This is a genomic window from Mycobacterium sp. (assembly GCF_004298145.1).
Classification (GTDB): Bacteria; Actinomycetota; Actinomycetes; order Mycobacteriales; family Mycobacteriaceae; genus Mycobacterium.
Map to the genome: position 1 here is coordinate 57,672 of NZ_SCRH01000033.1, position 56,467 is coordinate 114,138.

The following is a 56,467-nucleotide window of genomic DNA, read 5'->3' on the forward strand; positions in this document are numbered from 1 at the left end:
CTTTGTAGCGCGGGTGAGACTGCGCCCATGGTCTCGCTACTCACTCACGCGGTGCTCGGACTGGCGGTCATCACCTGGATCGTCAGGTCGAACTCGAAGGTCTTCGCCCGGCCGGCCAACGGCCCACTGTTTTCGCCGATGGAAATCGTGTACTACGTCGTCGGCATCGTCTCCGTCGCGCTCGGCTGGTACTTCAACATCACCTTTGTGCAGGAGTACTCGCACGGATCCACCAATCCGCTCTGGGGCGAACACGGAAGCTGGGCCGAGTACATCAAGCTGATGTTCACCAACCCGGCCGCCAGCTCGGCCAGCCAGGACTACACGATCGCGAATGTGATTCTGCTGCCGATCTTTACGATCGTGGACGGCTACCGGCGCGGGCTGCGCCACCCCTGGCTGTATTTTGTGTCCAGCCTGTTCACCAGCTTCGCGTTCGCGTTCGCGTTCTATTTCGCGACGATGGAACGCCAGCGCCGGCACGAGCAGGACCGCGCGACGATAAACGCTTAGGGCTCAAGCACTTCGGCACCGACGAACGGCACCAGCGCCTCGGGAATCCGCACACTGCCGTCGGGCCGCTGGTGGTTCTCCAGGATCGCCACGAGCCAGCGGGTGGTGCCCAGCGTGCCGTTGAGCGTGGCCGCGGTCTGCGGCTTGCCGTTCTCGTCGCGGTAGCGGGTGGTGAGCCGGCGCGCCTGGAACGTGGTGCAGTTCGACGTCGACGTCAGCTCGCGGTAGGCCTGTTGCGTCGGAACCCACGCCTCGCAGTCGAACTTGCGGGCGGCCGAGGAGCCGAGATCGCCTGCGGCCACGTCGATTACCCGATACGGCACCTCGATGCGAGCCAGCATCTCGCGCTGCCAGCCCAGCAGCCGCTCGTGTTCGGCCTCGGCGTCGGCGGGCGTGCAGTAGACGAAGCCTTCGACCTTGTCGAACTGATGTACCCGGATGATGCCGCGGGTGTCCTTGCCGTAGCTGCCGGCCTCGCGGCGAAAACACGACGACCAGCCCGCGTACCGCAGCGGGCCACCGGACAGGTCCAGGATCTCGTTCCAGTGGTAGCCGGCCAGCGGCACCTCCGAGGTGCCCACCAGGTAGAGGTCGTCGGCCTCGACCCGGTAGATCTCGTCGGCGTGCGCGCCCAGGAACCCGGTGCCGGCCATCACCTCCGGGCGCACCAGCACCGGCGGGATCATCGGGATGAATCCGTTCTCGACGGCCAGCCGCAGTGCCAGCTGCAGCAGGCCGAGCTGGAGCAGCGCGCCCTGACCGGTCAGGAAGTAGAACCGCGACCCGGACACCTTGGCGCCGCGCTGCATGTCGATCAGACCCAGCGACTCACCCAGTTCCAGGTGATCCTTGGGGTTTTCGATCGCCGGGGGCTCACCGACGATGTCGAGCACCGCGAAGTGGTCCTCACCGCCGGCCGGAACCCCCTCGATGACGACGTTCGAGATCGCCATGTGCGCCGCGGTGAACGCCGCCTCCGCGCCGGTCTGGGCGGTTTCGGCGGCCTTCACCTGCTCGGCCAGTTCCTTCGCGCGCGCCAGCAACGCCGGGCGCTCGTCGGGTGATGCGGCACCCACGCTCTTGCTGGCGGACTTCTGTTCGGCCCGCAGCGCGTCGGCGGACGAGATGGCGGCCCGGCGCGCGGCGTCGGCCGACAGCAGGGCGTCCACCAGCGTCGGGTCTTCACCGCGGCTCAGTTGGGAGCGGCGCACGGCGTCAGGGTCTTCCCGGAGCAGCTTCAGGTCGATCACGGCCCTGAGACTACTTTCACCGGCTCCGGCCAGCGGGCGGAGTGTCCGCGCTTGGCCGGCTCAGGACTCACATCCGTAACTTTTGTCACCCGCCTCAGGTGGTCCTGTCAGAATGGAGCCGATGTCGCACGCGCCCGAGAAGGAACTTTCGGAAGCCCCCGGAGTCGAGACGCCCGCCGCCTCGGCCGATGGGGCGTCGGCACAGCAGCCATCCGCCTTCTTGTGGCCGCGCAGCCTGCAGGCCCGGGCGACCAGGCGAGCGCTGCTGCTGACCGCGCTCGGCGGCCTGTTGATCGCCGGGCTGATCACCGCCATCCCGGTCGGCACCGGATCGGGACGGCTCCTCGACAGCAGCCCCGTGCGCAGCACCGGGGCCAAGAGCGACGCCGCCTTCAACCGCGCCTCCCGCGGGGAATGCCTGATGTGGCCCGACACCACCCCGGAGTCGGCGAAAATCGTCAACTGTGGCGATGACCACAAGTTTGAAGTCGCCGAATCCATCGATATGCGGACGTTCCCGGGCGCCGAGTACGGGCCCAACGCCGCGCCCCCGACACCCGCCCGCATCCAGCAGATCACCCAGGAACAGTGCGAGGCCACCGTCCGTAATTACCTTGGACTCAAGTTCGATCCGAACAGCAGATTCACGGTCAGCCTGCTGTGGCCCGGCGACCGGGCCTGGCGCCAGTCCGGCGACCGCCGCATGCTGTGCGGCCTGCAACTGCCCGGCATGAACAACCAGCAGCAGCCGTTCAAGGGCAAGGTCGCCGACATCGACCAGTCCAAGATCTGGCCGGCCCGCACCTGCCTGGGGATCGATCCGGCGACCAATCAGCCGACCGATGTGCCGGTCGACTGTGCGGCCCCGCACGCGATGGAGGTCACCGGCACAGTCAACCTGGCCGAGAAGTTCCCCGACGCCCTGCCCGCCGAGCCGGACCAGGACAGCTTCATCAAGGATTCGTGCACCAAGATGACGGACGCGTACCTGGCGCCGGTCAAGCTGCGCACCACGACCCTGACGCTGATCTACCCCACGGTGCCGCTGTCCAGCTGGACGGCCGGCAGCCGCGAGGTGGCCTGCAGCATCGGCGCAACGCTGGGCAACGGAGGCTGGGCCACCCTGCTGAACAGCGCCAAGGGCCAGCTGCTGATCAACGGCCAGCCCCCGGTACCGCCCCCCGACATTCCCGAAGAGCGGCTCACGATACCGCCGGTTCCGCTCCAGGTCCCGGGGCAGACACCGTCCGACCAGTCCGGCACCCCGCCGGAGATCCCGCCGAACAATCAGCACCTCCCCGGGCAGCAACCGGTGGTGACGCAACCCCAGCAACCGCAGCAAGCCCCCGAACAGCAGGCTCCCGCCCAGCAAGCGCCGCAGCCGCCGGCGGCGGATAACGGCGCGCCGCCCGCCAACCCGGCACCCGAGGCGCCCCCGCCGCCGCCACCGCCCGCCCCGCCGGCCCCGCCGGCCGAACCCCCACCGGGGGGCTAGCCGGGTGTCCGTGCGGATGGATCCGCAGCGGTTCGACGAACTGGTCTCCGACGCCCTCGACCTGATACCGCCCAAGCTGGCCGCGGCGATGGACAACGTCGTCGTCCTGGTCGAAGACCGCCATCCCGAGGAAGCCGACCTGCTCGGACTGTACGAGGGGGTGGCGCTGACCGAACGCGACTCCGACTACTCCGGTGCGCTGCCGGACGCCATCACCATCTACCGCGAGGCGCTGCTGGACGCGTGCGAATCCGAGGCGGAGGTCGTCGAGGAGGTGGCGATCACGGTGATCCACGAAATCGCCCACCACTTCGGCATCGACGACGACCGGCTGCACGAACTGGGCTGGGCCTGACTGGGCGCGGCGTCCCGGATCTTTCCGCGGCGGGTGCTATGAACTCACGTATGAGCACTGACTGCCGCGACTGCCGGGCAGGCTTGGATCACTGTCACGGCACCATCATTCGCCACGCACTGCACCGGTCGGAGTGCACCGAGCCGGACTGCTTCAGCCCCGAGTTGTTGCCGCACGCCTTCGTCGTCGATTGCGACGCCGTCGGCTGTGCCTGCACCGAAGTGGTCGCGCTGGCCGTCTGATCGGGGTGTCAGCCCATCGGGTCGGTGCTTGACCGCACCGCGTCCGCGACCGGGGTCGCCTCGGCCTCCGGATAAAAGGGCGGCGTCAACGTTCCCCAGCGCACGCAACTCCACCGCCCGTCGGTGATCGGGGTCAAGGCCACCGATTCGGTGTTGTCGAGATGATTGTCCAGCGCGAAGTCGGCCTCCACGCCGGCCAGCACCGCCGCGGCCAACCGGATCGCCGCGCCATGGCTGACGACCACGATGTCACCGTGGAAGCCGTGGTCGTCAAGGTAGCGCAGGCGGAGGTCGGTGAGCACCGGCACGTAGCGGTCCAACACGTCGCTGCCGGTTTCGCCACCGGGTAGCGGCACATCGAGCTCGCCGCGATGCCAACGGTCGTAGATGGCATTGAACTCCGCGACCGCGTCGTCGTCGTTGCGGTCTTCCAGCCGGCCGACCTGCACCTCATGGATGCCGGGTACCTCGATGGCGGACATTGCGAGCTGGCCCGCGATCACCGCCGCGGTCTGCGAGGCCCGGGTGGCCACGGAGTGCGCGAGCATCGCCGGGCGGCCCGACCCGCGGGCGAACGCCCGGGCCTGGTCGCGGCCCAACGGTGTCAGCTCCGCGCCGGGCGGGCGCGTGTCGAGCCGGCGCTCGACGTTTCCGTAAGACTGGCCGTGACGCACCAGGATCAAGCGACCGCTCACCGCTGCGACCCCCCGGCGGGCTGTTCGGGCTTTCCGTGACGCACCCGCGCCAGCCAGCGCAACGCCTCGTCGGCGGGCGGCGGCAACGCTCCGGCGGGCGAGCCGGTGGGCCAAGATCCCAGGTATCTCACATCTGCACAACGACGATGCAGCGCCTTGAGTGCCTCGGCGACGGCGTCGTCGTCGATGTGCCCCACGCAATCGGCGAAAAACCGGTAGATGCCGAGTCCGGTTCTGGTCGGCCGGGATTCGATTCGGGTCAGGTCGATGCCACGGACGGCGAACTCGGCGAGCGCGGCCAGCAACGCGCCCGGCGCGTTGTCGATGCGCAGCACCACCGACGTCCGGTCGGCTCCGGTGCGGGCCGGCGGGGGCCCCGGCAGCCCGACCAGAACGAAGCGGGTGCGGGCGTTGGGTTCGTCGACAACACCGTCGGCCAGGGTGTCCAGCCCCCAGTGGGTGGCGGCCAGCGGCGAGGTCACGGCGGCGTCGACCCGGCCCTCGGCCACCTGCTGAGCGGCGTCGGCATTGGAGTACGCCGGCCGCAGTTCGGCATCGGCCAGGTTGGCGGCCACCCACTGCCGCACCTGCGCCACCGCGACTCCGAAGGCCGCCAACGTATGCACGTCGGCGGCCCGGCGTCCCGGTTTGACGACGATGCTGAACGCGACATCGAGCGTCGTCTCGGCGAAGACCTGCAGCGGCGAACCCATGGCCAGGCTGTCCAGGGTCGGCGTCACCGAACCGTCGATCGAGTTCTCGATCGGGACGCATGCGTAGTCGGCGGCGCCGTCGCGCACCGCGTCCAACGCCGCGGAGGTGCTTTCGACCGGCAACGGCCGCACTCGGTCGGGCCGCTGTGCGGGAACCAAACCGGCGGCGGTGATCTGTCGCAACGCCGCCTCGGTGAAGGTCCCCTCCGGACCGAGGTAAGCGATGCGGGCCACGTCCCAACCCTAGCGGCGCGCAGGACAGAAACCCCTTGCGACGCCAACCCGTGTAAGTTAACTTAGGCTTACCTAATCTAAAGGATGAGAATGTTGTTACCGCTGAGCTGCCACGCCCCGACCACCGCCGAGCGGATTCGCAGCGCGTGTGTGCGCGCCGGCGGCGCACTCCTGGCGATCGAGCATGACGATCCGGTCCCCACGCCCGTACATCACCTGATGGACAACGGCTGCTTCGCGCTGGCGCTCCCCGTGCAGCGGGAACACGAGCGACCCGTCGCGGGATCCCAGGCGCTGCTGGAGCTGACCGATTACGCGCCGCTCCCGCTGCGCGAACCGGTCCGCTCGCTGGTGTGGGTGCGTGGGCGCCTACAGGAGGTGCCCGCGGCGGAGATCCTCACCACGCTCGACGCGATCGCCACCGAATGCCCGAATCCGGCCCTGCTGGGAGTCGACACCCCGAGGTGTGCGCCCTCCGGTGGGGAAGATCAGCGGTACACGCTGCTGCGGCTCGAGATCGCGTCGGTCGTGGTCACCGATGCGACCGGCGCGGAACCGGTCACCGTGGACGATCTTCTTGCGGCCCGGCCCGACCCGTTCTGCGAGTTCGAGTCGAGCCTGCTGTGGCACCTGGACACCGCCCACAGTGACGTTGTGGCACGACTGGTGTCCCGGCTGCCCGCGCCGCTGCGGCGCGGGCAGGTGCGGCCGTTGGGCCTCGACCGCTACGGCGTGCGGTTCCGCGTCGAGGGCAACGACCGAGACCACGACGTCCGGCTGCCGTTCCACAAACCGGTGGACGACATGACCGGACTGAGGCAGGCCATCCGGGTGCTGATGGGGTGCCCATTCATCAACGGGTTGCGGGCGCGCGGCTAGCCGGGATCGCGACGAACCGGCGCGGCGGCCGCCGGCCACGTACGTTAACCAGGTGAACGGCGACCGCTCACCGCAGCGTCGGCGGCCCGCACGGCGAGGCCCGCCGGTCCAACCGCGCCCCGAGCCGCCCCAGGTCATTCGCCGCGCGAGTGCCCCGCCGCCATCACCGACCGCGGAGACCCAGCCGCTGAACCGGCCGATGCCGCCGGTCCCCGCGGCCGTCCCCCCAGCACCGCGACAACCCCCGCCACGACCACACGCGCCGAAGGCATCCCGGAGTCGGCGCCGGTGGGTCCGAACGGTGTTCTCGGCCCTGCTGGTGGGCGCGCTGCTGGTCGGTGCGGGCGTCGTCGCCGGGGCCGTCTGGTTCGACACCAAACTGCACCGCCAGCAGGTGCTCGCCGACTATCCCGAACGCCCCGGGCCCGGCCGCGGCACCAACTGGCTGATCGTCGGCTCGGACAGCCGTCAGGATCTGAGCGCCGAGCGGCAACAGGAGTTGGCCACGGGCGGCGACGTCGGCGATGGTCGTACCGACACGATCCTGCTGGTTCACGTGCCGGGCGTCGGATCCGGCGTTCCGACGACGATGGTGTCGATACCGCGCGACTCCTATGTGCCGATCCCGGACCACGGCAAGGACAAGATCAACGCCGCGTTCGCGATGGGCGGCGCACAATTACTGGTCCGCACGGTGGAACAGGCGACCGGCTTGCGCATCGATCACTACGCCGAGATCGGGTTCGGCGGGTTCGCCGCCGTGGTGGATGCGCTCGGCGGGGTGACGGTGTGCCCGAAGACACCGGTCAGCGACCCGTTAGCGGGCATCGACCTGCCGGCCGGCTGCCAGACTCTCGACGGCCGCCACGCCCTCGGATACGTCAGGACGCGTGCCACCCCGCGGGCAGACCTGGACCGGATGGTCAATGAACGCCAGTTCGTGGCGGAGCTGCTGCATCGTGCCGGCAGTCCGGTGGTGTGGCTCAATCCGTGGCGCTGGTATTCGGTGCCGCGCGCCGCCGCTGACGCCCTGACCGTCGACCAGGGTGACCACGCGTGGGATCTGGCCCGGCTCGGCTGGGCGCTGCACGGATCCACCACCAGCATGACCGTCCCGATCGGAGAGTTCACCAGCGGTGACGTCGGCGCGGTGGTGGTGTGGAATCACGACGAGGCCGGTCGGTTGTTCCAGGCGTTGGCCACCGACGCACAAATACCTCCCGCCACGCAGGATGGCCGGCAGTAGCGGTCGAACTAGATGCTGACCTGGCCCGCGGAGTCGCCCCGCAGCCAGGCCTTGGTGCGGCCCGGGTGGTGAGTGGCCAGCCAGGCCACGCCGACGTCGCGGCAGAAATCGATGTCGTCGTAGTCGTCGACGTTCCAGCAGTAGACCGCCCTGCCCTGGGCGATGGCGCGGTCGGCCAGTTGGGGATATTCCTTCAACGTCAGCAGCGAAGGCCCGACGGCGGTGGCGCCGACGGCGGTGGGCGCACCACTGGTCAGGTAGCGAGCGGTCTTGCCCAGCAGCACCGTGGGCAGTAGCGGCGCGGCCCGCCGGATCCGCCAAATCGCGGACGCCGAGAACGACATCACCACCGCGCGGGAACGGTCGGCGGAGGCGGGTGCGGCGATGCCGAAACGGTGCAGCAGCGCCAGAAGTTTGGTCTCCACCAGTGAGCCGTACCGGACGGGGTGCTTGGTTTCGATGAAAAGCTTCACCGGCCGATGCCAGTCCAGCACCAGCGAAACCAGCGCATCCAGGGTCAGCAAACTGGTATCGCCGTGGGCGCCGTCCTCGCGCCAGCTGTCGTGCCACTCCCCGTACTCCAGCTCGCGCAGCTGAGCGAGGGTCATCGTGCTGACCAGGCCGGCTCCGGTCGAGGTCCGGTCCAGCCGGCGATCGTGCACGCACACGAGATGGCCGTCGCGGGTCAACCGCACATCGCATTCCACGCCGTCGGCGCCCTCTTTGAGGGCAAGGTCGTAGGCGGCCAGCGTGTGTTCGGGGCGCGCCGCCGAAGCGCCGCGGTGGGCGACGACATAAGGGTGCCCGGCGAGCACCTCGTCGGCCCACGTCATATCCCTATGCTGCCGGTTCCTGCCGACCTAACTCAACTGGGCCGGCCGAAGCCGGCGCCGCGGCCCCGTCGTCGGGAACCATGACCCAGCGGTGCGCGGGCCGCGCGACGGGTTTGCGCTGGAATCCCTCGAAAATGCGCGTGGCGGCGGCCAAGGCGGCGGCCGCGAACAGGTAGGCGACGACCATCAGGACGGTGTTGTTGGCGATGCCCTGGGCGTCGGTGACGAAGCTGGTCGCGATCGCGGACACGGATACGGCGTAACTGCAGACCCACGCGATCCGCCACTGAAGGATGGGCCTGCGCAGCCGGGCAAAGTGGTCTTCGAGCAGCGCCAGCTCGATCACGTACACCGGGGCCCACAGCAGATTGGCCAGCGGCGCGATGCAGCCGGCCCACAGCGCCCGCGCGGAGCGCGGCTCGGGCAGGCCGTGATGGGCGAACACGGCGGCGCGCCGCGCGATCATCCACCGGATCAGCACCACGCCGGAGGCGATCACCGCCGCGGCCGCGCCCACGCTGGCGAGCACGCCGAGCCAGTCGGCGCCGATGGCCACCCACGAGTTCAGCAACGTGTTCCGGTTGATCACCAGGAGCACATAGCGGACGACGTAGACGAGGGCGGCAATGCTGAGGACCAGCACGCTCACGAATGACGTGGTGCGGATGAGCTGGGCCGAGGGCCCCGGTGGCGCGGGCGCTTCGGCAACTGCGGGCGCGTGCTCGACGCGGTCCGCCAAACCCCAGCGCGGCATCACCGGGTAGCGCGGTGTGGGTCCGAGGGGGCGCCGGCCGTGTCTGGCCGGCGGCGCGGCGCCGGGACGCACCGCGACCCAGCGATAGCCGGGCGGCAGCCGGGGTGGCGTGCGCTGCCACCCCGGACTCCGTTGCGGTCCGGCCGGGAGCGCGGTGCCCCATCGCGGGTCGGCGGGTGGCGACTCCGATAGGGGCGCCATGAGGGCGCCGCGGCAGCGGGGACACCACTCGCGTTGCCGGTCGCGCACGTTCCAGCGGGTGCCGCACTGGGAGCACACCTGGATCACCGGACCAGACTAGCGCCGCGCGGGGGCGGTGCGATCCAGCCCCGCCGCCGCGACGACGCGGGCCGCGCAGCGCCAGGTATCGACCACCGCTCCAGGGGTTGGGCAACGTATTCGGCGCTTGCAGGCTATCCACAGTTTCCACAGGTTTATCCACAGGTGCCCGGGAGGGATGGAAATCCATCGCTACAGCCTCTGGCGCCAAACGGTGGTCTAACTGTGGATAACATCCCGGTGTTTTACGCATGTCATAGACAGCCCAACCCGGGTAGTTGAGCGAAATGCATTGCCTTGCTAAGCACCGGCGCCGCAGCACCCCGCCCGCCCAGTCCCGCTCCTGTCGCCGTGAGCCCCCGTACCCAGCCGGTTCTCAATAAACCGCAGCTCAGCGCGCTATTTCTCAACCCCGTCACAAAGCGCTATGATCGCGTTCGCGAAAAGTGTTTGTGACTCACCTCACTAACGCGAGGTGAACCGGGGGTGGAAGGCGATTGATGACCACGCATTCGTTCGGTTCGGGTTCACCGGCCCCATCGAAGTCGTATTGCGGCTCGCCCGCGTGGAATCACAGCTACAGCATCGCGGCGCTGCGCGCCGGATTGATCGCACTGGTCTTGCTGGCGGTGCTCGCGGTCATCGTCTTGTTCTGAATTGACCCCGAGCGGGTATCCGCCTAGCGGCCTCAACGGGGGGTCGTTCTTGCGGTGCGCGCGGTCATAGAGCAGGGTTGATAGCGGTCGGCCGCCGTGAGGCGCCCCGCACGACTGAGCGTCAAGACGATAATCGAAGAAAGGAACGCCGTGGCTGAATACACCCTGCCCGACTTGGACTGGGACTACGCAGCGTTGGAACCGCACATCTCAGGTCAGATCAACGAGATCCACCACAGTAAGCACCACGCCGCATACGTCAAAGGCGTGAACGACGCTCTGTCCAAGCTCGAAGAGGCCCGTGCCAACGAGGATCACGCCGCGATCTTCCTGAACGAAAAGAACCTGGCATTCCACCTGGGCGGCCACGTCAACCACTCGATCTGGTGGAAGAACCTGTCGCCGGACGGCGGCGACAAGCCGACCGGCGAATTGGCCGCCGCAATCGACGACGCATTCGGATCCTTCGACCGGTTCCGCGCGCAGTTCAGCGCGGCCGCCAACGGCCTGCAGGGGTCGGGCTGGGCTGTGCTGGGCTATGAGACCCTCGGCGGCAGGCTGCTGACCTTCCAGCTCTACGACCAGCAGGCCAACGTTCCGCTCGGCATCATTCCGCTGCTGCAGGTGGACATGTGGGAGCACGCTTTCTACCTGCAGTACAAGAACGTCAAGGCGGACTACGTCAAGGCGTTCTGGAACGTCGTCAACTGGGCAGACGTGCAGAAGCGGTACGCGGCTGCGACCTCGAAAACCCAGGGCCTGATTTTCGGCTGACTTTCATTTCGGTCGGCTGGGGCGTCGCGCGGATTGCGCGGCGCCCCAGTCGTTTGTCTGGCCCCGAATCGGCTATGTGTGAAGATCCGCGACGCTCACCGTGTCGTGTTGCACGGGGCCTAATCCGCAGGCATTCTTAATTATTCGGGCTACCAGTGTGGTTATTCCAAGCGGAGGCGTCGCGCGGAGGTCGAGATGGAAACTGGGTCGGATCGACCTATCGGGGTTTCCCCGTTCCATTCTCGTGGCGCCCTGAAGGGGTTCGTGATCTCCGGGCGTTGGCCCGATTCGACGAAAGAGTGGGCCCAGCTACTGATGGTCGCGGTAAGGATCGCGTCTTTGCCCGGATTACTCTCCACCACAACGGTGTTCGGCGCCCGCGAGGAATTGCCCGACGAACCCGAGCCGGGCATGGTTGGCCTGGTGCTGGCCGAGGGCACGGTTTTCGGTGAATCGGCAATCCAGCCAGGATATTTCGCAGACCATCAGCCCCCGGCACTGCTCATGCTGCATCCGCCGTCGGAAACCACGCCGTCGCTGCCCGAGTGCACGGGCGCGGCATCGGGATGCGTATTGCTACCCGGACTGCCCTATCTCGGGCTGGAACACCGCGCGGCTTGGGTGGAAGCAGAGGCCGACGGCACCATCACCTCGATGGTGAGCCGGGTGGGCGTCGACCCGATCAGCCATCCCGACACGGCAATTCTGGCGATGCTTCTCGCCGCATGACGAAACCCGGAAACGAGTTCCGCACTCGAATCCGAGGTGTCAGGGTGCGCGAACGGTGATTCGCGGTCCCGACGGTGGCGTCGTCCCTCGCGCTCGCGGAGACGAGCGACAAGTCCGCCCCCCGCGCCGGCTAAGTTAACGACCCCTCGACCATCGGTGTCCGCCAGGCGGCCGCGGGGTTTCGTCGCGCCCTCCCCGGTCTTGTTTCGCGCACGGCAGCAAATGGTGTGCGAGATCGGGCCGGCTTACCGGCCCGTTGCGGTGCAATCACCCTGCACCGCCCGGGTGCTCACCGCGTCCCCCACGAGGACGCCCGCCCGCCACTTCGGGACGGGTGTCCAATTCTGCGGGTAGCCTGTGAGTTCCATGGATTTGGTGGACACTCCAGCGAATCAGTTAGACGCTCGTCAAGTGGGGAGATGGTGAGGGTCAGCTATGCGGGCCGGGAATCTTTTGGGGTTTGCACCTGGTTACCCTTACCAAGCGTCGCTACCATGATCAGCAAATACACTTAGGTAATAGTTCACTTCTACAGCCCCGTGGAGGTCATATCAATGAGCACGACGTTCGCTGCTCGCCTGAACCGCCTGTTCGACACGGTGTATCCGCCCGGACGCGGGCCGCACACATCCGCGGAAGTGATCGGGGCGCTCAAGGCGGAGGGCGTAACGATGTCGGCTCCCTACCTGTCCCAGCTGCGTTCCGGCAACCGCACCAACCCGTCCTCGGCGACCATGGCCGCGTTGGCCAACTTCTTCCGCATCAAGCCGGCCTACTTCACCGACGACGAGTACTACGAGAAGCTCGACAAGGAATTGTCGTGGCTGGCCACGACGCGCGACGACAGTGTGCGCCGCATCGCGGTGCGCACGGCGGAGCTGTCTCCCGAGGCCCAGCGCGAGGTCATGGCGCGGGTCAACGAGCTGCGCCGCGTGGAGCACCTGGACGCCTAGCGGCCGCCCAAGCCTGACAGCAGCCTTCCGGCGCCGTCTGGCCAGCCCTGGGGGGCTGCCGCCCGCCTATTCCGATTAGGGTTGGCTCACGGATCGCGAACCGCGCGAACGTGAGACAACGATTGCCAGCGAGATACCGGGAGGCGGCCGGGAATGGGCCTGTTCGGCAAGCGAAAGAGCCGTGCGACGCGTCGCGCTGAAGCCCGCGCGATGAAGGCCCGCGCGAAGCTCGAGGCCAAGCTGGCCGCGAAAAACGAGGTTCGCCGCGCCAAATCCGCGCAACGGGCGGAGAACAAGGCGCTCAAGGCTCAGATCAAGGCGCAGCGCGACAGTGACCGCACTGCGTTGAAAGTCGCTGAGGTCCAACTCAAGGCGGCACGGGAGGGCAAGATCTTTTCGCCGACACGGATCCGTCGCGTGCTCACGGTGTCGCGGCTGCTCGCGCCCATCCTCACGCCGGTGATCTACCGCTTAGCCGTCTCGGCGCGCGCGCTGATCGATCAGCGCCGCGCGGATCAGCTCGGGATTCCGCCGGCTCAGATCGGCCAGTTCTCCGGACAGGGTGCCCAGCTGTCGGCCCGAATCGCCGGGGCGGAAAAGTCGTTGCGGATGGTGCAGGACAAGAAGCCCAAGGACGCCGAGACAAAGCAGTTCGTGGGCGCCATCGCCGAACGGCTCACCGATCTGTCGGCGGCGGTGACCGCCGCGGAGAATCTGCCCGCCGCGCGACGCCGGGCGGCGCACGCCGCGATCTCGTCGCAGCTCGAAGGGATCGAGGCGGACCTGATGGCCCGCCTCGGGTTGAGCTGACCGCCCGCACGAAAGGCAACCCCCCGCAATGTCAGTCCACAGCAGGTGGATCTCGCGCATCCTCGTCACGGTTGGCGCGGTCGTCGTCCTCACTCTCGGATCGGCGGTACAGACCCCCGCCGCCCGGGCACACGTCCACGCCGGCGCCGACAATGCGGTGCGCGGCGCCATGGCCCTCGTCACCTTCCAGGTGCCCAACGAATCGAACACCGGGGCCGCCACCACCGCGCTGACCGTCACCCTTCCCAACGTCGCATCGGCCCGCACCGAAAGCATGCCGGGCTGGGCGGCCAGCCTCGACCGCGACGCGGCGTCCGGTGCGGTCCGCTCGGTGACATGGACGGCCGCCCCCACCGGGGGGATCGCCGCGGACCAATTCGCGCTGTTCCGGTTGTCCGTCAAGTTGCCCGACGCCGACACCGTCAGCTTCCCGGCCACGCAGACCTACGCCGACGGAACGGTCGTGAAATGGGATCAGCCGCCGCTGCCCGACGGCGGCGAGCCGGAACACCCGGCGCCCATGCTCACCCTTGTCGGCGGACCGGCGGCGCCCCACCTGCACCATGCGACGCCCGGCCAGGCCGACAGCACCGCTCGACTGTTGGGTGGCGCCGCTCTGGTGATCGCCGCGCTGGGTATCGCGATCGTCTTGATCCGCCGACGGCCATGAAACGGTTGGCGGTGGGCGCGTGCGTCAGCGCCATGGTCGTCATTGCCACGCTCACCGCGCCGGTCGCGTCAGCGCACGCCACGCGGGTTGCCACCGACCCCGCGGTCAATGCGGTCCTGACGACCGGCCCGCAACGGGTCAGCGCAACCTTCAACGAGCGGTTGGAGACCACCTTCGCCGCGATGACGGTGGTCGGGCCGGACGGCAACGTGTGGTCCACGGGCGAGCCCACCGTGCAAGGCGCGGTGGTCAGCATCGCCCTAGGTCCACTGGGGCCGGCCGGCACGTACACGGTGAACTACCGGGTGACCTCCGCGGACGGCCACGCGGTGTCCGGCTCCTGGTCGTTTCAGCTCACGGTGCCCGGCGCCGGTACACCCGGGCCGGCCGCCGCCGGCGGTGACGGCGGCGATGTCCCCGTCTGGCCGTTCGTTGCGGTCGCGGTGGCGCTCGTCGCCGGCGGTGCCTGGTGGGCGGTGCGGCGCAGGCGGTGATCGGTGCGGCGACCGGTGATCGAGGTGCCGTGACACGTCCTGGCATGATGGGGCGAGATCCCGGTGAGCTAGGGAAACGACGACAGAGGAAGCTCAAGGAGCGGCCGCATGGCAGACCCGCAGGACCCAACCAACAGCGCGCCCGACGGTGCCGGCAATCCGCCGGAAAAGAAACCCCCCGCCAAGGCGGCGAAAAAGACCGCGAAAGCGCCCGCCAAAAAGGCGCCTGCTAAAAAGGCTCCCGCGAAAAAGGCGCCCGCCAAAAAGGCTCCCGCGAAAAAGGCGCCGGCCAAGAACGCCGAACCCGCGCCCACCGTGCAACAGCGGGTCGAAACCAATGGTGACCTCACTGCTGCCGCCAAAGATGCCGCCGCACAAGCGAAGTCCACCGTGGACGCCGCCAACAACCCGGTCTCTCCCGCTGTTGCGGGCCCCGCAGTGGGTCAATCCCCGGTGCCGCTGATCGTTGCCCTGGCCGTCAGCCTGCTGGCCGTCCTGCTCATCCGCCAGCTGCGCCGCCGCTGAGCGCGTAGGCGGCTACCGTGTCAGAAGTGACGGTGTCATTCCGGCCGACCGCCGACATCGTCGACAGCATCGGTCCCGACGTGCGCAGCTGCGACGTGCAATTCCGCCAGCTCGGCGGTCGGGCCGAATTCGCCGGGCCGATCAGCACCGTGCGCTGCTTTCAGGACAACGCGCTGCTGAAGTCGGTGCTCTCGGAGCCGGGTGACGGTGGGGTGTTGGTGGTCGACGGTGCCGGCTCGCTGCATGCAGCGCTGGTCGGCGACGTCATCGCCGAGCTCGCGCGCTCCAACGGCTGGGCCGGGCTCATCATCAACGGTGCGGTGCGTGACTGCGCCGCACTGCGGGGCATGGACATCGGCATCAAGGCGCTGGGCACCAATCCTCGCAAGAGCACCAAGACCGGTGCCGGCGACCGCGACGTCGAGGTCACCCTGGGCGGTGTGACGTTCGTGCCGGGCGAAATCGCCTACAGCGACGACGACGGGATCGTCGTCGTCGCCGAGGACCGCTAAACCGCTACCGGCGCGGGCTTTTTCGCGAACTTCAGGCCCTCGTCGTCGACCTTGCCGCGCCGGATGGTGCGCATGTCGACGACGTAGTTCTGCTTGAGCCGCCACGGCGCCCGCGACCCCGACTTGGGCAGCAAGTGCATCGAACGCCGGAAGTATCCGGGAGTGAAGTCCATGAACGGCAGCTCGTCGACGTCGTCGCCCGGGTGCTGCGGCTCCACAAAGTCAAAACCCTTGGCGTCCATGTGATTCAGCAACCGGCACACGAATTCGGAGACCAGGTCGGCCTTCAGCGTCCAGGACGCGTTCGTGTATCCGAAGGTGATGGCGAAGTTCGGCACACCCGAGAACATCAGGCCCTTGTAGGTCATCAACGAGGTCAGGTCGATGTCCTCACCGTTGCGGGTCGGCTTCACCCCACCCAGCAACTGCATGTTCAACCCCGTTGCGGTGACGATGATGTCGGCCGGCAACTCCTCGCCCGAGGTGAGCTTGATGCCGGTCTTGGTGAACCGGTCGATGGTGTCGGTGACGACGTCGGCCTTGCCGTGCCGAATGGTCCGGAAGAAGTCGCCGTCGGGCGCCAGGCACAACCGCTCGTCCCAGACGTTGTAGCGCGGGCCGAAGTGCTTTTCGACGTCGTAGCCCTGCGGCAGGCGCCGCTGCGCCATCGTCATCAACGTCTTGCGCATGTAGGCGGGGGCCTTGCGGGACAGCTGGTACTGGAAAGTGCTGAACGCGATGGCCTTCCAGCGGTTGGCCATGTGCGCGAGGCGCCCCGGTAGCAGCCGGTTGGCCTTCTCGGCGAAGGGGTCGACCCCGGGCAGCGAGCCGATGTAGGTCGGCGAGCGCTGCAGCATCGTCACGTGACCCGCGCCGGAGTTCACCAGGGCGGGAATCAGGGTGATCGCGGTGGCGCCGGATCCGATGACGACGATTCGCTTGCCCGCGTAGTCGAGGTCCTCCGGCCAGTGCTGCGGATGGACGATGGTGCCGCCGAAGTCGTCCGAGCCCGGGAAGGTGGGCGAGAACCCCTCGTCGTAGTTGTAGTAGCCGGTGCAGGCGAACAGGAACGAGCACGTCATCTCGCTCTGGCGGCCTTCGTTTTCGACGGTCAGCGTCCAGCGGTTGTCCGCGTCGGACCAGTCGGCGGCCACCACCCGGTGGTTGTAGCGGATGCGCGGCTCGATCCGGTTCTCGACCGCGGCCTCCTTGATGTAGGCCTTGATCGACGCGCCGTCGGCGATCGACTTCGCCGAACGCCAGGGCTTGAACCGGAAGCCGAGGGTGAACATGTCCGAGTCGGATCGGATACCCGGGTATTTGAAGAGGTCCCAGGTGCCGCCGAGGTCGGCGCGGCGTTCGAGGATGGCGTAGCTCTTTGTCGGGCAGCGTTCCTGCAGGTGCCAGGCCGCGCTCACGCCGGAGATGCCGGCGCCCACGATGAGGACGTCAAGGTGCTCAGTCATGCCACCACGTTATCAACGCGGTGTCGAGTGGGTCAACAGGGTGTTGATAATCTCGACAGGGTGTAAAGTCGCGACCGTGACTTCCGTCGGCCAGACTCGCGCCCTGCGGGGCCGTCGCGCCATCCGCCCCTCGGGCGACGAGCGTGAGCATGCCATCCTCGCCACCGCCGAGCGGCTGCTCGAGACGCGACCGTTCGCCGGCATCTCGGTCGACGACCTGGCCAAGGGTGCCGGCCTGTCCCGGCCCACGTTCTACTTCTATTTCAAGTCCAAAGAGGCGGTGGTGCTGTCGCTGCTCGAGCCGGTCATCGCGCGCGCCGACGCCGAGTTCGACGGCGCTGTGCAGCGGCTGCCGGCCGACCCGCGACGGGTGTGGCGCAACGGGATCAAGGCGTTCTTCACCGCCTTCAGCTCGCACCGCCCGCTGGCTCGCGCTGCGACCGAGGCGCTGGCCACCAGCGCGGAGTTGCGGTCGGTGTGGTCGGGGTTCATGCAGAAGTGGATCGACCAGACGGCGGCCATGATCACGGCGGAACGCGAGCGCGGCGCCGCACCCGACACCATTCCCGCCGCCGACCTCGCCACCTCGCTGAACCAGATGAACGAGCGCAGCATGATGGCCGCGCTCTCCGCCGAGACACCCGCGGTCGACGAGGACCACGTCGTCGACACCCTCACCCACATCTGGGTCAGCAGTATCTACGGCGAATCCCGCTAGCTGTCAGAGCCGTATGCGAACATATGTTCGTGCGGAGTGACGCTTCCATCCTGCACGCAGACCTCGATTCCTTCTACGCGTCCGTCGAGCAGCGCGACGACCCGACACTGCGCGGCCGCCCGGTGATCGTCGGCGGCGGGGTGGTCCTGGCCGCGAGTTACGAAGCCAAGGCCTACGGCGTTCGCACGGCGATGGGCGGGGCGCAGGCACGGCGGCTGTGCCCGGCCGCGGTGGTGGTGCCGCCGCGGATGAGCGCCTACAGCCGCGCCAGTGACGCCGTCTTCGAGGTGTTCCGTGATTGCACCCCGATCGTGGAGGCGCTGTCGGTGGACGAGGCCTTCCTCGACGTCGGCGGGCTGCGCCGGGTCAGCGGCACGCCGGCGGCGATCGCCGAGCGGTTGCGCGCCGACGTGCGCGACCGGGTCGGGCTGCCGATCACCGTCGGGATCGCCCGGACGAAGTTTCTCGCCAAGGTCGCCAGCCAGGAGGCCAAGCCCGACGGGCTGCTGCTGGTGCCGCCCGATCGGGAGTTGACGTTTTTGCGACCACTGCCGGTGCGCCGGCTGTGGGGTGTGGGCGCGGTGACGGCCGAGAAGCTGCACGCACACGGCATCGTGACCGTTGCCGATGTCGCCGAGCTCAGTGAGTCGGCGCTGGGCTTGATGGTGGGCGGCGCGATGGGCCGCCAGCTGTATGCGCTGTCCCGCAATATCGACCGCCGCCGGGTCACCACCGACGTTCGTCGCCGCTCCGTCGGCGCCCAGCGGGCGCTGGGCAGATCCGGTAACACCATGTCGCCCAACGAGATTGACACCGTGGTGGTCAACCTGATCGACCGCATCACGGGTCGCATGCGCGCCGCCGGCCGCACCGGCCGCACCGTGGTGCTGCGGCTGCGCTTCGACGATTTCACCCGGGCAACCCGGTCGCACACCATGCCGCGGGCCACGTCGTCCACGGCGTCCATTCTGGCCGCCGCGCGGCAGCTGGTCGCCGGTGCCGCGCCGATGCTCGCGCAGCGCGGTTTGACGCTGGTCGGCTTCGCCGTGGCGGGCATCGACCGCAGTGGCGCCCAGCAGCTGATGCTGCCGTTCGGCGCGGACGCCGGCCGGCTCGCCGTCGACGAGGCGATCGACCGGGTTCGAAGTCGCTATGGCAAATCCGCGCTCACGCCCGCGGTGCTGGTCGGCCGCAATCCGGGCTTCGAAATGCCGCATTTGCCCGACTGAGGTCGTCCACTACCCCCGGCACGCGAGCAGGCGATAGTGCGAGCTGCACCGGCCGCGCGAGCGGGCGACACGGCCGCAACTTCCCTGCATTCGGCCATGGGCCTCTTCAGAGTCTTCTTCCGTGGCCTTGCCGCGACTAGTATTTGGGTGAAGCGAGCCGGAAGGTGGTGGCGACCATGGGAACCGAAACACACACTCAGCACCCTGGCCATGATCACGCCCACGGGGAAGGCTGCGGGCATGTCGCGGTCCCGCACGGCGATCACGTCGACTATGTACATGACGGTCACCTTCATCGAAAGCATGACGGTCACTACGACGAATGTGAGTCCTCCTCTGGGCACGTGGTCCATGAGAGCCACGCCCACGCCCACGGCGAGGGCTGCGGGCATGTCGCGGTCCCGCACGGCGACCACGTCGACTACATCCACGATGGTTGTCGGCACGCCGCTCACGGCGACCATTACGACGAGCACTAACTCGCTCGACCTGGCGAGCACCTGCCGCGCGGAGCTGTCTCGACGCGCCATTCCCCAGAGTTCGCGGTCTACTACGACTTTCGGTTTTAGTTGGGCCCCGTCCACTCCAGCAGCCGCTCGGCTGTCCAGGTGTTCACGATCCGGTCGGCGGGAACGCCCGCGTCCAGCGCGCGCTGGGCGCCGTAACCGAGAAAATCCAGCTGTCCGGGCGCATGGGCGTCGGTGTCGATGCTGAACACGCAACCGATCTCCAGCGCCAGGTTGAGCAGACGCGTCGGCGGGTCGCGCCGCTCGGGCCGGGAGTTGATCTCCACCGCGGTGCCGCGCTCGCGGCATGCGGTGAACACCGCCTCGGCGTCGAACTTGGATTCCGGCCGGATGCCGCGGTTTCCGGACACCAGCCGGCCGGTGCAGTGCCCGAGCACGTCCGCGTGCGGGTTCTCCACCGCGCGCAGCATGCGCCGGGTCATCGCGGCGGAATCCATCGACAACTTGGAGTGCACGCTGGCCACCACGACGTCGAGGCGCTCCAGCAGTTCGGGCTCTTGATCCAGGCTGCCGTCGTCGAGGATGTCCACCTCGATCCCGGTGAGGATGCGCATCGGCGCGAACTTCTCCTGTAGCCCGTCGATCACGTCGAGCTGCTTGCGTAACCGCTCCGGCGAGAGACCGTTGGCGATGGTCAGCCGCGGCGAATGGTCGGTCAGCGCGCAGTATTCGTGGCCCAGCGCCGCCGCGGCGGCCATCATCTCCTCGATGGGCGCCGAGCCGTCCGACCAGTTCGAGTGCAGATGCAGATCGCCACGCAGCGCGGACCGGATGTCGCCGCCACCGAGATCCTCTGCGGTGGAACGGAGTTCGACCAGCAGGTCGGGTTCTTGACCCGACCAGGCCTGGTCGATGACCTTGGCGGTTTTGGGGCCGATGCCCGGCAACGACTGCCAGCTGTTGGCCTGGCCGTGGCGTTCCCGCGCCGCGTCGTCGAGGCCCTCGATGATGTCGGCGGCGTTGCGATAGGCCATCACCCGCCTGGGGTCGTGGCGGCTCCGGTCCTTGTAGTAGGCGATCTGCCGCAGTGCCGCTACCGGATCCATGACTCCAGTGTGCCCACCCGGTGACTGCAAGCGCGGCGAAGCCGGGCGCCACAGGTCACCGCCACACCCCCGCGTATTACAGCAGTTGGCCGACGATGAACCCGACGAGCAGCACGCTGAACCCGCCGATCTCACCGACGATCAACAACACCATCGCCAGCCTGAGTCGCCCGTCGGCGTTCTCGAATTGGTTGACGGTGTCGCGCCGCGCTCCGTGGTTTATGTAGGCCGCGATGGCCGACACGAAGAAGAAGACCACCACGCCCGACGCCGTCAGGTTCACCCACACCGGCCAGGCGCTGTATTGCACGAAGGCCGCGAGCAGCAGCGTCGCGAACGAGTACAGCAGCGCCGCCCGGTGGGCGATGTCGACGTAGGGATGCGCGAGGTGGTTGTCGGAGGTGATCATGCCGCGGTATTTCCATACGCCGAGAACGAGCGCGAGCAGGAAGATCAGGCCCGCCGCCAGCAGGGTGATCTTGGTGTCGATGCCGAGGGAACTGCAAACGGTAGTCATAGCGCGGTCAAGTTTAGTTGCCCTTCATAAAGGCCGACTAACGTCCCCGAGATGCGCTTCGCGTTCAAGACTTCTCCGCAAAACACCACCTGGGCACAAATGCTGGCCGTCTGGCAGGTGGCCGACGACATCGACGTGTATGAATCCGGGTGGACCTTCGACCACTTCTATCCGATCTTTTCCGACAGCAGCGGGCCATGCCTGGAGGGTTGGACGACGCTGACGGCGCTGGCACAGGCCACCGACCGGTTGCGGCTGGGCACCTTGGTCACCGGGATCCACTACCGCCACCCCGCGGTGCTGGCCAACATGGCGGCCACCCTAGACATCATTTCGAACGGGCGACTCGAGCTGGGGATCGGCGCCGGCTGGAACGAAGAGGAATCCGGCGCCTACGGCATCGAGCTGGGCAGCATCAAGGAACGTTTCGACCGCTTCGAGGAAGCGTGCGAGGTGCTGACCGGCCTGCTCAGCGACGAAACAACCGACTTCGACGGCAGGTTCTACCGGCTCAAGGGCGCCCGCAACGAGCCCAAGGGTCCGCAGCGGCCGCACCCGCCGATCTGCATCGGCGGCAGCGGGGAGAAGCGCACGCTGCGGATCACCGCCCGCTATGCGCAGCACTGGAACTTCGCCGGCGGTCCGCCCGACGTTTTCGCCCGCAAGCGTGACGTGCTCGCCTCGCACTGCGCGGACATCGGCCGCGATCCGAAGGAGATCACGCTCTCGGCCCACCTGCGCCTGGACCCGGATCTCGACTACGGGAAGGTCGTCGAGGACGCGGCCGGACTCGCCGCCGAAGGGCTGGATCTGGGCATCGTCTACCTTCCCCCGCCCCACGACCCGGCCGTGCTGGAGCCGCTCGCCGAGGCGATCCGCGACTCGGGGTTATGGGACCGATGACGGACCTGTGTACCGATTTGGGGGCCCGCTTGGGACTCTTAGGCGAAAATCCCGCCCACCGCGATTCGAGCAAACCCACCGCGCGCCAGTAAGCGCGTTGTCCGAGCGGTCACGCGCCAAAGAGCAATAGGTCCTGAGCGGTTACGAGCCGCTCGTGCTTTGCGGGGAACTCGCGACTTTTCACCGGGTGACGCAACCATGACCAGGCCATTCGCCCCATCCGCGTTCGGGGTACTGGGTGGATATGCACAAGAACCACTCCTGCGGTCGGTCCGTTCATCCGGGAAACAGTGAGACCCCCCTGTGAGCGGGCTCACAAAGGGTTATTAGACACCTACCTCCTGGCAAACTGCGGGAGACGCGCCGAGGAGAACCGGTCGTGTTTCTGATGTGACTGGTGTTACTACTGAATCGGTGCTGTGGTCGGCTTGATAACTGCCGGCAGAGCGGTGGAACCCATCATGAACCGGTCCGCCCCCGCCGCGGCCGCCCGGCCCTCAGCTATCGCCCACACGATCAAGGACTGGCCACGACCCATGTCCCCGGCGACGAAGACGCCCGGAACCGAGGTCTCGAAGTCGGCGCCGCGCGCGACGTTGCCGCGGTCGGTGAACTTGACCCCGAGTTCGGTGAGCAGGCCCTCCTTCTCGGGGCCGACGAATCCCATCGCCAGCAACACCAGGTCGGCCTCGAGTTCGAATTCGGAACCCTCCACCTTGACGAACTTGCCGTCCTGCATGGTCACCTCGTGGGCCTTGAGCGCCGTCACGCGGCCGTCCTTGCCGACGAACGCCTCGGTGTTGACGGAGAACACCCGCCGGCCGCCCTCTTCGTGCGCCGCGGACACCCGGTACATCAGCGGATAGGTCGGCCACGGGGTGGACGGGGCGCGCGTCTCCGGCGGGCGCGGCATGATCTCGAACTGGTGCACCTCGATGGCGCCCTGCCGATGCACGGTGCCCAGGCAGTCGGCGCCGGTGTCACCGCCGCCGATGATGATGACCTTCTTGCCTTTGGCGGTGAGCGGCGGCTGTCCGTCCGCATCCATGTCGGCTTCGCCGAGGTCGCCCGACGCTTGCCGATTGCCCCAGGGCAGGTACTCCATCGCCTGGTGGATGCCGTCCAATTCCCGGCCGGGAACGGGCAGATCGCGCCACGCGGTCGCACCGCCGGCCAGCACCACCGCGTCGAAGTCGGCGAGCAGTTGTTCCGCGGTGATGTCGACCCCGACGTTGACGCCCGCCCGGAATTCGGTTCCCTCGGCCCGCATCTGGTCCAGCCGACGGTCGACCACGCGCTTTTCCATCTTGAATTCCGGAATGCCGTAGCGCAGCAATCCACCGATGCGATCGGCCCGCTCGAAGACGATGGCGGTGTGGCCGGCGCGGGTCAGCTGCTGCGCGGCGGCCAGACCCGCCGGTCCGGAACCGACCACGGCGACCTTTTTCCCGGTCAGCTTCTCCGGCGGCAGCGGCCGCACCCAGCCCTCGGCGAAGGCCTTCTCGATGATTTCGTACTCGATCTGCTTGATCGTCACCGGGGGCTGGTTGATGCCCAGCACACAGGCCGACTCACAGGGGGCCGGGCACAGCCGGCCGGTGAAGTCCGGGAAGTTGTTGGTGGCATGCAGCCGTTCGATGGCGTCGCGCCACTGGTCCTTGCGGACCAGGTCATTCCACTCCGGAATCAGATTGCCCAGCGGGCAACCGTTGTGACAGAACGGAATACCGCAGTCCATGCAGCGGGTCGCCTGCTCCCGCAAGGTCTCGTTGTCGAATTCTTCGTAGACCTCGTTCCAGTCCTGCAACCGCAACGGGACGGGCCGGCGCTTCGGCAGTTCCCGATGCGTGTATTTCATGAAGCCGCTTGGATCAGCCATGGGCGGCCGCCATGATCGCCTTGTCCACATCCACGCCGTCGCGTTCCGCTTCGGCGATGGCCTGCAGCACCAGCTTGTAGTCCCGCGGCATCACCTTGACGAAATGCCGCCGCTGTTCTGGCCAGTCACCCAGAATGCGCTGAGCCACAGCGGAATCGGTGGCGTCGACGTGTCCCTGGATCATGGCGTGTAACCACTCGTTGTCATCTTCATCCAAGCTCTCGAGCTCGACCATCTCCGCGTTGAGATTTTCTGGTAATTCGCCGTGCGGATCGTAGACATACGCCACACCGCCGGACATGCCGGCCGCGAAGTTACGGCCGGTGCGACCGAGGACGACGACCTTGCCGCCGGTCATGTATTCGCAACCGTGGTCCCCGACGCCCTCGACGACGGCGTGCGCCCCGGAGTTACGGACCGCGAATCGCTCGCCGACCACACCGCGCAGGTACGCCTGCCCGCTGGTCGCGCCGAACAGGATCACGTTGCCGCCGATGATGTTGTCCTCGGCCACGTAGTCCTGCGGCACGCCGTCCGACGGCCGAACGACGATCCGGCCACCGGACAGTCCCTTGCCGACGTAGTCGTTGGCGTCGCCGTAGACGCGCAAGGTGATGCCTCGCGGCACGAAGGCGCCGAAGCTGTTGCCGGCCGAGCCGTCGAAGGTGATGTCGATGGTGCCGTCCGGCAACCCTTGACCGCCATACGCTTTGGTCACCTCATGGCCGAGCATGGTGCCCACCGTGCGGTTGACGTTGCTGATCGTGGTGGAGAACCGCACCGGCTTTCCGGAATCCAGCGCCTCGCGGCTCATCACGATCAACTGCTGGTCGAGCGCCTTGTCCAGACCGTGGTCCTGACGCGAGGTGCAGTACAGATCCTGATTCATGAACGCCGATTCCGGCTCGTGCAGGACCGGGCCCAGATCGAGCCGGTGCGCCTTCCAGTGCGCTCGGGCCAGCGTGGTGTCCAGTGATCCGACCTGGCCGACGGCCTCGTTGAGGGTCCGGAAACCCAGCTGCGCCATGTATTCACGGACTTCTTCGGCGATGTACATGAAGAAGTTCTCCACGAACTCGGGCTTGCCGGTGAAACGTTCCCGCAGCAGCGGGTTCTGGGTGGCCACTCCGACCGGGCAGGTGTCCAGGTGGCAGACCCGCATCATGATGCAGCCCGCCACGACCAGTGGCGCGGTGGCGAAGCCGAATTCCTCGGCGCCCAGCAGCGCCGCGATCATCACGTCGCGGCCGGTCTTGAGCTGGCCGTCGACCTGGACCACGATCCGGTCGCGTAACCCGTTGAGCAACAACGTCTGCTGCGTCTCCGCCAAGCCCAGCTCCCACGGCGCACCGGCGTGCTTCTGCGAGGTCAGCGGCGTGGCGCCGGTGCCGCCGTCGTGCCCGGAGATCAGCACCACGTCGGCGTGTGCCTTGGACACACCCGCGGCCACCGTGCCCACGCCGTTCTCGGAGACCAGCTTGACGTGCACGCGCGCGGCCGGGTTGGCGTTCTTCAGGTCGTGGATCAGCTGGGCGAGATCCTCGATGGAGTAGATGTCGTGGTGCGGCGGCGGTGAGATCAGGCCGACCCCGGGAGTGGAGTGCCGTACCTCGGCAACCCAGGGGTACACCTTGTTCCCCGGAAGTTGGCCTCCTTCACCGGGTTTCGCACCCTGAGCCATCTTGATCTGGATGTCTGTGCAGTTCGTCAGGTAGTGCGACGTGACGCCGAACCGCGCCGAAGCGACCTGCTTGATCGCGCTACGGCGCCAGTCGCCGTTGGGATCGCGGTCGAAACGCTTGACGTCCTCGCCGCCTTCCCCGCTGTTGGACCGGCCGCCCAGCCGGTTCATCGCGATGGCAAGCGTCTCGTGCGCCTCGGCGGAGATCGAGCCGTAACTCATCGCTCCGGTGGAGAAGCGCTTCACGATTTCGCTGGCGGGCTCGACCTCGTCCAGCGGAATCGATGTACGCACACCGCCGCGGAATTTGAGCAGGCCGCGCAGGGAGGCCATCCGCTCGCTCTGGTCGTCGACCAGGCGCGTGTAATCCTTGAAGATCTTGTATTGACCGGTGCGGGTGGCGTGCTGAAGCTTGAACACGGTCTCCGGGTTGAACAGGTGGTACTCGCCCTCGCGGCGCCACTGGTATTCCCCGCCCACCTCGAGCTCGCGGTGGGCGCGTTCGCCCGGACGGTCCAGGTAGGCCAGCCCGTGGCGGGCGGCGACGTCGGCGGCGATGTCGTCCAGGGTGATCCCGCCGATGGGACAGCTCAACCCGGTGAAGTATTCGCTGAGCACATCCTCGGAAATCCCGACCGCCTGGAACAACTGCGAACCGGTGTAGGAGGCCAGGGTTGAAATGCCCATCTTGGACATCACTTTCAGCACGCCCTTGCCGGCGGCCTTGATGTAGTTGTTCAGCGCCGCCTTGCGGTCAATTCCCTCGATGACGCCCCGGTCCAGCATGTCCTCGATGGACTCGAACGCCAGGTACGGGTTGATCGCCGCGGCGCCGAAGCTGACCAGCGCCGCCATGTGGTGCACCTCGCGGGCGTCACCGGTTTCCACCACCAGGCCGACGTGGGTCCGCGTCCGGTCGCGCACCAGGTGGTGGTGCACACCCGCCACCGCCAGCAGCGACGGAATGGGCGCCATCCGTTCGTCGGATTCACGGTCGGACAAGATGATCACTCGCGCGCCGTCGGCGATCGCCGCCGACGCCTGCGCACGCACGTCCTCGAGGGCGGCGGCCAGCCCGGCGCCCTCTTCGGCCACCGGGTACAGGCAGCGAATCACCTTGGAACGCATGCCATGCGGGCGCCCGTTGACCTGGTCGTTCGGGTCGAGGTTCACCAGCTTCGCCAGCTCCCGGTTGCGCAGAATCGGCTGCGACAAGGCGATCTGGTGACACGAGCGCTCGGTCGGCGTAAGCAGGTCACGCTCGCCTCCGGTGGTGCCCTGCAGGCTGGTCACCACCTCCTCGCGGATGGCGTCCAGCGGCGGGTTGGTCACCTGCGCGAAGAGCTGCTGGAAGTAGTCGTAGAGCATTCGGGGCCGCTGCGAGAGGACCGCGACCGGGGTATCGGTACCCATGGACCCGATCGGCTCGGCGCCGTTGCGCACCATCGGCGCCACCAACAGGTTGAGTTCCTCGTAGGTGTAGCCGAATGTCTGCTGGCGCTTGACCAATCGGTCGTGCGGCATCCGCTTGTAGTTGCCCTGCGGCAAGTCGTCAAGGGGGATGAGATTCTTGTCCAGCCACTCCTGGTAGGGATGTTCGGCGGCCAGCTCCGCTTTGATCTCCTCATCGGAGACGATGCGCCCCTGTGCGGTGTCCACCAGGAACATGCGCCCGGGCTGCAGCCGCATCCGGCGCACCACCTTGGCCGGGTCCAGGTCCAGCACGCCGGCCTCGGACGCCATCACCACCAAACCGTCTTCGGTGACCCAGATCCGCGAGGGGCGCAAGCCATTACGGTCGAGAACGGCGCCGACGATGGTGCCGTCGGTGAAGGTCATCGACGCCGGTCCGTCCCAGGGCTCCATCAGTGACGCGTGGTACCGGTAGAACGCCCGCCGCGCGGGGTCCATCGACTCGTTGCGTTCCCACGCCTCGGGGATCATCATCAACACGGCGTGGGCCAGGCTGCGCCCGCCCAGGTGGAGCAGTTCGAGCGCCTCGTCGAAGCGCGCGGTGTCGGAGGCGCCCGGGGTGCAGATCGGGAACAACTTCTCGACGTCGGCTTCCGAGCCGAAGACGTCGGTCTTGATCAACGCCTCGCGGGCCCGCATCCAGTTCTCGTTGCCGGTGACGGTGTTGATCTCTCCGTTGTGGGCGACACGACGGAACGGATGCGCCAGCGGCCAGGACGGAAAAGTGTTGGTGGAGAACCGGGAGTGCACGATACCCAGCGCGCTGGTCAACCGATTGTCTTGCAGGTCAAGGTAAAACGCCTTGAGCTGCGGGGTGGTCAGCATGCCCTTGTAGACGAGGGTCTGACCCGAAAGGCTTGGGAAGTAAACGGTTTCGCGACCGGGACCGTCTTGGCCGGGGCCCTTGGTGCCCAGTTCGTGCTCGGCGCGCTTGCGGACCACGTAGGCGCGGCGCTCCAGCGTCATGCCGGACGCCCCGGCCATGAACACCTGCCGGAAGGTGGGCATGGCATCGCGCGACAGCGCACCCAGCGACGAGTCATCGGTGGGGACGTTGCGCCAGCCCAGCACCGCCAGGCCCTCGGCTTCGGCGATCTTCTCCACCGCGGCACACGCGGTGGCGGCGTCCTTGGACGACTGCGGCAAGAAGGCGATGCCGGTGGCGTAGCTGCCCGGCGGCGGCAACTCGAAGTCCACGACTTCGCGAAGGAAGGCATCGGGAACCTGCAACATGATGCCGGCGCCGTCGCCGCTGCGGGGCTCGGCGCCCTGGGCACCCCGGTGTTCGAGGTTCAGCAGCGCGGTGATGGCCTTATCGACAATGTCGCGGCTGCGACGGCCGTGCATATCAACGACCATCGCTACCCCGCACGCGTCGTGCTCGAACGCGGGGTTGTATAACCCGACGCGCTTGGGCGTCATATGCACCTGACCCTTCACCTGAACGTTCTGCGCGGCCGCTAGCGGCGGCCCCGATGAGGTCGCACCCGGAGGCTGCGGGCTAAAACCCCTTCGGTCTTGTCTCGATGGGCTGTGCCCCAGGCGGAGATGCTCCTGTAGGGATGTCCGTGCAGCTCTGAACGGTGGCCTGGAACCGGTCTCGACAAGTCGTAAAACGATATGACAATACCCGCCTGACATGCCAACTTCGTCAAGTCTAACCTCGGCCGGCGGGGTCGTAAATTTCGCTGTCGCCGCTGATCGGCGATATTGCCGGGCCGCTGGGTGGGCCCGTGATTTCTCCACAGCAGCACCCCTCGCGGCCGACCACCGGGGCAAGCCGCCGCGCCCAGTTTGCTACCACCCCCTCCCGGGCCGGGTGGCGGCGCTGTTAGGGGCGGGAATGAGCGTGCTCAGTACCCCGCTCGTGATGTCGTGACGCCCCCGCAGTGAGCCCGGTTGAGTTTGCAGGTTTCAACACCGGCCGCGTGAGAAGATACTGGACCGGTATTGGTCACATCCGGCGTCGCACGCTGGACCGTGGCGTTTATCACGTAAGACGCTAGCCGCGGCCGGGCCACCGGCCCGACGCCTGGCACCCGAGGAGCCCATGAACGACCGCGACCAATTCCTGCGGGACCGTCTGCAGCCGCAGCGGCCGAGCACCGCGGCGGTCTACCCGTCTGGTCCCCCTCCGCAGCGGCCCCAGGCCGCCCCGCGGCCCGCACCGCCCCAGGGCCGGGCGCCGGCGCCCCCGGCGGCGCCGCCCCACGACATGCCCGACCGCGGTTGGCGACGCATCCTGCGGATCGCCACCTTTGGCCTGATCAACCTGGGCCCGTCGCCCGCCCAACGGCAGGAGGCTGAATTCGAAGCGACCATCCGGACCCACCTGTACGGCAACTGCAAGGTCGGCGTGCTGGGCAAGGGCGGTGTGGGGAAGACGTCGGTGGCCGCCAGCGTCGGCTCGCTGTTCGCCGGACTCCGCCGGCAAGACCACGTCGTGGCGATCGACGCCGATACCGCCTTCGGGCGGCTGAGCAGCCGCATCGATCCGGGGTCGACGCGCTCGTTCTGGGAGCTCACCGCCGACAAGAACCTGCGGTCCTTCGACGACGTGGTGGCGCGGCTGGGCCGCAATTCCGCGGGCCTTCACGTGCTCGGCGGTGAACCGGCCTCGGGCCCGCGCCGCGTGCTCGATCCCGCGATCTACCGGGAGGCCGCGCTGCGGCTGGACCGCCATTTCACCATCTCGGTCATCGACTGCGGTTCGACGATGGACGCCCCTCTCACCCAGGAGGTCCTGCGGGATCTCGATGCGCTGATCGTCGTGTCCTCGCCCTGGGCCGACGGCGCGTCCGCCGCCGCGCGAACCATGGAGTGGCTGGCGGATCAGGGCCTGGCGACGCTGCTGGGCCACAGCATCGTGGTGCTCAACGATTCCGACGGCCATGCCGACAAACGGACCCGGGCCTTGCTGGCCCGCGAGTTCACCGATCACGGGCGGCCGGTCATCGAAGTGCCGTTCGACCCGCACCTGCGGCCCGGCGGCGTCATCGACGTGACCCGTGAAATGGCGCCGGCCACGCGGCGCAAGTTTCTCGAGATCACGGCGGCGATCGCCGGCTATTTCGCGGCGCGCCCCGACCGTTCGGGCGACACAGGACCGAAAGACACACAGAACTAGGCCTTCTCGGCAGCGTTCCCGGTTCGCGCCGACGGGTCGGCGATCGCCTCGATTTTGCCCACCCGCGCCCCGCGGATGGTCAGCACGATGACGGCGAACAGGCGGCGGTCGCTGAAGGCCAGCAGCACCGGCGCGCCGACGGGACCGCTGACCAGGGTCACGTCGGGCCACAGGTAGCGCAGCAGGTTGGTGGCCACCGCGTCCGGCCCGTGGTTGACCTGTGGCGGCGGCGCCGGGTCGGCGAGAATCGTGCCCACGCCCCAGACCGTCGGATCCAGGACGGCGGTCAGCCCGGCGAGGTCGCCGTTGGCGCACGCGGTGATGAACTTCTCCGTGACGAGCTGGTGTTCGGCCGCGGCCACCGCGGCCACCTTCGGTTGCGCCGCAATGAATTTGGCCCGTGCACGCCGCGCCAGCTGCCGGCAGGTGCCGACCGGACGACCCACGGTTTGCGAGATCGAGTCGAAAGGCACCCCGAACACGTCGTGCAGCACGAAGGCGACCCGTTCGCCGGGGCTGAGCCTGCGCAGAACTTCCAGCAGCGCGGTGCGGATCTCGTCGTCGAGGGTGACCCGGTCGGCCGGGTCGGAGCGGCGCGGCGCGGGCCGCTCCTGGATGTCGCCGGGGCGTTCGTAACGTGCGCGGGCCGAGCGCACCTGGTCGAGGCAGAGCCGGCTGGCCACCACCGTCAGCCAGCCCCGGACATCCTCGATCCCGCTGATCTCGGCGCGCGAGAGCCGCAGGAATGCTTCCTGCGCAACGTCTTCCGCATCGCCGATGTCTCCGAGCATTTGGTAGGCGAGGTTGACCAGATACGGGCGATGGCGACGCCAGGCCTCGGCGACCTGGTCGCCCGCTGACGGCGATGGGTTCATGACTCTTCGACGATCTGCTGCCGCAAAAAGTTACGCGTTCTCCGCTGTAACTTTCCCATCTTTTGCCCCGTCCTTGCTGCAGTGCACAAAATTCACGAGAGGAACCATCCCATGACAATCGTCGTCACCGGGGCGACCGGCAACGTCGGACGCCCGGTCGTCACCGAACTGCTCGCCGCGGGAGCACACGTGCGCGCGGTCACCCGACAACCGGGGCCGGCCGGATTTCCGCCCGATGTCGAGGTGTTCCATTCCGCCGCCGAGGCGCTGCCGGGCGCGTCAGCGGTCTTCCTGAACTCCCGCGCGCTGGGCGGGCAGCTCGAAGACGTGGTCACCGAATGCGGGCGCGCCGGCATCTCCAAGCTGGTCGCGTTGTCGGCGATCAACGCGGACGACGACATCTCCCGGCAGCCGTCCCGATTTCGCGGGGACCGCAACAGGGAGGTCGAGCAACTCGCCGTCGACTCCGGCCTGGCCTGGGTGAGCCTGCGGCCCAGCGTGTTCGCTTCGAATTTCGCCGGCATGTGGTCCGCGCAGCTCCGCGCCGGCGACGTGGTCGCCGGGCCATACGCCGCCGCGTCGACGGCGCCGATCGTCGAGACGGACATCGCGGGGGTCGCGGCGCACGCGCTGCTCACCGATGAGCTTGTCGGACAGCGGATCCCGCTGACCGGCCCGCAGGCGTTCACCAACTCGGAGCTGGTGGAGGTCATCGGCGCCGTCCTGGGACGGCGCCTGCACTACCGGGAGGTTCCCACGGCCGCTGTGCGGCAACGGTTTCTGGGTTTGGGTTTCGGCGCCGGATTCGCCGATGCCTATGTGGCCATGCTCGCCGAGTCGCTGCACAAACCCGCCCACCTCACCCACGACGTCGACAAGATCCTGGGCAGGCCGGCACTTCCGTTCAGCCAGTGGGTCGCTGAGCACCGCGACGTCTTCACCGGCGAGAATGAAGGAGCCTGACATGAGCGAACCGCGTCCCCCGCGCTACCTCAAGCCGATGAACAAGTTCATGATGGCGGTCCAACGGCTGGGCATCCCGACCGGACCGGCCATGGTGCTCACCGTGCCCGGGCGCAAGTCGGGTCAACTCCGCAGCACGCCGATGACGCCGTTCGATTTCCAGGGCGGCCTCTATGTGGTGGCCGGTTATCCCGGTGCCGACTGGGCGGCGAACGCCCGGGCGGCGGGCACCGGCACGCTGCGCCGCGGCCGGCGGTCACGGCGCATCCGGATCGTCGAACTGTCCGCCGGTGAGGCCCGGCCGGTCCTGCGGGAGTTCCCCGCCAAGGTCCCCGTCGGCGTCGCGTTCGCGAAACGCTCGGGAATGGTGCGCGACGGAACGGCCGACGAATTCGAAGCACTGGCGGGGCGACTCGCCGTCTTCCGTTTCGAGCCGACGTAATCGCCCGGGTCACCAGACGATGGCCGCCATGTCGCGGTTGTCCGAACACACGCTGCGCACCGCCGCCTCGATATCGGCCGCGGAGATGATCTGAAGATCCTCGACCGTGACCGGTTGGCCCGCACGCTTTTGCGCGACCACCCGGGTGTCCCGGAAGCCCTCGGCACGTTCGACGACGTTGCGGGCGAACCTACCGTTCTGCATGGCGTCGATGCCGTGGCGCCCACCGGGAGTGGTGTAGTTGCGGATGGTCGTCGCCGCGTCCAGAAACTTCTCCCGTGCGGCATCCTCGAGCAGGCTGGCCCGCGGTGTCGCGTAGCGGTTCGCGATCTCGACGATCTCTGCCGGCGAGTAGGACTCGAAACGCAGCTTGCGGTTGAACCGGCCGGCCAAACCCGGGTTCACCGTGAGGAATTGGTCCACCTCATCTTCATAGCCCGCTCCGATGAAACAGAAGTCGAATCGGTGCGATTCCAACGCGACGAGGAGCTGATTGACGGCCTCCATGCCGATCATGTCGGGTGTGCCGTCCTGATGGCGTTCGATCAGGGAGTAGAACTCGTCCATGAAAATGATTCGGCCGAGCGACTTTTCGATCAGTTCGTTGGTCTTGGGTCCCGACTCCCCGATGAAGTGGCCGCAGAAATCCGAACGCCGCACCTCCCGGATCTCGGGGTGGCGCACGATCCCCATGCCGGCATAGATCTTGCCCAGCGCCTCGGCGGTGGTCGTCTTACCGGTGCCCGGCGGGCCGACCAGCAGCATGTGGTTGGTCTGCCCCTCCACCGGCAGGCCGTGCTCGAGGCGCATCATTCGCACTTCGAGTTGGTCTTCCAGCGCCGCGACCGCTTGCTTGACGGCGGCAAGTCCCACCTGCTTCGCCAGCAGCTTGCGTCCCTCGGCCAGCAGCTCGGCCCGCCGACCGGCGGTGGCGTCGTCATCGAGTTCGTCGCGGCTCTTGGCCGACGAGGCGTCCCAACGATCGGTGCGGCTGTCGATGGTTTCTTCGTCGGTGACCACCAGGTGCAGGTTCGGGTCCGCCAGGGCCTCTTTGGCCGCCGCGGTGAGGACGCCGTTGATGGTGGCCTTGGACAGCCAGATCTGGGCCTTGTCCTCCTCGCGCAGCTGACGGTGCACCATCCCCCGCACGTACGCCAGATCGGCGACGAGCAGCGGAATATCGGCCGGGCCGATCGAGGCGGTCAGCACGTCGGCGTCGAAGCGGGCCGATGACTGCGCGTGCCCGATCACGTCGACACGGTCCAGCCAGTCCAGGGCGACCCGGCCCTGTCCGAGGTGGGCGGCGGCGTGCGCGGCCAACGCGCAAATCGATGCCGTCACCGCCGACATGACGATCGCCTGCGGGGGCAGCTCCTCGGCGGCCGCCAGCAGCACGTCCGGCCAGCGCTGCGCCCTGTACATCAGGAAGGTGCGGGCCAGCTGGTGCCACTGGTAGTTGGTCCACGAGTCCAGCAGGTCGCGGTTCGCCAGCAGTTTGTCGGCCTCGGCGTACTCCGCCGCGATCGTCAACGCGGACGACAGCGCCAACCCGACTTGCGACGCGTCGGTGACGGTGATTCCGATGTAGGGGCCGAGCTGGATCTCCGCGGCCAGCGTCTGCCCGATGCGGGTGGTCTCACGGTGCAGCCATTCGCTGGTGGCATAGAGATGCCGCAACGACGCCAGGTCGCTGTCGCCGCACGCGATACGCCCCAGCCACGCATCGGCCATCGACGCGTCGGCGTCGGTGGCGGCAACGAACTCCGGCAACGCCGCCGCCCGGCCCTGCCGGCTCTTGATACCCATGGCCCGGTCGAAATGCCGTCGGGCCGTTTGTAAATCACCCATCACATCCCCCATCGCGAGCGCCGCGGCCACGGTCATCAGGGTTGCGGGCGGCCACCCTCGGCCGGACCGAGCTGCCACCGCCTGCGCTCATCAAACTGTGCCTCAAACTCGCGTTACGGACCTGCTACGTGCCGACCGACATGCTGACCGGATCCAAGCTGACGTAGCGGTTCTCGGCGCGGAACATGTCCATCTCGGCAAGCCAATTCTTCCCCGCTGCAGCGACATTCACCACCGCTGGCCCAACTTGCTCGATAATCACCTCGAAGCCGTGGCGCTGCCCCTCGGAGAGCCCGACGCCTGCGGGGGCGATGGTGATCACGGTCGCCGGTCGCGGAGTGGGCGAAATCGCAGCGTCCCGAATATCGGGGACCCCGCCTTCGGGCCCGCCGTTGCTGTCCCTCCCCCGCCGCGCGGCGTATTCCACGACGCTGACGGTGGTGCGCGGTGCCGGGCGTGAGCCGTTGACGACGCCGATCTCCGGCATTCGTACGCTGGCCCAGCGTGACATGTCGCGGCTGTGCACGCAGACTCGTTCCCCGGCGCCTGCGGTGCGAATCACGATCCGCTTGGCAATCGGGTCGTCAGCGGCGACGAAGACGCGCGACAGTTCACCGGCATCGGTTACCGGCATCAGCAGCCGATCCCCGTTGCCGAGTTTCCCGATCAGCACGCCCGAGGGCCCGATCTCGGTGACCAGTTCCGCCGGCAGCGGGCTGCGCCGCATCCCACGCAGGTGTGGCCGGGGGCCGCACATGTTGGTCGCCGCGGCTGCGGCCTGCTCGCCGTTGAGCCGGCGCAGGATCACGCTGGGTGGCGTCGGCGCGGGCGTCGGCGTGCGCACGGTGATCGTCGCCGTGCACCGCGCGTCCGGATACACCGTCACGTTCTGGATGACCTCGTCGGCGCGCAGCGTCCACGCCTGGGAAAGGTTGCGCGACGTGATCGCCTCGGCCGGGTACGCATAGGTGGTCATCCAGCCCGCTTCCCCGCGTACGGCTTTCCACCGCTGGACCGGCCCCGACACCGCGTCCCAGCCGAGCCGGCGATCGAGTTCGACCAAATCGGTGGCGGTGGCCACCTTGGCCCGAAGGCCTTCGCAGCGCAGTAGGCCCGCGATGCGCTGTGCGATCGAAATCGCCGCCGTACCAACGGTTGTACGCCAAACCAGCGCGTGCGCGTTGTCGATCACCGCCAACCGCATGATCAGCCATGTCTCGCGCCGGCCCGCATAGGGCGGGGTACCGATCTCCGAGTCGTACACCCGCGGATAGTCCCCGATGTTTCCGTGCCGGGAACCGATGCTGACAACGCTGATCGAGTCGAGTTGCAGACCGAGGGCTTGGTGCAGCATCGGCACCAATCCGACGACGTCGAGCACGTTTTCGGTCTCGACGGTCACCGAACCGGTCACCATCGTGGCTTGATGCGCCCTGCCCAGCAGTTGCACCGCGACCACGGCGACCCCGTCTTGCACGCGCACGCCGCCGCCGGATCGGTTGTTGGCCACGGTGATCGGAGCCGCCCAGTCGATCGGGTGCCGGCCGCGCCGCCACAACACGGCCCACGACCACGCCGGCTGACCCCACCACCGCACGAACACCAGCGCGACGCCCACCACCACGGCGACGGCGGCGGCGATATAACCGCCCAGCAGCCAACTCGCGAGTGCGAGCACGAACACCACCCACACACCGACAACCCGGCGGTTGCTGCCGCGGCTGAACCCGGTGAGGTTGGGCCTCATCGGGCCCTCCGCAGGCGCGCCGCGATCGCGAGCACGAGCACACCGGCGGCCACGACGCCCAGGAATCCGATGGCGATGTTGCGCGCCCGGTGGTCGGGCGGTGGGGGCGGCGCCGCCGGGGTGATGACCCGGCTCTGGGCACCCGGAGGCATCCGGTCGCCCGGCGGGATGTTGAAGGTCAACGCGGCGACGGGGTCCACCAGCCCGTAGCCGACCTTGTTGTCGACTCCCGCGGGTGGATTGTGCGCCGACTGCACGATCCGGTTGATCACCTGGTGCGCACTGAGATCGGGATATTTCGCGCGCACCAATGCCGCGACGCCGCTCACGTAGGCCGCCGAGAAGCTGGTTCCCCAGAACGGCATGTTCTTTTCGCCAGGCCTCGACGGCGGGTAGGCGTTGACCGGCCCGCCACCTTGCGGTGAGAGACCCATGATGTGGGTCCCCGGTGCGGCGACACCGACCCAGGGGCCCGACATGCTTTTGTCCAGCGCGGCGCCACTGGCGTCGACGGCGCCCACCGACAGGACGTAGTCGGAAAACCATGACGGCGCCGAGACGACCTTGACCTGATGCCAGTCCCGTGGATCCGACGGATCCAGTGGGTCATACATCGGGTTGTTGTTGCAGCCGGCTTCCCCATCGTTGCCGGCGGCCGCCACGACCACCGCGTCCTTCGCGGTGGCCGCGTACCACAACGCCGCGCCGAGTGCCCGCTGATCGGCCGGGGCCGCCGCGGGCAGGCAGGCGGTTACCGAAATGTTGATCACCTTCGCGCCCATGTTCGCGGCGTGAACCACCGCGCGCGCAACCGAATTCAGCGTGCCCGCCTTGACCTTCTCGTCGGAGTTGGGATCGCCCGGCGGCGGGTTGACCGGTTCGAAGGCCCGTGAGGATTGCCGAATCGAGATGATGGTCGCGTGCGGGGCCACACCCACCACCCCATCGGGTGCTCCCGGAGGAAGCGGCGGCACCGCGGGTTCTTCCTCGGTCTGCGGATCGGGCGGCCCATTCGATGTGGCGGTAGCGCCGCCCCCCTCCGGTGGCGGGGGCGGCGGCGGCGGTGGCGGAATGACCTGGGTGATCGTCACCGGCGGGGGCGGGGGCGGAGGCGCCATCGGGGGCGGAACCTCGACCGGAGGGGGAGGCGCCCCGGCGACCGGCGGCGGCCCGGCCGGAGGGGGGAACGCCGGGGTGGCCGGCATGGGCCGCGGCATCGGCAAAATCCCTTGGGGCGCAGCGCCGATGATCGAGCTGACGACGGTGCCGTGGGCGTCGCAGTCCGTCAGGCCGTCCTCACCCATGATGTAGTCGCCACCGGGCACCACCGGTAGCCGCGGGTTGGGCGTGACCCCGGTGTCGATGACCGCGACGGGCACACCGTTGCCGGTGCTGTATTGCCATGCCTTGGTGATGTTGAGCAGGTTGAACCCCGGAGCCAGCTGCGCCACATCGGGGTTTCGCACAGTGATCGGCGACGAGCAGCTGTTCGCGCGGCGCATGGGCTGATCCGGTCGTGGCGGCCCGTCCGGTGGCACCATCCCTGGATCCACCGATGGCGGTGTGATCGCTTGTGCGGCAGGAATATTGGCGGACAACGCGACCAAGGTCAGGGCGGCGGTCAGTGCCGCAGCGGTTCTCAGTGGCGAATCCACGTGAAGAGCCCTCCCAGGGCCGCCGCCGCTGGCAGCAGAACGATGAATGCGAGCACTTCCACCCATTCCACGGTCAACCGGATGAATGGTCTGAACCGCACGGCCGGCACCAAAAGCGCTGCGGCCAAACCCAATGCGGCGAATGTCGCCACCGCCACCACCGGCCACACCAGTCCCGCCATCGCATCTTTCGGCCCGGCGACGGCGTATTTGACCACTCCCGCGCACACCGCGGCCGATGCCCCGCACACCAGCGCCACGGCCTGGTATTTGGCGGCGAACCCACGGCCCTGGGTGACGAAGATGCCCACCACCAGGCCGGCGACCACCAGCGCCAACCACGCCCACTGGCGTCCCGGCGTCAACACGCCCCATACCGCGGCCGGCAGAACGATCGATACCCCGATACACAGACCCACCTGGACCGCGTTGACCAATCGGGCCGAGGCGGCGATCGCGGCGCCGCGCGCGGTGATGTCGGTCAGTTCGTTGTCCTCGTCCTCGGATTCGTCCTCACTGACCGGAGACACGGTGTCGACCGGCATCCCCTCGCGCCGCGCGAACAGGTCCCGGCCGGTGATCGATCCGAAATGCGGCGGCCTGACTCGGGCCACCCACAACGCGATCACGGGCGCTATCCGGACCAGGACGAGCAATCCGACCAACACACATACCGCCAGCGCCTGCGCCGAAGCCGGCCGGAACATCCGGACGGCGGCAACGACGGCCAGGACCCCGCAAACCGTCACCACGGCGGTGACCACCGCGGTCTGCCACCGATTGCGCGCCGTTACCCCGATGGCGACGGCGCCCAAGACCACCACCACGGCGCCGATCAGCCCGTGCGCCGCGCCGAGCACACCCGGCGGAGCGCAGGCACCGGCGGCGGCCAGCGAGACCACCGCGAGCCAGGCGAACCCGCTGAACAGATCGCGTCGCTCCCGCCATCCGCTTCGCGCCACCAGCGTCGCGATGACCAAAAGGAAGCCGACCCCGCCCGCCACCGCCGCCGGGATCGGGCCGTCGGTGAATGTCCGTGTCCGCAGGGTCAGCGCCACGACCACCGCGACCGCCATCGCGATGACCGCGACCGCCGTGTGAGCGGCCGTCAGCGGCGTCACCGGCGCGAACATCCGATCGCCGCCGTCGCGGCCCAGCCACTTGCCCATGGCGGCCAACCCCGTCGACAGCGACTCGTATTGCGGTTCGAACGACTCCCCGTCGACCCGGGGCACCAGCACCAGGGTGTCGCCGTCCTGGACGCCCAACTCGTCGAGGCTCTTATTGATATCGAGGCGGACCCCATTGATCTTGTGGAGTTCGTAGCTACCCGCCGGCAGCGAAATACCGTCAAAACCTTTGCGCTTCAGGTCGGCATCGAACAGCTCGACCATTCCCTCGAAGAATCCCTCCATCGGAATTCCGGCGGGGAAGACTTGGGAACACAGATGCTTCTCGTAGGAAATGTTGACCGCACAACGCGCCGGAAAAGCGGCCTTATGCGGCGATGTCACGGCACCGCCCGCTCGGCATCAGGAATGTATTTGTCGGCCAGCTCCGCGGTGATTTCAAAGAGGCGCAACCGCGATTTCTTCTTCAACTCGTGAACCGTATCGATGATGCCGCCTTTGGCGAGGTGCGGATCAAACGGCAGCGCTTCGACGGTCGCCCCGACCTTGGTGAACCGCTCGGTCAGGTAAGCCAGCGCGTCCTTGTCGGTGATCTGGTCGGTGTGGTTCACGATCACGGTGCTGCGCGAGACCAGCTCGTGGTAGCCCTGCGACCGCAGGTAATCCACCGCCCGTAGCACCGGACGCGAGCGGTCCGCGGTGATGCCCGAAACGAACACAAGGGTGTCGGTGTTCTCCAATACCGGTTTCATCACTTCGTGTTCGAGATCGGGGGATGTGTCGACGATCATGACCGTGTGGGTGCGCCGCAGCCGCGACAGCACCCCGGAAAACATCGCCGGTACCAACGGCCTGGGCTGGTCCGACGTCCGGTTTCCGGCCAGAACATCGAGACCAACTGCGTTCTGCCCCAGATGTTCCCGGATATCGGCGTAGCCCTGGACATCGGTGTCGTTGATGATGGCGGTGTAGTCGCCCGGCGGGGAGTCGTCGATGCGGTCGGCCAGCGTGCCGAAACCGGGTACGGCGTCGATCGCAATCACGTTCTGCGGGCGGCATTCCCGGAAGACGCCACCGAGGCAGGCGACGAGCGTCGTGACCCCGACGCCGCCCTTGCCGGAGACCACGGTGATCACATACTGCCGACGAATATGCCGGCGGATACGGTTTTGTAAATCACGGTAGTGCCGTTCACGGGGAGATTCACCCGGATTTATTTTTCGAAATGAGATGGCGTAAATGAATTTACGCCAACCCGACCCCGGTGGAATCTTTCGCGGCGCGGCCAGATCGGTAATACGCATCGTGTCGGATACCGAATCCGGGAAGTTGCTGCCCCCTGACGGATCCCCCCGTCTGAGCGCTCCTTCGTCCGACATATTCGGGTCATTCCAAGGGCTCGTCACGACGCGATGCTAACACGGTTTGCGATACCGCGTTTACCCGTTCAGAAACCTTTCAAGTGCGACAGGCGTTGTTATTACAAGACTTTGGTTAACTAAGTTACTTCGGCATCCGATAACCGGCTCACTGTCACACCACACGCCGATACGAGTGCCACTCGTCGCCGGCGGGCAATCGGCGGATGAGCCGTTGCACCGCTCCGCCGATATCGCTGCGCGAGCCGGGCGAGAGAATCTGGTAGCGCCGCCGCCCCGAGGTGACGCTTTCGATGCAGACCCGCCCCCCGGGGGTGTCGACGATGGACACCGTCGAATCACCGACGGCCACGCGCGCCAATTCGTCCGGCCCGACACCGGCCTGCAGCGCAACGATGTTCGCGTGCGCGGACCGCGCGGGATCGGCGGCCGTGAGAACCACCTGCAGCTGGTCGGCGTCGAGACGCTGTTCGAGCAGAAACGCTCGCAGGCTGGCGGTGTCGCGCACCGAGTTCAGCAATTGCTCGGTGTCCAGGGTGACCGGCCGCAGCGGCGCCGCCTCGGCCACGCCGCACAGCCGCTCGATCTGACCGACCACGAGCTCGCTGGCCGTTGATTCGTTGCTGGCCGTACCGGCGGGGTACAAGCGCACCAGGTCACCGTGACGCTCCAAGACCACCCACCAGGTCGCGAAACGGCTGATCGATGCACGCGTCGGCTCGCGCCCAGGGACACCGATCATCACGACCAACCCCAGGTCTCGCCGCAACAGGACGGTGAGCCATTCGCGGATCATCGGGTCGACGTTGCCGGCCTCGTCGAGCGCACCGGCGGCCACCAACTCGGCGGCCGCGGGGTGATTTAGCGCGCGCTCCGGGGTGTCGAGCCGCGGCAGCATCGGCCGCAACCCCAGTTCGGGGCAGGTTTGCTCCACCCCGGTGACCGCCTGCAGCACCCACAAGCCATCGACCGTCGTTGTCAGCATGTCGCCCCGCCTTTGATCAGCGACTCCCTCGACCGGCGAAAAGGAGACCGAAGGCGGGGCACATACGCGCGGCGCAGCTGCCCCACCTTCGCCTGCCCCGGTGGTGGAGCGGGCTCAGAACAGGCCGGCGATGTGCTGGTCTGTACTGAGCGCACTGTCGAGCACGTGCGAGGTCGTCTGCCCGTGCTGGCGGATGGTGTCGATGAGACCCTGCAGCCCCGACAGCATCTGCGCCTGCGCCTCGAAGAAGCCCGACGCGCCGTGGCCGGCGAAGAATTCCTGCAGGGCGTGTGTCCGGTTCGAGGTGTCGTCGAAAATGGACTGCAGCTGGCCGGCGCGGGAAGCGACATCGGTGGCGAAGTCGGCTACGGCACCCGGGTTGTAAGTGATCGGGTCGGACATTGTGAATTTCCTTTCAAAAGGCCTTTATGGATTTACGAATGAGTGGACGGGTCAGGAGCCGTGGCCGCCGAAAAGCGCGGTAAAGGCGTGCGAAGAATCCGCCTCGTGGCCTTCCATCAGTGCCGCCGCCTTCGTGAGGCCCTCAGCCAGGCGCGTGCCGCCGGTCAAGACTTTGTTCAAGTCATTTTGGACTTCGATGGCCGTCGCGTGCGACGCGGCGACCGCGTCACCAGACCAAGTGGCCGGGTTCATCACATTTTCCTGATTTGCGACGTACCCCTGACCGATCCCGATCGCATGTTCCATGTTCGCCTGAATCGCGTTTGAAGTATCGCGAAGCATTTGCGGGGTCACCTTGATTGTCACGGAATTCTCCTTCTGCGGTTGGCCGCCCCCCGTAAGGGCATGGGGCGAAGTGTATGGCGGCTATTTGGCCCTGTCGATTCACCTTTCACCAGGGGTGTGTTTCAGACTCGAGCGTCGACAACCCGCACCGTCGCGGGCTGTTCGGCTTTGTCGCGGGACCCGCGGTCACCGCCCGCCCCGTGCCCCACGGGCATGCCGCCCATCGGGGCGCCACCCATCGTCGTGGTCTGCGGTCGCATGCCCTCGGCGCCCAATGCCCCGGCCGGCCGCAGCCCCACCGGCCGGCCACTGGCGGCGGGCTCGAAGGCGCTGACCGGGCGGGTGAAACTGGTCGCGGGCACGCCCGCGCTGCCCATGGACGCACCCCCACCGGCTTCCGCCGCGGAAAGTCCGGTGGCCGACACCGCCGAGACTGCGGGTGTCGCCCCGCCCAGGCCCATGGCGCCAGGATTGGCGAACATCCCCATCAGCGGCTGCATCATCTGCATCGGAGCCTGCATCGCCTGCATGGGAGCCTGCATCACCTGGGGGGCCGCTCCCATCAGCTGCTGCACGGGCTGCATCAAGGTGCCGGCCTGACCCATGAAGTCCTGGGCACCCGAGGTCGCCTGACCGGCGCCCTGCGACCCCGTCTGGGCGCCCTGCATGGCGGCGCGCATGCCGTCGCCGGCACCCATATCCGCGGCAGACTCGCCAACCGCCGCCGCCGCCTGCGCCGGCGCCGCCGGTGAGGCGCCCATGGTTGCGATCGGCGGCGGAATGGTCAGGCTTTGGGACAGCGCCGTGAGGATCGTTCCGTAGCTGGCCCCGACCGCGGAGTTGTTCGGCCACATCGAGCCGAAGTACTCGAGCTCCAGCGACGTGATCCGTGGGGTCAACGCACCGAGCACCAGCGGGTTGATGCCGTAGTCGGCGGCGGTCTCGGTGCGGTTGCCGATGCATTCGGGAGCCGGGCGCATCGAGCCATACGCCATCTGATACGCCGAGACCGCGGTCGAAACCACGGCCGGTTTGACGTCGACCCAGCCGGCAAGCCCGTGCAGCGACGCGTTCAGGGCGGTGGCGTTGGTCGCCGAGGCCAACGAACCGGCGCCCGTCCAGCTCGCCGACGTCGCGACGGTGTTGATGGTCGAGGCGATGCTGGAACCGTGATGGGTCGCCGCCAACGCGGTCCAGGCTGCCTGGTTCGCCAAATGAGTGACAACGCCCGCGCCCGCCTTGAGCAATAGGTCGTTTTCCTCAGGCGTACGCGCAGCCCACCCCGGATCGGCCATGCGCACTTCCCCCTTTAAACGTCGCTAGCGACTAAGCGCCAATAGCCAGCGTCAAGCTGCGCATGAGCTCAGTGACGACGTAGGTCCCCGAGGCGAGGCTCTGCGTGCCGGAGAACAAGCCGCGCTGAGCGGCGTGCTCGGACACCACACCCAGGTAGCCGGCGCCGCACGCGTTCAGCGCCGCCGCGAACATCGCCGAGTCGGGATCCCCGCCCATCGGCAGCACTCCCAGCAGCACCGGCGACGCCGCCGAGGCCGCCGCCTCGGTCTCCGCGCTGATCGCCGACTCGGCGGCTGCTGATGCCAGAACCGCCTCTGACTGCACCGAAACAACCATGATTCCCTCCGAACGCTCAACGCCAAAGCGACGTGCTTGGGGCCCGCTTGGGGCCTTAGTGTAGTGCGGTTTAGCTGATCTTGTATTCGGTCCCTATCGGCCGGATGTGCGGCCCTTGATTTCGGTAACTAATGCTGGTCCCCAGCGTGAAACCAGTGATTTCCCACGAGGAGTCGTTAATAACCTCAATCACCACTCAAGGCCCGGCAGTCACAAAAGCACCGCGGTTATCTCGTGCGACCCGCTCTGTAGACGTCGAGTTCGATACCGAATAGGTCATCCCGAAAGGCGGCGTAATGGTAGCCGGCATATTGCGGGAAATGGCGGGGCGGGCAAACGGCGTGCGCCGCCAATCGAACCCCGCGCCATTAATAGCCGGGCCGGCTTTCGGCAGGCATATCGGAAAAGTATTTCTTGGCCGCAACGATCGGATCCAATTCGGCAAGGCCACTAGGCCGGACCACGCCCGTCGCCGGCCAGCCTCAGCAGAAGTCGGGTGCCACCGAGCGGGCTGGCCTGCAATGCCGCTGTGCCGCCGTGCAATTCGGCTTGCTGAGCGACCAGCGCCAGGCCCAGCCCCGACCCCGAACGCGAGGCCGTCGATCCGCGGGCGAAGCGTTCGAACACCGCGGCACGTTCGGATTCCGGGACCCCGGTGCCGTCGTCGTCGATCGCGATCTCGACGCCCTCGCCGGAACTGCTGACGGTCAGCTGGATCTTGCCGGCATTGCCGTGCTTGACGGCGTTGGCGATCGCGTTGTCGATGACCAGCCGCAGGCCGGTGGGCAGCCCGATCATCAGCACCGTCGGCGAGGGCACCAGCGACACCTCGACGTCGGGGTAGATGCGCAGCGCGTCGTGCGCGGCACGATCCAGCAGTTCGGTGATGTCGAACGGGACGAAATCGTCGACGGTGGTCAGTTCGCCCTGGGCCAGCCGCTCCAGCGCCGTCAGCGTCGCTTCGATGCGGCTCTGGGTGCGGATGACGTCGCCGATGACCTCATGCCGCTGCTCGGGCGGCAGGTCCAACGTGGACAACACCTCCAGGTTGGTGCGCATGGCCGTCAACGGCGTGCGCAGCTCATGGGAGGCGACCGCGGCGAAGTCGCGGGCCGATTCGAGCGCCGCCCTGGTGCGCTGTTGTTCGTTGCCGATGCGGGCCAGCATTCCCTCGACCGCCTCGGCGATCTCCACGGCCTCGCGCACACCCCGAACCTGGACCTCGTCGGGGCTGGACTGGGCGTTGATCGCGCGGGCTTGCTGGGCCAGCAACAGGAACGGGTTGACCATGATCAACGAGATCACCCAGCCCACCACGACCGTGCCGCCGATGACACTGGCGCAGATCAGCAACACCCGCAGATGCAACTCGTTGATCCGATGCTGGGCTTCGGCCAAGGGCGCGGCCAGCGCGATCGAGGCGGGGCCCGCGGTGAAGGTACGGACGCGGTACTGCACGCCATTGATGGTGGTGTTGGCATAACCGTCGGGAAGCTGGGGCAGCACGATGTCGCTGGGCACCGACACGGTGACATCGCCGATGCGCGCGGTGCGCACCAGGTTGCCGTCCGGGGTGGCCCGGTCCGGACTGTTGCGCTCGGCGTTGTTGAGCAGGCTGCTGATGTCGCCCAGACTGCTGACCGAATCGAGCCGGCGATCGAGTTGGCTGTACTGGTCGTTGGTGACGCCCACCCACACCCAGGTGCCCAGCAGGACGACCAGGGTGATCACCGACAACGCGGCGACGATGACGATGGTGCGCAGTGACAGCACCCGCATCGGCAGCTGTACACGCGGTAAGACGCGGATGTCGGGCTCCTTCAGTGGGTTCGCTCGGCCGGATACAGCCCTCACAGCCGTACCGGTCCGGCACGCTCAAGCGCAGCGGTGTTTCGCAAGAATTTAACGCTAACCTCATCGCTTCCTCGTCTGTCACGTGCCGAAACCCGCGGGATTTTGCCGCGGGCATGGTGAGTGAGTACTCTCTCACCATGCTTGCCGGGCCCGGTCGGGGACGCGATCGGCTGCTGTCCGCAGCGTTGCGCCTGTTCGCCGACAAGGGTTACGCGGCGACGTCGGTCGCCGACATCCAGCGCGCATCGGGCCTGGCGCCGGGGTCGGGCGCGCTCTACAAACACTTCGGCTCCAAACGCGAACTGCTCGAAGCCGCGGTTGCGCACCGCATCGACAGCATCGTGGCCGCGCGCGAGCAGTACGACGCGGGGCAACCGGGCAGCGTCGAGCAAGCGGTGCGCATCGCGGGACAGCTGATCTGGAGCAACCTCAAACACAGCGAGGATCTGCTCAAGGTCATGCTGCGCGAACCCGACGAGCTCGGCGATCTCGACGAGAAGACATGGCAGATCATCACCGACAACGCCTACCAGCGTTTCGCCGATGAATTGGCCGCGTCCAATCGCTCCGGCCGCACCAGCATTCCCGACCCCGAAGCGGCCGCGGCCGTCGCGATCGGATCGCTGTCCTACGCGGCGACGCTGCAAGCGCTGACCGGCCGCCTGCCCGGCAACACCGACGAAGAACGGTACTTCGAGGCGTGGGTCAACCAGACGGTCAGCGTCCTCGCGCAATACGCAATCACCCGAAACCCGTTGAACACCAATGATTCAGGAGCTCAGCCGTGACGTTTTCACTACACCTGTCCGACGACGTGATCGAAGTTCGCGATTGGGTGCACCAGTTCGCCGCCGACGTCGTCCGCCCCGCCGCCGCGGAATGGGACGAACGAGAGGAAACGCCGTGGCCGGTGATCCAGGAAGCGGCAAAGGTGGGGCTGTACTCTCCCGAGCTGTTCGCCCAGCAGGCGGCCGAGCCGACGGGCCTGGGCATGCTGACGGTGTTCGAGGAATTGTTCTGGGGCGACGCGGGCATCGCCCTGTCCATCATGGGTACGGGGCTCGCCGCGGCGGCGTTGGCGGGCAACGGTACCCCGGAACAGCTGGGCCGCTGGCTGCCCGAAATGTTCGGCACCGCCGACGAACCCAAGCTGGGCGCGTTCTGTTCGTCCGAGCCCGACGCGGGCTCCGACGTCGGTGCCATCCGCACGCGGGCGCGCTACGACGAGGCGACCGGTGAGTGGGTCCTCAACGGCACCAAGACCTGGGCGACCAACGGCGGCATCGCCAACGTGCACATCGTGGTGGCGTCGGTCTACCCCGAGCTCGGCACCCGCGGCCAGGCGACCTTCGTGATCCCGGCCGGTGTCAAGGGGCTGGCGCAAGGCCAGAAATTCAAGAAGCACGGGATCCGCGCCTCCCACACCGCCGAGGTGGTGCTCGACAACGTCCGGCTGCCCGAGGACCACATCCTCGGAGGCCGGGAGAAGTTCGAGGCGCGCATCGCCCGCGTCAAATCCGGTGCCTCCGCCCGGGGGCAGGCCGCGATGAAGACCTTCGAGCGCACCCGGCCCACCGTCGGCGCGATGGCCGTCGGTGTGGCCCGGGCCGCCTACGAGTATGCCCTCGAATATGCCTGCCAGCGTGAGCAATTCGGCCGCAAGATCGGTGAGTTCCAGGCGGTGGCGTTCAAGTTGGCGGACATGAAGTGCCGCATCGACGCGGCCCGCCTGCTGGTGTGGCGGGCCGGATGGATGGCCCGCAACAACCAGTCATTCGACTGCGCGGAGGGGTCGATGGCCAAGCTGGTGGCCAGCGAAACCGCGGTCTACGTCACCGACGAGGCGATCCAGATCCTGGGCGGCAACGGCTACACCCGCGACTACCCCGTCGAGCGGATGCACCGCGACGCGAAGATCTTCACCATCTTCGAAGGCACCAGCGAGATCCAGCGCCTGGTGGTCTCCCGGGCGCTGACCGGCCTGCCCATCCGGTGACGGCGTAGCCGCGGGCGGCCCGCGGACCGTGCCGCGGGCGGAACACGACATGATGGCGGCATGGCCACCGAGATCCGGGTTCTCGACAGTGAAGACGACCTCATCGCCGCCGCGAATGTGTTTCGCACCGCGATGGTCGGGTTTCCGTCCCTGGCGGGTCTGGCGCCCGGCCAGATCACGACGCTGCTCGAGCCGGACCGGACCGTCGGGGCGTTCGCCGACGGGCAACTCGTCGGCACCGCCGACGCCGCGACGAGCCGATTGACGCTGCCCGGGCCGGCGATCGTGCGGCACGCCGCCGTGACCCACATCGGGGTACTACCGTCGTTCACCCGGCAGGGCATCGCCACCGAGCTGGTACGTCATCAGCTGCGCGACTTCGCGGCACGCGGTGAGGTGGTGGCGACATTGCGGGCCTCGGAGGCGACGATCTACGGGCGCTATGGCTATGGCGTCGCGAGCTCGTCGCAATCCGTCGAGGTGCGCACCGGTCGGGCGGCGCTGCGGCGCGATGTCGGGCCCGGCGGTCCGGTGCGCTTGCTCGACACCGCGCAGGCGTGGGAGCTGCTGCCCCGCATCTATGCCGAGAACCGACCGGCCCGTCCGGGAACCATCGACCGCCCGCAGGTGTGGTGGCAGGGCCTGCGGCTGCGCACCGAATCCGCCCCGGGGCCCGCATACATCGCCGTGCACGGCGAGCCGGGATCCGAATCCGGTTTCGCCCGATACCGCCCGGTCGATACCGAGCAGTGGTTCGTCAGCGACCAGAGAACCATCGTGGTCGAGGATTTCTTCGCGCCCACCGCCGAGGCGTACCTGGGACTGCTGCGGTTCCTGCTCGGGCTCGATCTGGTTGACCGCGTGGTGTTTTGGATGCTGCCGCTCGACGACCCGCTGCCCTGGCTGGTCGCCGACCGGCGGGCCGTGCGGGTGACCGCGGTGCATGACGAAACGTGGCTGCGCATCATCGACGCCCAGGCGGCGCTGACGGCCCGCGGCTACGTCGGCGACGGTGCCGTCACCGTCGCGGTCAATGATCCTCTGCTACCGGCTAATTCGGATTGTTTCACCATTGGGGGCGACGGCGTGGCGGTCACCGACCGGCGACCCGACCTCACCGTCGATGTCGAGGGGTTGGCCGCCGTTCTGCTGGGTGGGGTCACGTGGCGCGAGCTCGCCGTCGCCGGGCTGGCCCGGACCGCCGACCCGGCCGTGCTCGCGGTCGCCGATCGACTGTTCGCCGTGCCCGAGGCACCCCACGCCGGGTTCTTCTTCTGACAACACCGGGCGTCGGTGTCCGTGCCGCATGGCTTGATTCGGGCGGCGACGGTTGGACGGCGGCGCGGGGCCCGGCTGTCCGGCGGGGTGCCCGCGGAGTTACTGCTGGGTCAGCCGCGGCGCCGTCGCGGCTAACAGCCGTCAGCCGTGCGGCGCCTCGGAGATCTTGGTGTCCGGCTTTCCGAGCGTCTGGCAGTACGTCGTCACCGAGAGCCGGGTTGCTGAAATCTCCACGTTGGTCGGGTCGGCACCGCTCTTGTCTTTCAGCATCTTGCTGACCTCATCATTCTGCTTCTTCTCGTCCTGCGTGGTGAAGTCTTTGCACTTGGTGTCACCGCCGGTGTTGATGACCTCTGAGGCCGAACACGCGCTGGACAGCAAGACGGAGATCGCGATCGTGGCTGCCGCAAGGTACTTCATCATTTGCCCTCCTGGGTGCGAGTAGTGGTATCAGTACACCAAATCGCACGGTTTCAAACCCCGCAATCACACCAGTTGGCGCAACGTCTCGATGAGCTTGACCCGCTCGGCCGCGGTCGACGCGATCGGCGCCACGTTCAGCGTGGTCACCCCCGCCTCACGGAAGGCCGCCAGACGTTCCTTGACGAACTCACGGGTACCGATCAGGTTGACGTCGCGCACCAGATCGTCGGGCACCACCTTGGCGGCGCCGTCTTTGTCACCGGCCAGGTAGAGCTCTTGAATCCGGTCGGCTTGGGGACCGTACCCATATTTGGTGGCGAGGGTGTGGTAGAAGTTCTTGCCCTTGGCGCCCATCCCGCCGATGTAAAGGGCCAGGTGTGGTTTGACGAATTCCCTTAGCGGCTCGACGTTTTCGCCGATGGCCAGTACGGGGCCGGCGTAGATGTCGAGCTCGCCCAACGCGGGGTCCCGGGTGGCCCGGCCGGCGGCCAGAGAGGCTCCCCAGACGTCCTGCGCCTTCTCGGGCAGGTAGAAGATCGGTTGCCAACCCTCGGCGATCTCGGCCGCCATTTCGACGTTTTTCGGTCCCAGCGCGGCTACCAGTATCGGGATGCGCTCTCGGACAGGCTGATTGATGAGCTTGAGGGGTTTTCCAAGCCCGGTGCCCCGGTCGGGGGGCAGCGGGATCGTATAGTGCTTGCCCTGGTGCTGCACGGTCTCGCGCCGCCACACCTGGCGGCAGATGTCGATGACTTCACGCGTCCGGCCGATCGGGGCGTCGTAGGGCACGCCGTGGAAGCCCTCGATGACCTGCGGACCGGAAGCGCCCAGGCCGAGGGTGAACCGGCCGTCGGAGACATAGTCCAGGCCGGCGGCGGTCATCGCGGTCAGCGTAGGCGTCCGGGTGTAGAGCTGCAGGATGCCCGACGCCAGCTCAACCCGTTGCGTGCTTGCCGCCAGGTAGCCGAGTGCGCTCACCGCGTCGAACGAATAGGCCTCGGGGACAAAGACGATGTCCAGCCCGGCACGCTCCAGGTCGGCCACTTCGGCGGCCACGTCCTTGAATCCGCCCGCATAATTGACGCTCAATCCAATCCGCATGGTGACTACTTCTACGCGGTGCCGGATTGATTGGCCAGTTCGAGTGCCTCCTGCTGGATGCGATCGAACTGGGCTCCCATCGCGTCGGACAACGCGGTCGCGCCCGACAGGGGCCGCACCATCACCGTGAAGTCGTCGATGAGTCCGTCGTCGTTGAAGTGGAGGAAGTCGCAACCGGTGACCTTCACGCCCGGCCGCCCCACTATCCCGGTCTCGAACACCAGGGCGTGGTCGCGTCCGCCTGCGTCATGGATCTCGCGGATGTAGCGGAAGTCCTCGAAGACGCGCAACACGCCGCGCAGGATGGCCGCGGTTATCGGCTTGCCGACATAGGGCTTGAATGCCACCGGGCTGGTGAACACCACCGTTTCGGCCAGCATTGCCTGGATGGCCTTTTCATCGCGTTCTTCGACTGCCTGGCGGAACGGGTGCATCGGCGACCTCGCGTAGTCAACTTGTTGAGTGAGTGGGATCGACGCTAGGGCCCCCACCGCACCATGTCCAGGGTGCGATTAATCACTTTGTTGATTAATCGCATGATTGTATACTCGGCCGATGTCGCTGCGTGACGCGGTCTTGGCCGCCCTCCTCGAGGGCGAGTCGTCCGGATACGACCTGGCCAAGGGTTTCGACGCCTCGGTCGCGAACTTCTGGCCGGCCACCCCGCAGCAGCTGTATCGCGAACTGGATCGGCTCGCCGAACACGGCCTCATCCGCGCGCGGGTCGTGCACCAAGAACGCCGGCCCAGCAAACGCATGTTCGCGCTGACCGAGGCCGGCCGCGAGGCGATCCGGCAATTCACCGCGAAAGCGCCGAAGCCGTCGGTGATCCGCGACGAGCTGCTGATCAAGGTCCAAGCCGCCGACGCCGGCGACATGTCCGCCGTGCGCGAACTGATCGTCGAGCGACTGCGATGGGCGAACGCCAAATCGCAGCGTTACGAACGATTGCGGGCGCGCCTGCTCGACGGCCGCAGCGAAGAGGAGTACCTCGCCCAGGCCGAGCGAATCGGGCCCTACCTGACGCTGATCCGCGGAATCTCGTTCGAGGAGGAGAACATTCGATGGGCCGAGCACGCCCTGGCCATCATCGAACGCCGCCTGCAGGCCGGCACGGCGTTAGCCTGAGGAATGACCGATTACCGTTCGCCTTCGACCGGCCGGACAATACGAGCCGTCCTGTTCGATACGTTCGGAACAGTCGTCGACTGGCGCTCCGGGATCGCCGCCTCGGTGCGGGATTTCGCGCAGAGCCAGCACATCAGTCTCGACCCTGACGCGTTCGCGCTGGAATGGCGGAGTCGCTACCTGCCATCGATGTCCGAAATCCGCTCGGGCCGGCGCGGATTCGTGTCTCTGGACGTTCTGCATCGCGAGAACCTCGTTGCGTCGTTCGAGAAGTTCGGCATCAACGCCGAGGCGCTGCCCGACGACGAGGTGGAGGGACTCGCCCGGTCGTGGCGCTGGCTGCCGGCGTGGCCGGATAGCATCGAGGGCATCCAGGCCATGAAGCGACACGTCATTGTCGGGCCGCTGTCCAACGGCAACACTGGACTGCTGGTCGAGATGGCGAAGTACGCGGGCCTGTCGTGGGATGTGGTACTCGGTTCCGATGTCAGCAAGGCCTACAAGCCCGACCCGCGCGCATACCGAGCCCCCGCACGCTTGCTGGGTCTAGAACCCGGTGAAGTGATGCTGGTGGCGGCGCACGCCCCCGACCTCGAGGCGGCCCGTAACAGCGGCCTGGCGACCGGTTTCGTCGCGCGCCCAAAGGAGTACGGACCGGGCCAGCAATCAGCCGCCGCGCCCGCGGGCGCCTGGGACGTCTCGGGCACAACGCTGGTCGAATTGGCGAGGTCGCTGTTCGGTGCGCCGGGCCAACGTTGAGGCGAGGGCTATCCGTGTGCCCCGAATCGAATTGGTTGCACGCTAGCTACTTCCAGGCGAAGACCGGTTGTTCCAGCCCGTCGACCGGGTCGTGACGGCCCTCCAGGCCCAGCCACCGCAGCTGCAGCAGCACCGCACCGGTCGGTGCGTGGATCAGGTCTCCCCCCAACGGGATCTGCACGACCGGCCGCGGGCTCTCCGGGATGGCGATGAACCGTGGCGAATCGTCGCGCTGCAGTTGGTGCAGCCCCACCCGGTACACGGCGACGACCTCAGCGGGTGATGGGTGCGGATCCAGGCGCCCGCCTCCCCAAATCACCACGGGGGTAATGACGTATCCGGACCGGGTCGGGTAGTCGTCGAGCAGGCCCAGCACGGTCAACTCGGGCAATTCGATGCCGACCTCCTCGCGCAATTCCCGTAGCGCGGCCTCGACTGCGGTCTCACCCGGGTCGACGCGGCCGCCGGGAAGTGCCCACTGCGCCGCATGTGAGGTGAGGCGAGACGCCCTGCGGCACAGCAGGAACGCGGCACCGCCTGACACGTCGACCATGCGCCCGTCGAGGCCGGCCGCCGGCAGCGCCCGGCCGGCGTTCCAGTCGTCCACCGGCGCCGGATCCACCCTGTCCTCCCCGATGTCGGAATCGACGAGCACCACCGCGACGGCGGCGTGGCGCTTGGTCGGATCGGCCACGATCCGGCGGTCATGACCGGCCAGATTGCTCCGGATCCGCTCATGTAGTGACTGGTCATAGGGGATGATCACCTCTCGAGACTAGGCCGCCGCGCTCAGCTCGCGTGCTTGGTCCCTGCGCGCAACCAGTGGTTAACTGCGAGCATGCGAAGACAACCGGTGCTGGCCCGACGCCTCTTCGATCGGTACGAGCCGGTGCATGCGGTGACGTATTTCGCGCCCGAGGCGCGGGCGGCGTTGGACGCGTTGGGTTATCGGGGTTTCTGGATGGGCTATTTCGCGGCCCGCTCGGCGCCGCTGGGCATGGCGCCGTGGGAGGTCGTGACCGCGGTCTTCTACAACTTTGCACCCGAACGGGTTGCCAAGGCGCTGCCGGCGGCGTGGGAGATCGCGGGCCCGCAGGCCGCGTTGCAGGCACGGCAGGAGTCCGCGGTGGCGGCGCTGCGCCGCTACGGCCTCGGCTCCGACGAAAACGTCGGCGTGGCAGCCGAACTCGCCGGGAAAGCGGCGCGGCACGCACCGCTCGATGCTCGCCCGTTATTCGCCGCGAATCTGGCGCTGCCCTGGCCGGACGATCCCCTGGCCGCACTGTGGCACGCCACGACGCTGTTGCGCGAGCAGCGCGGTGACGCGCACGTGGCGGTGCTGGCCGCGGCCGGTATCTCCGGCCGCGAGTCTAACGTCTTACATGCCGCGGCGGGCAACGTCTCTCGCGACTACATGGCGCGGGCCCGCGATTACGACGAGACGGCGTGGCGTCATCACGAACAACGCCTCGCCGAGCGGGGTCTGCTCGACTATGACGGGTCGCTGACCGCCGCGGGACGCGACCTGAAGGCTGACATCGAATCGACAACCGACGCGCTGTCCTTGTCGGCGCTCGACGCGCTCAGCGACGACGAGGTCGAGAGGCTGTTCCGGGCGCTTTCCCCCATCACCCGCGTCGTGATCGCCGGCGGCGATATCCCCGCAGCGACCCCGATGACGTTGCGTCGCGATGAATTGCAGGATGACAGCGCGCATTTGGCGGGCCGGTGAGGGGCCGGCGCGTACCCGGTGGGGTGGTGCACAAGCTGCCCGCCGACCTGCGCGAGGCGTTGATCGCCAACGCCGCGGCGCTGGGCGCCTGGAATGACATCACGCCGTTGGCCCGAAACGAGTTCATCTGTTGGGTCGAGGATGCCAAGCAGGAGGCGACCCGGGCCCGCCGTATCCGCCGTACCCAGGAGGAACTGGAGGAAGGCAAACGCCGGCCGTGCTGCTGGCCGGGCTGCAAACACCGCGAACGCATCGGAAGATAAGCGCCCACCGAGCGCACCCGGAACGTCGAACGCCGCTAGCGGGCCAGGGGCTTGTAGAAGACCAAGCCGTTGCCCTTGTTGTCATAGACCACGGCGCGTCGTTCGTGAGCATCGTCGTACGGGCCCTTCACGATGCCACCACCGCTGGCCTCGACAGCTTTCGCCGCGGCATCGACGTCCGCGGTCTTGATACCGACGACGACCTGCCCGGGGATCGGATGGTCCACCGCGGTCGCCAGCGCCAACGTGACGGGGCCGGCATCGAGGGCCGCAAAATGCGCCCCGTCGCGAAACTTCAGCGGCATGCCCAGGGTCTCACTGTAGAACCGGATCGACTCATCCAAGTCGTCGGTCGACAGGATGATCATCTTTGCTTCGTGCTCGCTCATGGCGCCTCCCTATGGCCGGATCGCTACCAGCCTAATGGGGCGGATGGCCCACGGAAATCCAGGGATCGCGCTCAGGCCGCGCCGGACGGAACCGCGCGGCCCTCAAGGTAATCCATGGGCGGCGCATCGCCGTGTCCCGCACCTCGGTCGGCCACCGCGGTAGCCAGTGCCGTCCCACCCTCGATGGTCCCCACCACAACCACTCGGTCGTTGACCGTGAATTGCGGTGCCGCGGCGGCAGGTTGGCGTGCGCCGTAAGTGATGACGGTGGTGTCCGGGGTGAAGCGATAGGTCTGGGTGCGCCCGTCGGCGCTGCGCATGGTCACCGAGTCCACTGTCACGGCGATCACGGTGCCCTCCTGTTTCACCGGCTGCGAGACCGTCGGCGGCCCCACATCGGCGACGACGGTTCGCTTCTCTGCGTGAACCCCGTTGAGCACCAACGCCGTCGCGCCCGCCGCGCACAACAGCGAGGCGCAGACGATCTCACATGCCGTCGCCACACCGGACAGCCCGCGCCGCCGGCCTCGATCGGTCGGCATCGGGGTTTGCTCCGGCGACTCCGGCATGCGGTGTTTGGCTGCCACGACCCGTCCTTCCTGCGGTTTGCGCCGAAGGACGTCGGCGCCAACCCGATCAGGTTGTTGCCGTGGAATTACCCGCCGTGCTATGCCGGTAAACCGGATTCCCCCCGGTTGGGAGGTGTGGCGGGAACCGCAGTTAGCCCTTGACCAGGGTGAACTGTGCGATGTCGGTGTAGCCCTCACGGAACAAATCCGCGCAACCGGTCAGGTACTTCATGTACCGGTCGTAGACCTCTTCGGACTGGATCGCGATGGCCTCGTCGCGGCGCGCCTCGAGCGCGGCCGCCCAGGTGTCGAGGGTGCGGGCGTAGTGCAGGCGCAGCGGCTGGATCAGCTTCACCCCGAAGCCGGCCCGCTCGGCGTGCTCCACGACGCCCTTGGCTTGGGGAAGGTCCCCGCCCGGGAAGATCTCGTCCATGATGAATTTCATGAAGCGCAGCTTGGTCATGGTGAGGGGCAGTCCGCGCTCGGCGAACTCCTCGTCACTGGGCTTGATGATGGTGTGCAGCATCATCACACCGTCCGCCGGAAGTGCCTCGTAGGCGGTCTTGAAGAAATCGTTGTAGCGGCTCCGCCCGAAGTGCTCGAAGGCGCCGATCGACACGATGCGGTCGACCTTTTCGTCGAACTGCTCCCAGCCTTCTAGCAGCACCCGCTTGGACCGCGCGGACGGATGGCTGTCGAGGCGGCGCTGCACGTGCGCCTGCTGATTGCGGCTCAGCGTGAGCCCGACGACGTTGACGTCATACCGCTCGAGTCCCCGGACGATAGTGGTGCCCCATCCACACCCGACGTCGAGCAATGTCATGCCCGGCTGCAATCCGAGCTTGCCCAGCGAGAGGTCGACCTTGGCGATCTGCGCCTCTTCCAGCGTCATGTCGTCGCGCTCGAAGTACGCGCAGCTGTAGGTGCGCGTCGGATCCAGGAAAAGCGCGAAAAAGTCGTCGGACAGGTCGTAGTGCGCTTGTACGTCCTCGAAATGCGGTTCCAAGCTGACGGCATCGCCGGGATTTTCGGACAAGGCACAACCTCTGACTTATTCTGATCGGGTTTGACGGCGCGATCGAACGATCGCCTCACGGACGCTCCAGTGTATCCGGCCACCTCACCGTCACCTTCCGGCGACGTCCCGTGCAGCCTCGCGCCGCCGAAAGGGCACGGGGCCAGCCAGACCGCTTACGCTCGCGCAAGTTTGGTAATCCCCTACGGCGCAGAGCAACTCGGGCAAACACGATTTGGATGATGAGAGACCCACGGCGAGTCGTTATGTTGACCCCGCAAACGGGTAAGCCGAGGCAGGCGTTCTTTAATGATGTCGAGTGCGTGCCAACCCAGCCGGTTGACGGCGTCAGAGAGGCGGAGACTCACCGATGGCCGACA

The 56,467-nt window shown here is 67.5% G+C and carries 57 protein-coding genes and 3 pseudogenes (1 of these 60 running past the window's edge); 30 read left to right on the plus strand and 30 right to left on the minus strand.

From position 1 onward, the window contains the following. Positions 1-27 precede the first annotated feature (27 nt). Entirely contained in the window at positions 28-513 is a 486-nt protein-coding gene (locus EPN51_RS12725) for a DUF2834 domain-containing protein (RefSeq protein WP_293042812.1), read from the plus strand. Here the strand turns inward: EPN51_RS12725 and serS are convergent. Further along, positions 510-1,763 carry a serine--tRNA ligase gene (gene serS / locus EPN51_RS12730; protein WP_293042814.1) on the minus strand — a complete coding sequence of 418 codons (1,254 nt, stop codon included), beginning with the start codon at positions 1,761-1,763 and terminating at the stop codon, positions 510-512. The two genes, EPN51_RS12725 and serS, sit on opposite strands and share 4 nt — an antisense overlap. A 421-nt stretch (positions 1,764-2,184) precedes the next feature. Here serS and EPN51_RS12735 point away from each other — a divergent pair. Then, positions 2,185-2,787, plus strand: a pseudogene (locus tag EPN51_RS12735) (septum formation family protein); the annotation flags it as partial. A 392-nt stretch (positions 2,788-3,179) separates the two neighbouring features. Here EPN51_RS12735 and EPN51_RS12740 read toward each other — a convergent pair. Further along, positions 3,180-3,248 (minus strand): annotated as a pseudogene (locus tag EPN51_RS12740) (hypothetical protein); the annotation flags it as partial. A 14-nt stretch (positions 3,249-3,262) separates the two neighbouring features. Between EPN51_RS12740 and EPN51_RS12745 the strand changes: the two are divergent. Together EPN51_RS12745 and EPN51_RS12750 are read left to right on the plus strand one after the other, a co-directional pair. Continuing rightward, positions 3,263-3,657 (plus strand): annotated as a pseudogene (locus EPN51_RS12745) (metallopeptidase family protein); the annotation flags it as partial. Between the two features lie 6 nt (positions 3,658-3,663). Further along, on the plus strand, positions 3,664-3,855 hold the full coding sequence (locus tag EPN51_RS12750; protein ID WP_293043245.1) for a hypothetical protein: 192 nt from the start codon (positions 3,664-3,666) through the stop codon (positions 3,853-3,855). An 8-nt stretch (positions 3,856-3,863) separates the two neighbouring features. Here EPN51_RS12750 and EPN51_RS12755 read toward each other — a convergent pair whose 3' ends face one another. Together EPN51_RS12755 and pheA are read right to left on the minus strand one after the other, a co-directional pair. Beyond that, a complete protein-coding gene (locus EPN51_RS12755; protein ID WP_293042815.1) occupies positions 3,864-4,550 on the minus strand; it encodes a histidine phosphatase family protein in 687 nt (228 codons plus the stop codon). After that, positions 4,547-5,497 (minus strand): prephenate dehydratase, encoded by a 951-nt coding sequence (gene pheA, locus EPN51_RS12760; protein WP_293042816.1) that lies wholly within the window; start codon positions 5,495-5,497, stop codon positions 4,547-4,549. The genes EPN51_RS12755 and pheA overlap by 4 nt, the downstream gene beginning before the upstream one ends. Before the next feature lie 93 nt (positions 5,498-5,590). Here pheA and EPN51_RS12765 point away from each other — a divergent pair, with 93 nt between their 5' ends. After that, on the plus strand, positions 5,591-6,376 hold the full coding sequence (locus tag EPN51_RS12765) for a DUF2470 domain-containing protein (protein WP_293043247.1): 786 nt from the start codon (positions 5,591-5,593) through the stop codon (positions 6,374-6,376). A 52-nt stretch (positions 6,377-6,428) separates the two neighbouring features. After that, positions 6,429-7,622, plus strand: coding sequence for an LCP family protein (locus tag EPN51_RS12770; RefSeq protein ID WP_293042817.1), 1,194 nt, complete (start codon positions 6,429-6,431; stop codon positions 7,620-7,622). 8 nt (positions 7,623-7,630) lie between these two features. Here EPN51_RS12770 and EPN51_RS12775 read toward each other — a convergent pair whose 3' ends face one another. Next, positions 7,631-8,455, minus strand: a complete 825-nt coding sequence (locus EPN51_RS12775) for a glycerophosphodiester phosphodiesterase (protein ID WP_293042818.1) — start codon at positions 8,453-8,455, stop codon at positions 7,631-7,633. Positions 8,456-8,459: 4 nt separating this feature from the next. Beyond that, on the minus strand, positions 8,460-9,497 hold the full coding sequence (locus EPN51_RS12780) for a DUF4328 domain-containing protein (protein WP_293042820.1): 1,038 nt from the start codon (positions 9,495-9,497) through the stop codon (positions 8,460-8,462). 491 nt (positions 9,498-9,988) lie between these two features. Between EPN51_RS12780 and EPN51_RS12785 the strand changes: the two genes are divergently transcribed. The 9 genes from EPN51_RS12785 (at position 9,989) to rraA (ending at position 15,611) form a co-directional block, all read left to right on the plus strand. After that, entirely contained in the window at positions 9,989-10,144 is a 156-nt protein-coding gene (locus tag EPN51_RS12785) for a hypothetical protein (protein ID WP_293042821.1), read from the plus strand. A gap of 150 nt (positions 10,145-10,294) precedes the next feature. After that, positions 10,295-10,918: a superoxide dismutase gene (locus tag EPN51_RS12790; RefSeq protein WP_293042822.1), complete on the plus strand. Its 624-nt coding sequence runs from the start codon at positions 10,295-10,297 to the stop codon at positions 10,916-10,918. Between the two features lie 195 nt (positions 10,919-11,113). Continuing rightward, positions 11,114-11,647: a peptidase gene (locus EPN51_RS12795; RefSeq protein WP_293042824.1), complete on the plus strand. Its 534-nt coding sequence runs from the start codon at positions 11,114-11,116 to the stop codon at positions 11,645-11,647. A 554-nt stretch (positions 11,648-12,201) separates the two neighbouring features. Then, positions 12,202-12,600: a transcriptional regulator gene (locus EPN51_RS12800; RefSeq protein ID WP_293042825.1), complete on the plus strand. Its 399-nt coding sequence runs from the start codon at positions 12,202-12,204 to the stop codon at positions 12,598-12,600. A gap of 153 nt (positions 12,601-12,753) precedes the next feature. Continuing rightward, a complete protein-coding gene (locus EPN51_RS12805) occupies positions 12,754-13,410 on the plus strand; it encodes a DUF6474 family protein (protein ID WP_293042827.1) in 657 nt (218 codons plus the stop codon). 28 nt (positions 13,411-13,438) lie between these two features. Then, a complete protein-coding gene (locus tag EPN51_RS12810; RefSeq protein ID WP_293042829.1) occupies positions 13,439-14,080 on the plus strand; it encodes a YcnI family protein in 642 nt (213 codons plus the stop codon). Then, a complete protein-coding gene (locus EPN51_RS12815; protein WP_293042830.1) occupies positions 14,077-14,574 on the plus strand; it encodes a copper resistance CopC family protein in 498 nt (165 codons plus the stop codon). The genes EPN51_RS12810 and EPN51_RS12815 overlap by 4 nt, the downstream gene beginning before the upstream one ends. 108 nt (positions 14,575-14,682) lie before the next feature. Continuing rightward, a complete protein-coding gene (locus tag EPN51_RS12820) occupies positions 14,683-15,099 on the plus strand; it encodes a nucleoid-structuring protein H-NS (protein ID WP_293042832.1) in 417 nt (138 codons plus the stop codon). A gap of 26 nt (positions 15,100-15,125) precedes the next feature. Then, positions 15,126-15,611, plus strand: coding sequence for a ribonuclease E activity regulator RraA (gene rraA, locus EPN51_RS12825; protein ID WP_293042834.1), 486 nt, complete (start codon positions 15,126-15,128; stop codon positions 15,609-15,611). On the opposite strand, the gene EPN51_RS12830 is transcribed toward rraA, so the two are convergent. Beyond that, positions 15,608-17,077 (minus strand): NAD(P)/FAD-dependent oxidoreductase, encoded by a 1,470-nt coding sequence (locus EPN51_RS12830; protein WP_293042836.1) that lies wholly within the window; start codon positions 17,075-17,077, stop codon positions 15,608-15,610. The two genes, rraA and EPN51_RS12830, sit on opposite strands and share 4 nt — an antisense overlap. 76 nt (positions 17,078-17,153) lie before the next feature. Between EPN51_RS12830 and EPN51_RS12835 the strand changes: the two genes are divergently transcribed. From EPN51_RS12835 to EPN51_RS12845, 3 genes are all read left to right on the plus strand, one after another. Beyond that, positions 17,154-17,795, plus strand: coding sequence for a TetR/AcrR family transcriptional regulator (locus EPN51_RS12835; RefSeq protein ID WP_293042838.1), 642 nt, complete (start codon positions 17,154-17,156; stop codon positions 17,793-17,795). A 23-nt stretch (positions 17,796-17,818) separates the two neighbouring features. Beyond that, positions 17,819-19,024, plus strand: a complete 1,206-nt coding sequence (dinB, locus tag EPN51_RS12840; protein WP_293042840.1) for a DNA polymerase IV — start codon at positions 17,819-17,821, stop codon at positions 19,022-19,024. A gap of 176 nt (positions 19,025-19,200) precedes the next feature. Beyond that, positions 19,201-19,503 (plus strand): hypothetical protein, encoded by a 303-nt coding sequence (locus EPN51_RS12845; RefSeq protein ID WP_293042842.1) that lies wholly within the window; start codon positions 19,201-19,203, stop codon positions 19,501-19,503. An 86-nt stretch (positions 19,504-19,589) separates the two neighbouring features. Here the strand turns inward: EPN51_RS12845 and EPN51_RS12850 are convergent, their stop codons facing one another. Both EPN51_RS12850 and EPN51_RS12855 read right to left on the minus strand, forming a co-directional pair. Beyond that, positions 19,590-20,597: a PHP domain-containing protein gene (locus EPN51_RS12850; RefSeq protein ID WP_293042844.1), complete on the minus strand. Its 1,008-nt coding sequence runs from the start codon at positions 20,595-20,597 to the stop codon at positions 19,590-19,592. 76 nt (positions 20,598-20,673) lie between these two features. Continuing rightward, positions 20,674-21,114 (minus strand): hypothetical protein, encoded by a 441-nt coding sequence (locus tag EPN51_RS12855; RefSeq protein WP_293042847.1) that lies wholly within the window; start codon positions 21,112-21,114, stop codon positions 20,674-20,676. A gap of 51 nt (positions 21,115-21,165) precedes the next feature. Here EPN51_RS12855 and EPN51_RS12860 point away from each other — a divergent pair, with 51 nt between their 5' ends. After that, positions 21,166-22,017: an LLM class F420-dependent oxidoreductase gene (locus EPN51_RS12860; protein ID WP_293042851.1), complete on the plus strand. Its 852-nt coding sequence runs from the start codon at positions 21,166-21,168 to the stop codon at positions 22,015-22,017. A gap of 403 nt (positions 22,018-22,420) precedes the next feature. On the opposite strand, the gene EPN51_RS12865 is transcribed toward EPN51_RS12860, so the two are convergent. Both EPN51_RS12865 and gltB read right to left on the minus strand, forming a co-directional pair. Beyond that, positions 22,421-23,896 (minus strand): glutamate synthase subunit beta, encoded by a 1,476-nt coding sequence (locus EPN51_RS12865; protein WP_293042854.1) that lies wholly within the window; start codon positions 23,894-23,896, stop codon positions 22,421-22,423. Further along, a complete protein-coding gene (gene gltB, locus EPN51_RS12870; RefSeq protein ID WP_293042856.1) occupies positions 23,889-28,472 on the minus strand; it encodes a glutamate synthase large subunit in 4,584 nt (1,527 codons plus the stop codon). Before gltB ends, EPN51_RS12865 begins: the two co-directional genes overlap by 8 nt. Positions 28,473-29,100: 628 nt before the next feature. On the opposite strand from gltB, the gene EPN51_RS12875 reads away from it, so the two are divergent. Next, the gene (locus tag EPN51_RS12875; RefSeq protein WP_293042858.1) at positions 29,101-30,177 is read left to right on the plus strand and encodes a MinD/ParA family protein; all 1,077 of its coding nucleotides are present in this window, start codon (positions 29,101-29,103) and stop codon (positions 30,175-30,177) included. Here EPN51_RS12875 and sigI read toward each other — a convergent pair. Continuing rightward, positions 30,174-31,052, minus strand: coding sequence for an RNA polymerase sigma factor SigI (sigI, locus tag EPN51_RS12880; RefSeq protein ID WP_293042860.1), 879 nt, complete (start codon positions 31,050-31,052; stop codon positions 30,174-30,176). The genes EPN51_RS12875 and sigI overlap by 4 nt on opposite strands. Before the next feature lie 111 nt (positions 31,053-31,163). On the opposite strand from sigI, the gene EPN51_RS12885 reads away from it, so the two are divergent. Together EPN51_RS12885 and EPN51_RS12890 are read left to right on the plus strand one after the other, a co-directional pair. Then, positions 31,164-32,015 carry an NAD(P)H-binding protein gene (locus EPN51_RS12885; protein WP_293042861.1) on the plus strand — a complete coding sequence of 284 codons (852 nt, stop codon included), beginning with the start codon at positions 31,164-31,166 and terminating at the stop codon, positions 32,013-32,015. Between the two features lies 1 nt (position 32,016). Next, positions 32,017-32,457: a nitroreductase family deazaflavin-dependent oxidoreductase gene (locus EPN51_RS12890; protein ID WP_293042863.1), complete on the plus strand. Its 441-nt coding sequence runs from the start codon at positions 32,017-32,019 to the stop codon at positions 32,455-32,457. A 9-nt stretch (positions 32,458-32,466) separates the two neighbouring features. Here the strand turns inward: EPN51_RS12890 and eccA2 are convergent, their stop codons facing one another. The 11 genes from eccA2 to EPN51_RS12945 all read right to left on the minus strand — a co-directional run bounded on the left by eccA2 (position 32,467) and on the right by EPN51_RS12945 (position 45,359). Continuing rightward, entirely contained in the window at positions 32,467-34,317 is a 1,851-nt protein-coding gene (gene eccA2 / locus EPN51_RS12895; RefSeq protein ID WP_293043250.1) for a type VII secretion system ESX-2 AAA family ATPase EccA2, read from the minus strand. 112 nt (positions 34,318-34,429) lie between these two features. Further along, positions 34,430-36,052: a type VII secretion protein EccE gene (gene eccE, locus EPN51_RS12900; RefSeq protein ID WP_293042866.1), complete on the minus strand. Its 1,623-nt coding sequence runs from the start codon at positions 36,050-36,052 to the stop codon at positions 34,430-34,432. Then, positions 36,049-37,707, minus strand: coding sequence for a type VII secretion system ESX-2 serine protease mycosin MycP2 (gene mycP2 / locus EPN51_RS12905; RefSeq protein ID WP_293042868.1), 1,659 nt, complete (start codon positions 37,705-37,707; stop codon positions 36,049-36,051). The genes eccE and mycP2 overlap by 4 nt, the downstream gene beginning before the upstream one ends. Next, complete coding sequence (gene eccD / locus EPN51_RS12910) at positions 37,692-39,221, minus strand: type VII secretion integral membrane protein EccD (RefSeq protein ID WP_293042870.1); 1,530 nt, start codon at positions 39,219-39,221, stop codon at positions 37,692-37,694. Before eccD ends, mycP2 begins: the two co-directional genes overlap by 16 nt. Continuing rightward, entirely contained in the window at positions 39,218-40,243 is a 1,026-nt protein-coding gene (locus EPN51_RS12915) for a MinD/ParA family protein (RefSeq protein ID WP_293042873.1), read from the minus strand. The genes eccD and EPN51_RS12915 overlap by 4 nt, the downstream gene beginning before the upstream one ends. 127 nt (positions 40,244-40,370) lie before the next feature. Beyond that, complete coding sequence (locus EPN51_RS12920) at positions 40,371-41,201, minus strand: ESX secretion-associated protein EspG (RefSeq protein ID WP_293042875.1); 831 nt, start codon at positions 41,199-41,201, stop codon at positions 40,371-40,373. 114 nt (positions 41,202-41,315) lie between these two features. Further along, a complete protein-coding gene (locus EPN51_RS12925) occupies positions 41,316-41,603 on the minus strand; it encodes a WXG100 family type VII secretion target (protein ID WP_008262888.1) in 288 nt (95 codons plus the stop codon). 51 nt (positions 41,604-41,654) lie between these two features. Next, on the minus strand, positions 41,655-41,969 hold the full coding sequence (locus EPN51_RS12930; protein WP_008262887.1) for a WXG100 family type VII secretion target: 315 nt from the start codon (positions 41,967-41,969) through the stop codon (positions 41,655-41,657). Between the two features lie 101 nt (positions 41,970-42,070). Continuing rightward, the gene (locus EPN51_RS12935; protein WP_293042911.1) at positions 42,071-43,243 is read right to left on the minus strand and encodes a PPE family protein; all 1,173 of its coding nucleotides are present in this window, start codon (positions 43,241-43,243) and stop codon (positions 42,071-42,073) included. 31 nt (positions 43,244-43,274) lie between these two features. Continuing rightward, complete coding sequence (locus tag EPN51_RS12940; RefSeq protein ID WP_293042914.1) at positions 43,275-43,580, minus strand: PE domain-containing protein; 306 nt, start codon at positions 43,578-43,580, stop codon at positions 43,275-43,277. Positions 43,581-44,030: 450 nt separating this feature from the next. Continuing rightward, positions 44,031-45,359 (minus strand): HAMP domain-containing sensor histidine kinase, encoded by a 1,329-nt coding sequence (locus EPN51_RS12945; RefSeq protein ID WP_293042917.1) that lies wholly within the window; start codon positions 45,357-45,359, stop codon positions 44,031-44,033. 212 nt (positions 45,360-45,571) lie between these two features. Here EPN51_RS12945 and EPN51_RS12950 point away from each other — a divergent pair, with 212 nt between their 5' ends. From EPN51_RS12950 to EPN51_RS12960, 3 genes are read left to right on the plus strand one after another with little or no spacing between them, the layout of a single operon-like run. Continuing rightward, positions 45,572-46,222: a TetR/AcrR family transcriptional regulator gene (locus tag EPN51_RS12950; protein ID WP_293042920.1), complete on the plus strand. Its 651-nt coding sequence runs from the start codon at positions 45,572-45,574 to the stop codon at positions 46,220-46,222. Next, complete coding sequence (locus tag EPN51_RS12955; protein ID WP_293042923.1) at positions 46,219-47,430, plus strand: acyl-CoA dehydrogenase family protein; 1,212 nt, start codon at positions 46,219-46,221, stop codon at positions 47,428-47,430. The genes EPN51_RS12950 and EPN51_RS12955 overlap by 4 nt, the downstream gene beginning before the upstream one ends. A gap of 60 nt (positions 47,431-47,490) precedes the next feature. Beyond that, positions 47,491-48,708, plus strand: a complete 1,218-nt coding sequence (locus EPN51_RS12960) for a GNAT family N-acetyltransferase (RefSeq protein ID WP_293042926.1) — start codon at positions 47,491-47,493, stop codon at positions 48,706-48,708. A 141-nt stretch (positions 48,709-48,849) separates the two neighbouring features. Here EPN51_RS12960 and EPN51_RS12965 read toward each other — a convergent pair whose 3' ends face one another. From EPN51_RS12965 to EPN51_RS12975, 3 genes are all read right to left on the minus strand, one after another. Continuing rightward, positions 48,850-49,131, minus strand: a complete 282-nt coding sequence (locus EPN51_RS12965) for a hypothetical protein (RefSeq protein ID WP_293042929.1) — start codon at positions 49,129-49,131, stop codon at positions 48,850-48,852. 63 nt (positions 49,132-49,194) lie between these two features. After that, positions 49,195-50,232, minus strand: a complete 1,038-nt coding sequence (locus EPN51_RS12970; RefSeq protein WP_293042932.1) for an LLM class F420-dependent oxidoreductase — start codon at positions 50,230-50,232, stop codon at positions 49,195-49,197. A gap of 11 nt (positions 50,233-50,243) precedes the next feature. Beyond that, positions 50,244-50,666, minus strand: a complete 423-nt coding sequence (locus EPN51_RS12975; protein WP_293042935.1) for a nuclear transport factor 2 family protein — start codon at positions 50,664-50,666, stop codon at positions 50,244-50,246. Between the two features lie 121 nt (positions 50,667-50,787). On the opposite strand from EPN51_RS12975, the gene EPN51_RS12980 reads away from it, so the two are divergent. Then, complete coding sequence (locus EPN51_RS12980) at positions 50,788-51,360, plus strand: PadR family transcriptional regulator (protein ID WP_293042938.1); 573 nt, start codon at positions 50,788-50,790, stop codon at positions 51,358-51,360. Between the two features lie 3 nt (positions 51,361-51,363). Next, positions 51,364-52,119 carry a haloacid dehalogenase type II gene (locus EPN51_RS12985; RefSeq protein WP_293042941.1) on the plus strand — a complete coding sequence of 252 codons (756 nt, stop codon included), beginning with the start codon at positions 51,364-51,366 and terminating at the stop codon, positions 52,117-52,119. 46 nt (positions 52,120-52,165) lie between these two features. Here the strand turns inward: EPN51_RS12985 and EPN51_RS12990 are convergent, their stop codons facing one another. Next, positions 52,166-52,885 (minus strand): CoA pyrophosphatase, encoded by a 720-nt coding sequence (locus tag EPN51_RS12990; protein ID WP_293042944.1) that lies wholly within the window; start codon positions 52,883-52,885, stop codon positions 52,166-52,168. 72 nt (positions 52,886-52,957) lie between these two features. Between EPN51_RS12990 and EPN51_RS12995 the strand changes: the two genes are divergently transcribed. Both EPN51_RS12995 and EPN51_RS13000 read left to right on the plus strand, forming a co-directional pair. After that, positions 52,958-53,851, plus strand: coding sequence for a hypothetical protein (locus tag EPN51_RS12995; protein WP_293042947.1), 894 nt, complete (start codon positions 52,958-52,960; stop codon positions 53,849-53,851). Then, the gene (locus tag EPN51_RS13000; protein ID WP_293042950.1) at positions 53,848-54,114 is read left to right on the plus strand and encodes a YdeI/OmpD-associated family protein; all 267 of its coding nucleotides are present in this window, start codon (positions 53,848-53,850) and stop codon (positions 54,112-54,114) included. Before EPN51_RS12995 ends, EPN51_RS13000 begins: the two co-directional genes overlap by 4 nt. A gap of 35 nt (positions 54,115-54,149) precedes the next feature. Here the strand turns inward: EPN51_RS13000 and EPN51_RS13005 are convergent, their stop codons facing one another. From EPN51_RS13005 to EPN51_RS13015, 3 genes are all read right to left on the minus strand, one after another. Further along, positions 54,150-54,503, minus strand: coding sequence for a VOC family protein (locus EPN51_RS13005; protein WP_067170886.1), 354 nt, complete (start codon positions 54,501-54,503; stop codon positions 54,150-54,152). Positions 54,504-54,574: 71 nt separating this feature from the next. Continuing rightward, positions 54,575-55,090: a hypothetical protein gene (locus EPN51_RS13010; RefSeq protein ID WP_293042958.1), complete on the minus strand. Its 516-nt coding sequence runs from the start codon at positions 55,088-55,090 to the stop codon at positions 54,575-54,577. A gap of 133 nt (positions 55,091-55,223) precedes the next feature. Further along, on the minus strand, positions 55,224-56,108 hold the full coding sequence (locus tag EPN51_RS13015; protein ID WP_293042960.1) for a cyclopropane mycolic acid synthase family methyltransferase: 885 nt from the start codon (positions 56,106-56,108) through the stop codon (positions 55,224-55,226). Between the two features lie 349 nt (positions 56,109-56,457). On the opposite strand from EPN51_RS13015, the gene EPN51_RS13020 reads away from it, so the two are divergent. After that, positions 56,458-56,467: the 5' end (the start) of a hemerythrin domain-containing protein gene (locus EPN51_RS13020; RefSeq protein ID WP_293042963.1), read on the plus strand. Its footprint extends 563 nt past the window's final position; 10 of the gene's 573 nt are visible here — the first part of the coding sequence; it begins with the start codon at positions 56,458-56,460; its stop codon lies beyond the right edge, outside the window.

Bases quoted from the DNA above. Each gene is read 5' to 3' on its own strand.
- EPN51_RS12725 (WP_293042812.1), top strand. From the start codon at position 28: ATGGTCTCGCTACTCACTCACGCGGTGCTCGGACTGGCGGTCATCACC.
- EPN51_RS12750 (WP_293043245.1), top strand. From the start codon at position 3,664: ATGAGCACTGACTGCCGCGACTGCCGGGCAGGCTTGGATCACTGTCAC.
- EPN51_RS12775 (WP_293042818.1), bottom strand. From the start codon at position 8,455: ATGACGTGGGCCGACGAGGTGCTCGCCGGGCACCCTTATGTCGTCGCC.
- EPN51_RS12785 (WP_293042821.1), top strand. From the start codon at position 9,989: ATGACCACGCATTCGTTCGGTTCGGGTTCACCGGCCCCATCGAAGTCG.
- EPN51_RS12795 (WP_293042824.1), top strand. From the start codon at position 11,114: ATGGAAACTGGGTCGGATCGACCTATCGGGGTTTCCCCGTTCCATTCT.
- EPN51_RS12800 (WP_293042825.1), top strand. From the start codon at position 12,202: ATGAGCACGACGTTCGCTGCTCGCCTGAACCGCCTGTTCGACACGGTG.
- EPN51_RS12805 (WP_293042827.1), top strand. From the start codon at position 12,754: ATGGGCCTGTTCGGCAAGCGAAAGAGCCGTGCGACGCGTCGCGCTGAA.
- EPN51_RS12810 (WP_293042829.1), top strand. From the start codon at position 13,439: ATGTCAGTCCACAGCAGGTGGATCTCGCGCATCCTCGTCACGGTTGGC.
- EPN51_RS12815 (WP_293042830.1), top strand. From the start codon at position 14,077: ATGAAACGGTTGGCGGTGGGCGCGTGCGTCAGCGCCATGGTCGTCATT.
- EPN51_RS12820 (WP_293042832.1), top strand. From the start codon at position 14,683: ATGGCAGACCCGCAGGACCCAACCAACAGCGCGCCCGACGGTGCCGGC.
- EPN51_RS12830 (WP_293042836.1), bottom strand. From the start codon at position 17,077: ATGACTGAGCACCTTGACGTCCTCATCGTGGGCGCCGGCATCTCCGGC.
- dinB (WP_293042840.1), top strand. From the start codon at position 17,819: ATGTTCGTGCGGAGTGACGCTTCCATCCTGCACGCAGACCTCGATTCC.
- EPN51_RS12845 (WP_293042842.1), top strand. From the start codon at position 19,201: ATGGGAACCGAAACACACACTCAGCACCCTGGCCATGATCACGCCCAC.
- EPN51_RS12850 (WP_293042844.1), bottom strand. From the start codon at position 20,597: ATGGATCCGGTAGCGGCACTGCGGCAGATCGCCTACTACAAGGACCGG.
- EPN51_RS12855 (WP_293042847.1), bottom strand. From the start codon at position 21,114: ATGACTACCGTTTGCAGTTCCCTCGGCATCGACACCAAGATCACCCTG.
- EPN51_RS12860 (WP_293042851.1), top strand. From the start codon at position 21,166: ATGCGCTTCGCGTTCAAGACTTCTCCGCAAAACACCACCTGGGCACAA.
- EPN51_RS12865 (WP_293042854.1), bottom strand. From the start codon at position 23,896: ATGGCTGATCCAAGCGGCTTCATGAAATACACGCATCGGGAACTGCCG.
- gltB (WP_293042856.1), bottom strand. From the start codon at position 28,472: ATGACGCCCAAGCGCGTCGGGTTATACAACCCCGCGTTCGAGCACGAC.
- EPN51_RS12875 (WP_293042858.1), top strand. From the start codon at position 29,101: ATGAACGACCGCGACCAATTCCTGCGGGACCGTCTGCAGCCGCAGCGG.
- sigI (WP_293042860.1), bottom strand. From the start codon at position 31,052: ATGAACCCATCGCCGTCAGCGGGCGACCAGGTCGCCGAGGCCTGGCGT.
- EPN51_RS12885 (WP_293042861.1), top strand. From the start codon at position 31,164: ATGACAATCGTCGTCACCGGGGCGACCGGCAACGTCGGACGCCCGGTC.
- EPN51_RS12890 (WP_293042863.1), top strand. From the start codon at position 32,017: ATGAGCGAACCGCGTCCCCCGCGCTACCTCAAGCCGATGAACAAGTTC.
- eccA2 (WP_293043250.1), bottom strand. From the start codon at position 34,317: ATGGGGGATGTGATGGGTGATTTACAAACGGCCCGACGGCATTTCGAC.
- eccE (WP_293042866.1), bottom strand. From the start codon at position 36,052: ATGAGGCCCAACCTCACCGGGTTCAGCCGCGGCAGCAACCGCCGGGTT.
- EPN51_RS12920 (WP_293042875.1), bottom strand. From the start codon at position 41,201: ATGCTGACAACGACGGTCGATGGCTTGTGGGTGCTGCAGGCGGTCACC.
- EPN51_RS12925 (WP_008262888.1), bottom strand. From the start codon at position 41,603: ATGTCCGACCCGATCACTTACAACCCGGGTGCCGTAGCCGACTTCGCC.
- EPN51_RS12935 (WP_293042911.1), bottom strand. From the start codon at position 43,243: ATGGCCGATCCGGGGTGGGCTGCGCGTACGCCTGAGGAAAACGACCTA.
- EPN51_RS12940 (WP_293042914.1), bottom strand. From the start codon at position 43,580: ATGGTTGTTTCGGTGCAGTCAGAGGCGGTTCTGGCATCAGCAGCCGCC.
- EPN51_RS12945 (WP_293042917.1), bottom strand. From the start codon at position 45,359: ATGCGGGTGCTGTCACTGCGCACCATCGTCATCGTCGCCGCGTTGTCG.
- EPN51_RS12950 (WP_293042920.1), top strand. From the start codon at position 45,572: ATGCTTGCCGGGCCCGGTCGGGGACGCGATCGGCTGCTGTCCGCAGCG.
- EPN51_RS12960 (WP_293042926.1), top strand. From the start codon at position 47,491: ATGGCCACCGAGATCCGGGTTCTCGACAGTGAAGACGACCTCATCGCC.
- EPN51_RS12965 (WP_293042929.1), bottom strand. From the start codon at position 49,131: ATGATGAAGTACCTTGCGGCAGCCACGATCGCGATCTCCGTCTTGCTG.
- EPN51_RS12970 (WP_293042932.1), bottom strand. From the start codon at position 50,232: ATGCGGATTGGATTGAGCGTCAATTATGCGGGCGGATTCAAGGACGTG.
- EPN51_RS12975 (WP_293042935.1), bottom strand. From the start codon at position 50,666: ATGCACCCGTTCCGCCAGGCAGTCGAAGAACGCGATGAAAAGGCCATC.
- EPN51_RS12980 (WP_293042938.1), top strand. From the start codon at position 50,788: ATGTCGCTGCGTGACGCGGTCTTGGCCGCCCTCCTCGAGGGCGAGTCG.
- EPN51_RS12985 (WP_293042941.1), top strand. From the start codon at position 51,364: ATGACCGATTACCGTTCGCCTTCGACCGGCCGGACAATACGAGCCGTC.
- EPN51_RS12995 (WP_293042947.1), top strand. From the start codon at position 52,958: ATGCGAAGACAACCGGTGCTGGCCCGACGCCTCTTCGATCGGTACGAG.
- EPN51_RS13005 (WP_067170886.1), bottom strand. From the start codon at position 54,503: ATGAGCGAGCACGAAGCAAAGATGATCATCCTGTCGACCGACGACTTG.